A 56392-nucleotide genomic window follows, 5' to 3' on the forward strand; every position below is an offset into this window, starting at 1 on the left:
GGGACGAGCAGGGCAAGCGCTATCAGGCCACCGCCGACGACGCGGCCTATGCCACCTTCGAGCTGGAGGGCGGCGTCATCGCCCACATCAACTCCTCCTGGGCGACGCGGGTGTACCGCGACGATCTGGTGACCTTCCAGGTGGACGGCACCCACGGCTCGGCCGTCGCGGGCCTGAGCGACTGCGTGATCCAGCCGCGCCAGGGCACGCCGCGCCCGGTGTGGAACCCGGACCAGAAGCAGACCATGGACTTCTACGCGACGTGGCAGCCGGTGCCCGACAACCAGCCGACCGACAACGGCTTCAAGACGCAGTGGGAATCCTTCATCCGCCATGTCGTCGAGGACGCCCCCTTCGACCACGGCCTGATCGAGGGCGCCAAGGGCGTGCAGCTCGTCGAGGCCGCGCTGAAGAGCTGGAAGGAGCGTCGCTGGGTCGACGTTCCCTCGCTGACCGCCTGACCGGAGACTCCGTCCATGGCACTGACCATCAAGCTGCCGCGCGCCGACCGCTCGCTGGAAAGCTACGAGGTCGCCCCGGCGCGGGGCTTCCCCGCCCGCACCGACCGGCCCTTGAACCGCGTGGCCTACGCCGCCGCGCACATGGTGGCCGATCCGCTGGCCGACAACGACCCCTGGCTGACCCCGGCCATCGACTGGGACCGGACCATCGCCTTCCGCGAGCATCTGTGGGACCTCGGCTTCGGCGTCGCCGAGGCGATGGACACCGCGCAGCGCGGCATGGGGCTGGACTGGAACGCCTCGCTGGATCTGATCCGGCGCTCCCTGACCGCGGCGAAGGCGCGCGGCAACGCGCTGATCGCCTGCGGGGCCGGCACCGACCATCTGGCGCCGGAGGACGCCCGCTCGCTCGACGACGTGATCCGCGCCTATGAGACGCAGGTCGCCGCGGTCGAGGATCTCGGCGGGCGGGTGATCCTGATGGCCTCCCGAGCGCTCGCCCGCGTGGCCAAAGGGCCGGATGACTATGTCCGCGTCTACAGCCGCATCCTCTCCCAGGTGCGCCAGCCGGTGATCATCCACTGGCTGGGCGACATGTTCGACCCGGCGCTGGCCGGTTACTGGGGAACCAACGACTTCCCGGTGGCGCTCGACACGGCGGTCGGAATCATCAACGACTTCGCGGCCAAGGTGGACGGGGTGAAGATCTCCCTGCTCGACAAGGACAAGGAGATCGTCATGCGCCGCCGCCTGGTCCCTGGCGTGCGCATGTACACCGGCGACGACTTCAACTACGCGGAGCTGATCGCCGGCGACGCGGAGGGTCATTCCGACGCTCTGCTGGGCATCTTCGACGCCATCGCCCCGGCGGCGGCGGCGGCGCTCGCCGAGCTGGCGGCGGGCGAGGAGGGGCGTTTCCACGAGATTCTGGAGCCGACCGTCCCGCTGTCCCGCCACGTCTTCAAGGCGCCGACCCGCTTCTACAAGACCGGGGTGGTCTTCATGGCCTACCTGAACGGCCACCAGGACCATTTCACGATGATCGGCGGGCAGGAGGGCACGCGCTCCACCCAGCATCTGGCGGAGATCTTCCGGCTGGCCGACAAGGCCGGGCTGCTGCGCGACCCGGAAGAGGCGGTGTGGCGCATGGCCGACGTCCTGGCCGTGCGCGGCATCGAGGCGGTGTGAGCGCCAGCCCCTCTCCCCCCTGGGAAGAGGGGGGCGCCGAAGGCGCCGGGTGAGGGGGTTCTCGGGGGACCGGACGCTCAGGCATCGCGGGCCCCCCTCACCCTGACCCTCTCCCCAGGGGGGAGAGGGGACGAGAATGATGGGAGATTCCAGATCATGCGCGACTTCTCCGGCGATCATCGCTGGCTGTCCATCAACACGGCCACGGTGCGCAAGCAGGGCGACCTTCTGCAGATCTTCGACGCCTGCGCCCGTCAGGGCATCCGCGCCGTCTCCCCTTGGCGGGACCAGGTGGCCGCGGTGGGGCTGGACCGCGCCGCGCGGGCCGTGAAGGAGTTGGGGCTGCAACTGTCCGGCTATTGCCGCGGCGGCATGTTCCCCGCCGATCCCGACCGCCGCGCCGAGGTCCGCGACGACAACCGCCGCGCGGTGGACGAGGCGGTGGCGCTGGGCGCGCCCTGCCTCGTGCTGGTGGTCGGCGGGCTGCCGCAATTCTCCCGCCCCGGCTCCCCGCCGTCCAAGGACATCGCGCTGGCCCGCGCCCAGGTGGAGGACGGCATCGCCGAACTGCTGGAGCACGCCCGAAGCGCCGGGATGCCGCTCGCCATCGAGCCGCTGCACCCCATGTACGCCGCCGACCGCGCCTGCGTGAACACGATGGGCCAGGCGCTCGACCTTTGTGACCGGCTGGACCCGCAGGGAACCGGAGCGCTGGGAGTGGCGTTGGACGTGTACCACGTCTGGTGGGACCCGGAACTGGAGGCGCAGGTCCGCCGGGCGGGCCGGAGCCGCCTGTGTGCCTTCCATGTGTGCGATTGGCTGGTGCCGACCGCCGACCTGCTGGAGGATCGCGGCATGATGGGCGACGGAATGATTGATATACCAATGATCCGTGGATGGGTGGAAGCCGCGGGATTCCAGGGCTATTCCGAGGTCGAAATATTCTCGCGCCGCTGGTGGGCACGACCTTTGGATGAGGTGCTGTCGGTCTGTGTCGAACGGCATCGGTCTTCGGTGTGAGGCGCCGCCTAAAAACAAGTCAATCCGGCAGAAATGAGCAAAATTTGAGCATTAAACGGAGGCATGCATAATTCGTAAGCGAATGCTGGGCTGTGACGCGCTGCGGATTCCCTGATCCGGCCCTTCGGCGGCGCGTCGTGGCATCACATTTGCGAAGGACACCCCCGGGCGCCTGAGGCGGGCGCCAGACCAAAGAACGGGGGGTATTCACAATGTTCAAGTCGGGGTTCACGTCGGGCTTCAAGACCGGTCGCACCCTTGCGGCGGCCGCCGGTCTTGCCGTCACGTTCGCCGCGGGCTTCGCCGCCCCGGCGTCGGCCCAGGACACCATCAAGGTCGGCATCCTCCATTCCCTGTCGGGCACCATGGCGATCAGCGAGACCACGCTGAAGGACGTCATGCTGATGCTCATCGAAGAGCAGAACAAGAAGGGCGGCGTTCTCGGCAAGAAGCTGGAGCCGGTCGTCGTCGATCCCGCCTCCAACTGGCCCCTGTTCGCCGAGAAGGCGCGCGAGCTGATCAGCAAGGACAAGGTGGCCGCGGTGTTCGGCTGCTGGACCTCGGTCAGCCGCAAGTCCGTCCTGCCGGTGTTCGAGGAGCTGAACAGCATCCTGTTCTACCCGGTGCAGTATGAGGGCGAGGAGTCCTCGCGCAACGTCTTCTACACCGGCGCCGCCCCGAACCAGCAGGCGATCCCCGCCGTCGACTATCTGGCGGAGAAGGAAGGCGTGCAGCGCTGGGTGCTGGCCGGCACCGACTACGTCTACCCGCGCACGACCAACAAGATCCTGGAAACCTACCTGAAGTCCAAGGGCGTGAAGTCCGAGGACATCATGATCAACTACACGCCGTTCGGCCATGCCGACTGGCAGAACATCGTCGCCGACATCAAGAAGTTCGGCTCCGCCGGCAAGAAGACCGCCGTCGTCTCGACCATCAACGGCGACGCCAACGTCCCCTTCTACAAGGAACTGGGCAACCAGGGCGTCAAGGCGCAGGACATCCCGGTCGTCGCCTTCTCCGTGGGTGAGGAGGAGCTGGCCGGCATCGATACCAAGCCGCTGGTCGGGCATCTCGCCGCCTGGAACTACTTCATGTCGGTGGACACGGCGGAGAACAGCGACTTCATCAAGAAGTGGCAGGCCTTCACCAAGAACGACAAGCGCGTCACCAACGATCCGATGGAGGCCCACTACATCGGCTTCAACATGTGGGTGAAGGCGGTCGAGAAGGCCGGCACCATCGACAGCAACGCCGTGATCGACAGCCTCGTCGGCGTCGCCGTGCCGAACCTGACCGGCGGCTATTCGGCCATGCTGCCGAACCACCACATCACCAAGCCGGTGCTGATCGGCGAGGTGCAGGAGAACGGCCAGTTCGAGACCGTCTCCAAGACGCCGGGCCTCGTGGCCGGCGACGAGTGGTCGGACTTCCTGCCGGACAGCAAGGACCTGATCTCCGACTGGCGCGCCCCGATGTCCTGCGGCAACTTCAACGTGAAGACCGGCAAGTGCGGCGGCAAGGGGTCGTGAGGACCGTCTGAACGCCTTTCGGTAACTGTCCTGCGTGATGCCCCCTCCCTGACCCTCCCCCGCTGGGCGGGGGAGGGGACTATGGCTCCCTCTCCCGCCCAGCGGGGGAGGGAAGGGGCCCGCGAAGCGGGAAGGGTGGGGGCAACGCCCTCTTCAAGAAAAACGACTTCCGACACATCACAGGAACCGCGATGCACCGCGCATTCTGCTGGCTGCTGGCCGCGTTTCTGGCGCTGGCCGCACACGCCGCCTTCGCCGCCGATCTGGCCCCGCTGGTTCGCGGTTTGGGCGCCGGCAGCTACGCCGAGACCGAAAAGGCCCTCGCCGGGCTGGCCGAGACGGGCGATCCCGCCGTCGTGCCGGTGATCGAGGCCCTCCAGGCCGGCGACCTGCACGTCCGCAAGGCGGACGGCGCCGTGGTCGTTGCCAAGCGCGCCGGCGGCGGCTACGCCCTGACCGACCCGCTGACCGGCGCCGCCATCGGCGAGGCGGACCGCAACGCGGTCGAGAAGATCCGCATCAACAACGCCCTGCGCCGCACGATCAGCGCGACGCTCGGCGCGCTCACCCTGATGAGCCCCGACGCCAACACGCGCCGGCAGGCCGCCGAGGCGGTGTTCAAGAGCCGCGACGTCAACGCGCTGGACGCGCTCAACACGGCGCTGGCCAAGGAATCCGACGAGCGCGTGCGCCGCGCGATGACCCAGGCGCGGGCCTCCGTCCTGCTGGCCGGGGACGCGCCCGACGCCGACAAGGTCGCCGCCGTCGCGGTGCTACAGGAGCGCGGCGACCAGGACGCGCGGGCCCTGCTGAACGGCGCCGCCAATACGGGAAGCGACGCGGTGAAGGACGCCGCGACGAAGGCCATCGCGTCGGTGGAGCAGCGGCTGGCCCTGTGGGGCGCGGCGCAGAATTTGTGGTACGGCCTGTCGCTCGGCTCGGTGCTGCTGCTGGCGGCGATCGGGCTGGCCGTCACCTTCGGCGTCATGGGCGTCATCAACATGGCGCATGGCGAGATGGTGATGATCGGCGCCTACGCCACTTTCCTGGTCCAGGAGGCCTTCCGCCAGTGGGCGCCGGGCCTGTTCGACCTCTCCATCCTGGTGGCGCTGCCGGTCGCCTTCCTGGTCTCCGGCGCGGTCGGCGTCGCCATCGAGCGCAGCGTGATCCGCTGGCTCTACGGGCGCCCGCTGGAAACGCTGCTGGCGACCTGGGGGCTGTCGCTGGCGCTCCAGCAGGCGGTGCGCTCCATCTTCGGGCCGACGAACCGCGAGGTCGGCGCACCGTCCTGGATGTCCGGAGCCTTCGAGCTGGGCGGGCTGACCATCACCTACGGGCGGCTGTGGATCGTCGTCTTCGCCTTCCTCGTCTTCGGCGCGCTGCTGGTGGCGCTGCGCAAGACGTGGTTCGGGCTGAGCATCCGCGCCGTCACCCAGAACCGCAGCATGGCCAACGCCATGGGCATCCGCACGGCGCGGGTCGACGCGCTGACCTTCGGGCTCGGCTCCGGCATCGCCGGGCTGGCCGGGGTGGCGCTGAGCCAGATCGACAACGTCAGCCCCAACCTGGGCCAGGGCTACATCATCGACAGCTTCATGGTCGTGGTGTTCGGCGGTGTCGGCAACCTGTGGGGCACGCTGGTCGGCGCGCTGGCGCTCGGCGGCGTCAACAAGTTCCTGGAGCCCTACGCGGGCGCGGTGCTGGGCAAGATCCTGGTGCTGATCTTCATCATCCTGTTCATCCAACGGCGTCCGCGCGGCCTGTTCGCGCTGAAGGGCCGGGCGGTGGAGGCCTGATCCGATGCTGACCCGTTTCTTCCTGATGGGCCTGGACAAGAAGGCCGGCGTGCTGCTGACCGTCCTGGCGGTGCTGGCCGTGGCGGTGCCGGTGATGGCGCTGGGCACCGCCCCGGACTCGCCCTGGCACCTGTCCACCCACACGGTGGCGCTGCTCGGCAAGTATCTGTGCTTCGCGCTGCTGGCGCTGTCGCTCGACCTCGTCTGGGGCTTCGTCGGCATCCTGTCGCTGGGCCACGCCGCCTTCTTCACGCTCGGCGGCTACGCCATGGGCATGTACCTGATGCGGCAGATCGGTTCGCGCGGCATGTACGGCAATGCCGACCTGCCGGACTTCATGGTCTTCCTGAACTGGACGGAGCTGCCCTGGTACTGGCACGGCTTCGACCAGTTCTGGTTCGCCGCGATCATGGTGATGCTGGTGCCGGGCCTGCTCGCCTTCGCCTTCGGCTGGTTCGCCTTCCGCTCGCGAGTCACCGGCGTCTACCTGTCGATCATCACGCAGGCGCTGACCTTCGCGCTGATGCTGGCCTTCTTCCGCAACGACATGGGTTTCGGCGGCAACAACGGCCTGACCGACTTCAAGGAGATCCTGGGCTTCGACATCCAGGCCGCCTCGACCCGCGTCGGGCTGTTCGTGGCGACGGTGGTGGCGCTGGCGGCCGGCTACATCCTGGCCTCGGCCGTGGTGGCGTCCAAGCTGGGCAAGGTGCTGATCGCCGTGCGCGACGCGGAGAGCCGGGTGCGCTTCCTCGGCTACGAGACGGACCGCTACAAGCTGTTCGCCTGGACGCTGTCGGCCGGCATGGCCGGCGTGGCGGGGGCGCTCTACGTGCCGCAGGTCGGCATCATCAACCCGTCGGAATTCTCTCCCGCCAGCAGCATCGAGGCGGTGATCTGGGTCGCCGTCGGCGGGCGCGGCACGCTGGCCGGGCCGGTGCTGGGCGCGGTGCTGGTGAATTTCGGCAAGAGCTACTTCACGGCGGCGCTGCCGGAACTGTGGCTGTTCGCGCTGGGCGGCCTGTTCGTGCTGGTCACCCTGTTCCTGCCCAAGGGCATCCTGGGTCTGGCGGCGCAGCTTCGCGACCGGCTGCCGGCGCGCGCCACGGTCACCGCCAAGCCGGCGGACCAGAAGGGAGTCTGAGGGACATGAGCACGGAAGACACCCTGCTGTATCTGGACGGCGTGTCGGTCAGCTTCGACGGGTTCCGGGCGCTGAACAACCTGTCGCTGGTCATCGGGCCGGGCGAGATGCGGGCGATCATCGGGCCGAACGGCGCCGGCAAGACGACCATGATGGACGTCATCACCGGAAAGACCCGCCCCGACACCGGCACCATCCTGTTCGAGGGCCGTACCGACCTGACCAGTCTGCGCGAGCCGGCCATCGCCAACCTGGGCATCGGCCGCAAGTTCCAGCGCCCCACCGTGTTCGAGATGCACACGGTCTGGGACAATCTGGAGCTGTCGCTGAAGGCGCCGCGCCGCCCTCTGAAGACGCTGACCTATTCGGCGACGCGGGAGGACCGGGCGCGGATCGAGGAGATCCTCGACATCACCCGCCTGTCGCCGCGGCGCGACCGCCCGGCGGGCAGCCTGTCGCACGGCGAGAAGCAGTGGCTGGAGATCGGCATGCTGCTGGCCCAGGACCCGAAGCTGCTGCTGGTCGACGAACCGGTGGCCGGCATGACCGACGCAGAAACGGAACAGACCGCCCATCTGCTGAAGGACATCGCCGGCAAGCATTCGGTGATCGTCGTGGAGCACGACATGGTCTTCGTCCGCGAACTGGGCGTGAAGGTCACGGTGCTGCACGAGGGCTCGGTGCTGGCCGAAGGCTCGCTCGACACGGTGAGCGCCAACAAGCAGGTCATCGACGTCTATCTGGGCCGGTGACCGAACCACATTCCCCTCTCCCTTCCGGGGAAAGGGTTTGGGTGAGGGGGCGGCCGAAGGGCGGAAACGCAGCCTCATTGCAGAGCTTTTCCGGCCTGCGGCCGCCCCCTCATCCTAACCTTCTCCCCAGGGGGGAGAAGGGATTCAGGAGAAAGCAAAGATGCTCGACATACGGTCTGTCGATCTCCATTACGGTGCGGCGCAGGCGCTGCGCGGCGTGTCGCTGACGGCGGAGGTTGGGAAGGTCACCTGCCTGCTCGGGCGCAACGGCGTCGGCAAGTCCTCGCTGCTGCGCGCCATCGTCGGGCTGAAGCCGGTGACCGGCGGAACCATCGCCTGGGACGGCGGCGACATCACCAGGCTCGCCCCGTCGGAGCGGGCGCGGCGCGGCATCGCCTACGTCCCGCAGGGGCGCGAGATCTTCCCGCTGCTGACGGTGCGGGAAAACCTGCTGACCGGCTACGCGCCGCTGAAGCGCGCCGACCGCTCCATCCCCGACGAGGTGTTCGAGCTGTTCCCGGTGCTGAAGTCCATGCTCGACCGGCGCGGCGGCGACCTGTCGGGCGGGCAGCAGCAGCAGCTCGCCATCGGGCGGGCGCTGGTGACGCGGCCCCGGCTGCTGGTGCTGGACGAGCCGACCGAGGGCATCCAGCCCTCCATCATCAAGGACATCGGGCGGGCCATTTCCTACCTGCGCGACAAGGGCACCATGGCGATCCTGCTGGTCGAGCAGTATTTCGAGTTCGCCCGCGATCTGGCCGACGACTGGGCGGTGATGGAACGCGGCGAGGTCATGCTGGCGGGCAGCCGCGACGGGCTGGAGGAGAGCGAGGTCCGGCGGTACCTGACCGTCTGACTCGTCTGCTTCCGGGGGCATCCTCGCGAGGGCGGAGCTTCGGTTCCGCCATCCTGTGCTTCCCGTGGCGGGCACCGGAAACGCCGCCGTCGCGAGGATGGCACCCCTGCGCTTTGGGGAGCTTGGCGCGGAACCGCGATGCGCTACCATCGCTGCCAGTCACTCACACCGAAGGCAGTTCCGAATGTCGAGCGTCCTGTCAGCCGACCCCGTTCTCCAGCAGGTTGACCGCAGTTTCGAAGACTCCCTGGGCCGCCTCTGCGACCTGTTGCGCATCCCCAGCGTCAGCACCGACCCGGCCTACAAGGGCGACGTGCGCCGCGCCGCCGATTGGCTGGCGCGCGAGCTGAGCGGGCTGGGCTTCGACGCCTCCGTGCGCGAGACGCCCGGCCATCCCATGGTCGTCGCCCATCATCCGGGGCCGGGCGGTGAGGGTGTGCCGCACATCCTCTATTACGGCCATTACGACGTGCAGCCGGCGGAGCCGCTGGAGCTGTGGAACAGCCCGCCCTTCGAGCCGGCCATCGTCGAAGCCGAGCACGGCCGGCGCATCGTCGCCCGCGGCGCCGTGGACGACAAGGGCCAGGTGATGACCTTCATCGAGGCGTTCCGCGCCTGGCACGCCGTGCACGGCACCCTGCCGATCCGCGTGACCGTCCTGCTGGAGGGCGAGGAGGAGACCGGCAGTCCGAACCTGCTGCCCTTCCTGAAGGCCAACGCGGAGGAGCTGAAGGCCGACGTCTGCGTCATCACCGACACCAACTCCTGGAACATCGACACGCCGGCCATCACCACCCGGCTGCGCGGCCTGCTCTATGTCGAGGGGACGCTGCATGGGCCGAGCCACGACCTGCATTCCGGCATGTTCGGCGGCGCGGTGCTGAACCCGATCAACGCGCTGACCCGCGTCCTCGGCCAGATCCACGACGAGGACGGGCGCGTCCGCTTCCCCGGCTTCTACGACGACGTGGCCGAGCCCACGGACGAGGAGAAGGCGATGTGGCGCGACCTCGGCTTCGACGAGAGCGCCTTCCTGGCCGGCGTCGGGCTGAAGACCCCGGCGGGTGAGGCCGGGCGCAGCGCGCTGGAGCGGCTGTGGTCGCGCCCGACCTGCGACATCAACGGCATCTGGGGCGGCTACACCGGCGAGGGGTCCAAGACGGTCATCGCCTCCAAGGCGTCGGCCAAGCTGTCCTGCCGCCTCGTACCCGCCCAGGACCCGGAGAAGATCCTGGCCGGCATCCGGAGCTTCCTGGAGGAGCGCACCCCGGCGGACGGGCGCTGGGAGATCAAGGTGTTCGGCCGGTCGCCGGGCGTCCAGGTGCCGACCGACAGCCCCTATCTGCGCGCCGCCATGGCGGGTCTGGGCGACGTCTACGCCAATAAGCCGGCGCTGGTCGGCAGCGGCGGCTCGATCCCGGTCGGCGGCTACATCCGGCAGGCGCTGGGCTTCGACTCGATCTTCGTCGGCTTCGGGCTGGAGGATGACCGCATCCATTCGCCCAACGAGAAGTTCGAGGTGACGTGCCTGCACAACGGCATCCGCTCCCACGCCGCCATGCTGGCGCGTTTCGCCGCTCTCTGAGCCGCAGTTTTCCCACACGTTTCCGTCGTTCAGCCCGCGGCTGCGCCTTTCGCGCCCGCGGGCTTTTTCATTGCCAATGGCGCTCTTGCCATCCCTGACCCCTGCAGTGAAATGATCGGGCTCCAGGAAAGAAATTTTATTCACTCATCAAATAACGAAAGCAAAAATAAAAAGAACTTAGCTTTCGTAACTCTTTAATCCGCTGTTAAGTTTGTCGGCTGTAATAATCATTCGTTGGACAATCGGTGATTTCTGAATTTTTATTAAAGAATATTTTTGAAGCGGTCTTGGGGTGGGTCAATAATTCAAATTATCTCGTTTTTTTGGAGCGATTGAACGTAGAGGGGCGCGCTGAGGGAGCGCTCCTGTGGATTTGTTATAGAATTATCAAGGGGAGTGAGGGATGTCGGTGATGTCGAACATATCGATAAGAATGAAAATTACAGTTTCATTCTTGTTCATGATTGCGTTCACTTTTACCCTGGGGGTTTTCAGCGTAGATCGCATTTCAAGCGTCAATGACGCGGCAAGGGACATCCGTGATAACTGGCTGCCCAGCGTCGGCGAAGTCGCTCGGCTGACCGATTATTTTGAATTCTATCGAATTCTGGAGTCCGCCCATATTCTTGCCTCCGAGGCTGATCAGAAAGCCGAGGAGGAAAAAACTCTGCAGACGGCTCTGGAGAATTTCAAGGATGCCGCCCGCAAGTACGAGAAAATGCTGACGTCCGGCTATGAGACGGAGACGTTTCAGAAGCTGATGGGGCATTGGGAGCGCTACCTGAACCTGAGCCAGGAGAAGCTGCTTCCGCTGTCCCGTGCCAATCGCTTCGACGAGGCGGCCCTGCTTTTCCGGGGTGAATCGCGGGTCGAATTCCGCAAGGCCCAGACGCTGATGCGTGACCTGATCCAGTTCAACGTCCGCAACGGCCGCCTTGCCGCCGATCAGGGCGAGGCGGTCTACGGTTCCAGCAAGACCTTGCTGATCATTGCCATAGTGGTGGCGACGGTCCTCAGCGTCCTCATGGGGCTGGCGATCGTCGCCGGCGTCTCCAAGCCGATCCAGCGGCTGACCGGGGTGATGAACCGTCTGGCGGGACGTGAACTGACCGTCGCCATCGACGGCGTCGACCGCAAGGACGAACTGGGGGCGATGGCCCGCGCCGTTCAGGTCTTCAAGGACGGGCTGATCGAGGCGGACCGCCTCGCCGCCGCGCAGGCGACGGAACAGGCGGCCAAGCAGCGCCGGGTGGAAGCCGTCGAACGGCTGGTGAACCGCTTCGGGGACTCCGCCGCGGCCTCCCTGCGCACGGTCGCCGCCGCCGCGTCGGAGTTGGATGCGACCGCAAACAGCATGACCTCCATGGCCGAGCGGACCAACATCCAGGCCACCGCCGTCCAGGCGGCGGCGGAGCAGACCAGCGCCAACGTCCAGACCGTCGCTTCCGCGGCGGAGGAGATGGCCAGCTCGATCCGCGAGATCGGGACGCAGGTGGCGCGCTCCTCGGAGATCGCCGGGCAGGCGGTGGAGCAGGCGACCCGCACCAACGAGACGGTGCGCGGGCTGGTCGAGGCCGCCCAGAAGATCGGCGAGGTGGTCAGCCTCATCACCAACATCGCCAGCCAGACCAACCTGCTGGCCCTGAACGCGACCATCGAGGCCGCCCGGGCGGGCGAGGCCGGCAAGGGCTTCGCCGTCGTGGCCGGCGAGGTGAAGCATCTCGCCTCCCAGACCGCCAAGGCGACCGACGAGATCGCCGCCCAGATCGCCGCCATCCAGGGCGCCACCGACGGCGCGGTGCGCGACATCTCGGCCATCGGCGGCATCATCAGCCAGATCAACGACATCTCCACCGCCATCGCCGCCGCCATCGAGGAGCAGAGCGCGGCGACCAACGAGATCTCCCGCAACGTCCAGGAGGCCGCGGCGGGCACCCATCAGGTCTCGGGCAGCATCACCGAGGTCACGATGGCGGCGGGCGAGACCGGTGCCGCCGCCGGTCAGGTGATGAGCGCGTCGGGCGAGCTGGCCCGCCAGTCGGAAACGCTGCGCAAGGAGATCGAGAGCTTCCTGACGGAGATCAAAGCCGCCTGAGCGGACGGCGGTTCGGCAGGATCGACACGCGAAAACGGCGGACGTCCCTGGGGCGCCCGCCGTTTTCGCATCTGGCGTTTCGCGTCCGGCGTGCCGGTCAGTGCGGCTTCAGCGCCTCGACCACCTGCATGTGGCCCTGCAGCGCGCCGAGGGTGAGGGCGGAATTGCCGGCGGTGTCCATGCGGAACGGGTTGGCACCGCGCTCCACCAGCATCCGGGCGACGCGGTCGTGGCCGTTGTTGGCGGCGTACATCAGGGCCGACCAGCCGTGGCTGGCCACCCGGTCCACCGACACGCCGCGGTCGACCAGGATCTTCACGACACCGTCGTGGCCGCGGGCCGCGGCGGCCATCAGGGCGGTCTTGCCGTCGTCGTTGGTGGCGTCGAGTTCCGCCCCGGCGGCGGCCAGCGCGTGGATCACCGCCTCATGCCCGCCCCAGGCGGCGTACATCACCGCGGTGGCGCCATCAGCGGTGCGCAGCTCGGTCTTGGCCCGGCGGTCGATCAGCAGCCGCACCGCGTCGGTCAGCCCCTGTTCGGAGGCCAGCATCAGCAGGGTCTTGCCGTTGTCCACACGCTTGTTCGGATCGGCGCCGCCGTCCAGGGCGCGCTTCAGCTCGTCGGTGCGGCGCATCAGGGCGATGGCGCCGTCGCGGCTGTCCAGTCCGGGCCGGACCTCGGCGGTGGCCGGGGGCGCCGGCGGGGTGCCGGGCGCCGCAGAGGCGGCACCGGCGGAGGCGGCGCCGGCGGAGGCGGTCGTCGCGGGAAGCACGCGCCCTTCGCCGGCCGCCTTGATGCGGTCGCGCAGGTCGCCGGTGTTGGGGGCGACGATCAGGGCGCGCTCGTAGAAGCGCCGCGCCTCGTCCCAATTGCCGTCGCGCTCCGCCAGCGCGGCCCAGCGGCGGTAGGTGTCCTCCATGGTCGTCAGCAGGTCCTGGATCTCCGGCGTCGCCGGGGCGATCTCGCGCAGGCGCGACACCGTCTCGTAAGCGTTGTTGTTCGGCGGCGTGGTCAGGAGCTTGGCGGCGATCTGCCGGCGGGCCTGATCGACCAGGGTGCGGACGCGCGGGTTCAGGCCGTTGTCGCTAGCGGAGAAGGGCGTGGACGCCGTGGGGGCCGCGGGCTGCGGCATCGCCGGAGCCGCCATCTGGGGCGCCGGCTCGTCGACCAGCGGCGGCAGGGTGGCGGAGCCGGTCGGGCCTTCGCTCTGCTCCGTGCGGTACTCCGTCGCCCGCGGCTTGGGCGGCTGGGCGTGCTCCGCGGCCAGCGGGTCGGCGGCCGGAACCGGCGGCTTCGGCATCTGGGCCGCCGGAGCGACGGGCGGCTGCTCCGGCTTCGCCGGCGGCGCCGGATCGAGCCTGGCGACGGTCGTCGGCGGGGCCGCCGCCGGGGCGGCGGCCTGGGCTGGAGATTGGGCTGGCGGCTGGGCGGCCGGCGGGCTCGCGGTGCGGGCGGCGGGCGGCAGGGCGTCGGCCCTGGTCGGCGACGGGCCGGCGACCGGAACACCCGCCTCGGCGGGGAGGGAGGCGAGGTAGGGGTTCTGCGGCCGGGCGAGCGCCAGCGTGTCGGGGCCGCGGCTGCCCAGGCTGGGCTCGTCGGCGAAAGGATTGTGCACCCGCTCCGTCACGAAACCGCGGAGGTCCTGCCAGCCCTGGCGGGCGTAATCGAGCGCCCGTTCGGGCGTGGCGCTGGGCACGGCCAGGGTCACGCCGGCCCCGGCAGCGCCCAGCAGGATCAGGGTGGTGATCGCCGCCCCGGCCAGCGCGGCGCGGCGGCGCGGGCGCTTGACCGGCAGATCGGCGACCGTGCCGCCGGTTTCGGGGATGGTCCAGCCGTCCGGCGCGTCCCAGTCGTTGGCGGGCCAATCGTTGGCGTCGCGCTCCGCCGCGCGGCGCGGCGGCGGGGGCGCGGCCCGCGGCGGCGCGGCCACCGGCCCGGTGGAGGGATTGGCGGCAGGCCCGGCGGATGGCCCGGCGGATGGAATCGCGGCGGTGGGCGCGACGGACGGGCCGGCGCCGGGCGTCATGCGGTAGATGACGCCAAGCTCGCGCACCGCCTCGGCCAGTCCGGGACGGGCCAGGGTTCGCTCCATTTCCGGCGTGCCGCAGAGAAGGACCTGGAGGAAACGCCCGCTCGGCGTCTCGGAGCGGGTGAGGTCGATCAGGTCGGCCAGCGCCGGGGCGGCCAAAACGCCCGCGTTCTCCACCGCCAGCAGTCCGGTGCCGGCAAGGTCCAGCCGCTCCTCCAACTCCTCGATCAGCGTGTCGAAATCGCGGTCGTCGCTGTCGGAGGGCAGGGCGGCGTCACCGGCGGCGGACACCAGATCCTCGACCTGCGCCCCGGCGCTGGCGGCGACCGGAAGCACCAGGGCCCCGTCGGAGCCGACCTGCTCGACGAGCTGATGGAAGACCGCCGCCCGTCCGGACCCGGCTTCGCCGACCAGCACCAGAAGCCGCTTGCGCGCCAGCAGGGCCAGCAGAAGGCCGTCGAAGACCTCCGTCTGGTCGGGGCGCAGGCCGGCGGCCTGGGGTTGGGGCTTCGCCTTCGCCGCGGAGCGATTCGAGGATGGCGTGGCTTTCGGAGCGGAACGGTCCATGGGGGCGCGCGCAATCCAATTGATGGGACGTTACACTCCTGACTCTAGTGGTCCGCCGTCGTCCTGCGACGGTGCAAAGGGACGGGACCGCCACCTCTTATGGAGGAGGCGCGCGTCGGGATGGCTGATTCGGGCGGAGCGCTGCGCTATAGGGGGGACTGCTTTTTCCACCTCCGTTCATTCTCCACCCGCGCTTGGGAGTCCCTCATGGGCATGGGTCCGATGCGTATCGGCGTCGATCTGGGCGGCACGAAGATCGCCGCCACCCTTCTGGCTCCCGACGGGGCGGAGTGGGCGCGGCACCGCGCCGACACGCCGCGCGGCTACGCGGAGACGCTGGAGGCTCTGGCCGCCGCCGTGGCGGCGCTGGAGGACCGGGCGGGGTGCCGGGACGCCACGGTCGGGCTGTGCCTGCCCGGCATCGTCGACGGCGCCGCGGGCACCGTGCACGCGGTCAACCTGCCCTGGCTGGACGGGCGGCCCTTCGCCGCCGACCTGTCGCGGGCGCTGAACCGTCCCGTGCGGATCGCCAACGACGCCAACGCCTTCGTCCTGTCGGAGGCGGTGGACGGGGCGGCGGCCGGAGCGCCGCTGGTCTTCGGGATCATCCTGGGCACCGGGGTCGGCGGCGGGATCGTCGTGGACCGGCGCATCCTGCCCGGCGCCAACGCCCTGGCCGGCGAATGGGGGCACAACCCGCTGCCCTGGCGTACGGCGGAGGACGGCCCGCCGCTGCCCTGCGGCTGCGGGCGGGAGGGCTGCATCGAGACCCTGCTGTGCGGCGCCGGTCTGGCACGCCTGCACCATTGGCGCACGGGGGAGGCGCTGACCCCGCCGGAGATCGCCGCCCGCGCCCGCTCCGGCGACGGGCAAGCCCGGGCGACGCTGGACCGCCATGGCGATGCGCTGGCCCGCGCGCTGGCCGCCGTCATCAATCTGCTCGACCCCGACGCGGTGGTGGTCGGCGGCGGCCTGTCGGACCTGCCGGGGCTGTACGAGGCTGTGCCGGCCCTGTGGGGGCGCTGGGCGCTGAGCCCGGCCCCCCGCACCCGCTTCCTCCGGGCGCGCCATGGCGCCGAAAGCGGTATGCGCGGCGCGGCATGGCTTTGGCCCACCCGGTGATGCCTTTGGCAGGTCGCGCCGAGTTGGCGCGGCTTTTGCTCTATTCCTTCCGACACGGAAGGGAGAAGGCCCATGTTCGGCTTCATATCGGGGTTTCAGAAGGCGCGGCGTGGGGCTTCGCTGCAAACTGCAAATCAGAATGCCTATCGCAATATGCGGAAGGCGTCGCCATCGCATCCTGCGAACGGCGTAATGGCCAAACGTCAGTTGGAGGAGGCCTGCGCCCTTCTCCAGGATGCCGCCGACGACCTGGAATCGGTCCTATCGGGCATGCCGATCCCCGCCGGGCGGGCCGACCTGAACGAGGCGATCGGAACGATTATGGAGACGTTGCGGTTGGTCGCCTCCGCGCATGGGCGGCTGGAACACCCGCAGATGCATGGCGGCGCCCTGGCCGACTGAGGGAGCGGCCGAACCGGTGGGTCAGAAACGCGAAAGGGCGGCTCCGCCGAGGAGCCGCCCTTTCGCTTGTCCGGCAATCCGGACGCCGATCACTCGGAAACGGTCTGCCAGAAGAAGAACACGACGGCCAGAACCATCAGGGCGACGTCCATGGGTAACTCTCCTCGATGCTGCGTGTGAGGGTCGAAATTCTGCGGCCTCTATACGACAGTTTTGCGCGCGCGTGCAGGGGGTGTTTCACGAAACGGCCATTTTGCCGCTGATCCAGGTCTCCCGCACCCGCAGCCGCTCGTCGAGATGCACGAGGTCGGCGGCCAGACCGGGCCGGATGCGGCCGCGCCGCCCGGCCATGCCCATGAAATCGGCCGGATAGGCGGAGGCCATGCGCAGCGCCTCGTCCAGCGGGATGCCGACACGCTCCACGGCGTTGCGCACCGCCGTCGCCATGTCCAGGGCGGATCCGGCCAGCGTGCCGTCGGCGGTGACGCAGCGGCCGTCCTCCACCCGGATCGCCTCGCCGTAGAGCGGAAAGCCGTTGGCCGAGCGATCTTCGCTAGCGCCGACCGGCGGCATCGCGTCGGTCACCAGGAACAGCCGGCCGCGGGCCTTCGCCTTCCAGGCCAGGCGGACGGAGGCGTCATGGACATGGTGCCCGTCGACGATGATCCCGCACCAGACCGTGTCGTCCTCCAGAGCGGCCCCGACCATGCCGGGCTCGCGCGAGCCGAGCGGGCTCATGGCGTTGAACAGGTGGGTCACCCCGGTGATGCCGGCGGCGAAGCCGGCCTTCGCCTGCGCCCAGGTGGCGGCGCTGTGGCCGGCGGCGACGCGCAGGCCGGCGGCCGCCAGCCGGCGGATCGGCTCCGGCGGAACCGTTTCCGGCGCCAGCGTGACCAGGGCCGGCAGGCCGGAGAGGCCGCCGAGCAGGGCGAGGTCGCCCGCGTCGGGGGGCGCGATGAAGCGCGCGTCGTGGACGCCGCGGCGCTCCGGCGCGATGTGCGGGCCTTCCAGATGGATGCCGAGCACGCCCGGCATTCCCTCCGCCAGCGCGGCGCGCACGGCGGCCACGGCGGCGGCGCGCTTGTCGGCCGAATCGGTGATGAGGGTGGGCAGCAGGCCGGTGGTGCCGAACCGGCGGTGCGCCCCGGCGATGCGGCGCAGCGTCGGCAGGTCGGGCGTGTCGTTGAACAGCGCGCCGCCGCCGCCATTCACCTGGAGGTCGATAAAGCCGGGGGCGAGGATTCCGCCGCCGAGGTCCGTCACCTCGGCCTCCGGCGGAATCGCCTCGGGCGCGACGACGGCGACGATGGTCGGCCCGTCGATCAGCAGGGCGGCACCCGCCAGCACCGAGTCGCCGGTGTGGAGCGTGGCGTTGACGAGCGCTTTCAGCGGCCGGTCGTCGGCGGGGCTGTGTGCGAGGCTCAATTCGGCACCCGATGGGCTGCGGCGGGGGATCGGCGGTGGGCCGACAGGAAAACCCGGCGCGGCCCACGGCGCAAGGGGGCGTCGCGCGGCCAAAGCCCTTCTTTTCCTAAGGACTATGGCGCTGGATTTGTTGGGGTATGGTGCTTGTTAGGGATTGCCAGAGGGGACAGGTTTCTGGCAGAAAAAAGGCCGCTGACGAACAGCGGCCTGAGTTTAGGGAGGAAACGCCCAAGAAGGGCGAAGCAGCAATCTCTTGCTGCGCTGCAAAATTAACAAAGATCTCAGGTGGGTGCAAACCCCGAAGCAATGGCCCCCATGCGGGGCCGTTGCTTTTTGCGGAGCCGCTGTGACCGGAGTGTCACAATATTGGCTGGTGCGATAGCATTGCTGGTTAACGCATCGGCACCCCGCATCAGGCTCCCCATCTGGACCCCATCTGGACCTGGGCGCGCGCTTTTCCGTTGTTCCGATCGTGCGATGGCGCCACAGCGCCCACATAGGATGCACCAGGACAACAAAAGGAGAGCCGCCCGTGACCGACCAGCCGTTCCCCGCCTCCACCCAAGGCAAACCGTCGGCGCTCGTCCGGTTCGATGCCTTCGCGGCGATGCTGGGCGACCGGCGGCCCGCCGTCTTCCTCGACTATGACGGGACCCTGACGCCCATCGTGGAGCGGCCCGATCTGGCGATCCTCGACGAGTCCGTGCGCGCGGTGATCCGGCGGCTGGCCGGACTGTGCCCGGTGGCGGTGGTCAGCGGGCGCGACCTGGACGACGTGGCCCGCCATGTCGGGATCGACGACCTGATCTACGCCGGCAGCCACGGTTTCGACATCCGTGGCCCTGGACTGCGCACCCAAATCGGCGAGGAGTATCTGGGCGACCTCGACGAGGCCGAGGCGGAGCTGTTGCGCCGTCTGCACGGGGTCGAGGGCGCGCTTGTGGAGCGCAAGCGCTTCGCCATCGCCATCCACACCCGGCGGGTCGCCCCGGACCGCAAGGCGTCGGTGGGCGACGCGGTGCAGGGCGTCGCGGCGGCCTTGCCGAAGCTGCGCGTCACCGGCGGCAAGGAGATTCACGAACTGCGGCCCAACGTCCCGTGGGACAAGGGCAAGGCGGTCCTGTCGCTGCTCGACACCCTGGGATTGGCGGGGTCGGAGACGCTGCCGCTCTATCTCGGCGACGACGAGACGGACGAGGACGCCTTCCGCGCCTTGGCGGCGCGTGGCGAGGGGCGGGGCGCCGGCATCCGAGTCATGGACCCGCCGGCCCCCAGCGCCGCCGGATGGAGCCTGAAGGACCCAACGGAGGCCGGCGCCTTTCTCGACCGTCTGGCCGCCCGGCTGGCGGAGGGGTGAACCGGCCCTCCGCTCCCCGTCGCTTTTCGGCCGAAAAAGGGGTAGGGTGGTCACCGGTCAATCGGCCGGTCAATCGGCCGGTCAATCGAGAGGTCTCACCATGGACATCGGCGCGCTCGGCGCACCGCGGATGCCGTCCCTGCCCGACGCCCAGGCCTCCGCCCTGGCGGGGCTTCAGGGCGCCCAGTCCCGCGCCGACGAGGCGGGGGCGCAGCTCGCCGCCGGCAACCTCGACCCGGCGGTGGTGGTCAGCCTGTCCGCCGCCCAGACCGATTTCGCGGCCAACGTCAAGGTCATGCAGGCGGCGCAGGACAACACCAAGCGCGTCCTCGACATGCTGGCGTGAGTTTTCACACCGCCAGATAGGCCCGGCGCACCGCCTCGTCCTCCAGCAGGGTCCGCATCGGGCCTTCGAAGCGGATCTGTCCTTTCTCGATGACGCTCGCCCGGTCGGCGACCGCCGCGGCGAAGGCGAGATTCTGCTCCGACACGAGGATCGACAGCCCCTCCGCCTTCAGGGCGCGCAGGGCGTCGGCCATCTGCTGCACGATGCGCGGGGCCAGACCCTCCGACGGCTCGTCGAGCAGCAGGAGCGACGGGTTGCCCATCAGCGTGCGGGCGAGCGTCAGCATCTGCTGTTCGCCGCCGCTCATCCGCCCGCCGCGGCGGCCCCGCATCTCGGCGAGGTTGGGGAAGAGGGCGTAGAGCCGCTCCGGCGTCCAATGGGGAGCGCCGTCGCGGGGCGGCTGGCGGCCGACCTCCAGATTCTCCTCCACCGTCAGGTCGGTGAAGACGCGCCGGTCCTCCGGCACGTAGCCGAGGCCGAGCCGCGCAATGCGGTGCGGCGGCAGGCTCGACACCTCGCGCCCATCGAAGGCGACCGCCCCGACGCGCCGGTCGAGCAGCCCCATGATCGCCTTCATCGTCGTGGTCTTGCCGGCGCCGTTGCGGCCCATCAGGGCGACCACCTCGCCCCGCTCCACCGACAGGTCGACGCCGGTCAGGATGTGCGCCCGCCCGTACCAGGCCTGGAGCCCGCGCACGCTCAGGAGAGGCTGGCCGGTCATGCCGCACCTCCCAGATAGACGGCCTGGACGCGCGGGTCGGCGCGCACGGCGTCGGGCGTGCCCTCGGCGATCAGTTGGCCGCGGTCGAGCACGATGATGCGGGTGGCGTGGCCGAACACGACGTCCATGTCATGCTCCGTGAACAGGACGGCGAGGCCGCGCTCGCGGACGAGGGAGGAGGTGAGCGCCATCAGCTCCTGCCGCTCGCCGGGGGCCATGCCGGCGGTGGGTTCGTCCATCAGCAGGATTTTCGGATCGCCGGCCAGCGCCATGGCGAGTTCGACGCACTTGAGGTCGCCGTAAGCCAGCACGCCGCAAGGGCGTTCCGCCTGGGCGCCCATGCCGACGCGCTCCAGCAGGGCCATCGCCTCGTCGCGGAACCCGGAGGCCGCCGGGGTCCACAGACCGAACAGACGCTTGTGGACCGAGAGCAGGACCATCTGCACATTCTCGCGCACCGTCATCGAGGCGAAGGTGGCGGTGATCTGGAAGGTGCGCCCGACGCCCATCCGCCAGATGCGGCGCGGCGGCAGGCCGACGATGTCCACCCCGTCCAGCCGCACCGTGCCCGCGTCGGGCAGCAGCTGGCCGTTCAGCAGGTTGAAGCAGGTGGTCTTGCCGGCCCCGTTCGGCCCGATCAGCGCCAGAACCTCCCCGGCGTCCAGCGCGAAGGACACGCCGCGCACGGCCTGCACGCCGCCGAAGGCGCGCTGGAGATTCTCCACGGCGAGGCGGCGGCTCATGCGTCCCTCCCACGGGTCCACAGGTCGCGGACGAAGCCGGCGACGCCCTTGGGGAAGGCCAGAACCAGCACCAGGATGATGGCGCCCAGGACCAGCCGCCACCAGTCGGTCCGGCTCATCGCCTCGGTCTCCAGCAGGTGGAACAGCGCAGCACCCACCACCGGGCCGCTCAGCGTCTGGATGCCGCCCATCAGCACCATGACCAGCGCGTCCACCGACACCGGCACGGCCATCAGGGTGGGGAAGACGCTGCCCTTGGCGAAGGCGTAGAGCCCGCCCGCCAGACCGGCGGCGGAGCCGGCCAGGGCGAAGCTCAGCCACTGGTGGCGGCGCACGTCGATGCCCACCGATTCGGCGCGCAGCGCGGAATCGCGCCCGGCGCGCAGCGTGTAGCCGAAGGGCGCGAAGGCGGCGCGGCGCAGCAGCAGCAGCGCGCCGCCCGACAGCGCCAGGGTCAGCCAGTAATAGGCGGCCTTGCCCGCCGCCCAGTCCGGCGGCCAGACGCCGAGGATGCCGTTGTCGCCGCCGGTGAAGCCGTACCACTGGAAGGTCACCGACCAGACGATCTGCGCGAAGGCCAGGGTGAGCATGGCGAAATACAGCCCCGACCGCCGCACGCAGAACCAGCCGGCGGCCAGCGCCCCCAGCCCGGCGAGCAGCGGGGCGGCGGCCAGCGCCAGCGGCATGGGGGCGGCCAGATGCTTGACCAGCAGGGCCGCGCCGTACGCCCCCAGTCCGAAATAGGCGGCGTGCCCGAAGGAGACGAGGCCGCCCAGCCCGATGAGCAGATGCAGGCTGGCCGCCAGCAGCGCCAGGATCACCACCTCGGTCAGCACGATCAGCGCGTAGTCGCCGGCGACCAGCGGCACCGCGGCCAGGAGAGCGAGCAGCAGGGCGGGCGCCCAGCGCGCCAGGCCGCCCGCGGCGACCAGCGGCGGGCCGGGGCTGGCGGCGGTGGGCGGCGCATCCTCCGCCCGGCCGAGCAGGCCGTAGGGGCGGATGACCAGCACCACCGCCATGAACAGGAAGACCAGGACCAGCGTGATCTGCGGGAAGACCAGGATGCCGAAGGCCTGCAACTGCCCGATCAGCAGCGAGGCGACGAAGGCGCCGGTCAGGCTGCCCATGCCGCCGACCACGACGACGACGAAGGCCTCGACGACGATGGCCATGTCCATGTGCAGGTTCACCGCCTCGCGCGGGACCTGAAGGGCGCCGCCCAGCCCGGCCAGCGCCGATCCGAGGAACAGCACCCCGGTGAACAGCCGCGCCGGGTCCACGCCGAGCGCCGAGGCCATGTCGCGGTCCTGCGTCGCCGCGCGGACCAGCGTGCCCCAGCGCGTGCGGTTGAACAGAAGCCAGAGCAGGCCGAGCACCAGCGGCCCCAGCCCGATCAGCACGAGGTCGAAGAGCGGGAAGGGCTGGTCGAGGATGTCCACGGAGCCCCGCAGCCCCGGCGCCCGCCGGCCCAGCAGATCCTCCGATCCCCAGATCCAGGAGGCGGCGTCCTGCACCACCAGCACCACGCCGAAGGTGGCGAGAAGCTGGAACAGCTCCGGCGAGCGGTAGAGGCGGCGCAGCAGCCCCACCTCCATCAGCGCGCCGAGCAGCCCGACCGCCAGCGAGGCGGCGGCCACCGCGCCCCAGAAGCCCAGCGGCGTGGTTCCCCAGCGCTCCACCAGCGTCCAGCCGAGATAGGCGCCCAGCATGTAGAAGGAACCGTGCGCGAAATTCACGATCCGCGTCACGCCGAACACGATGGTCAGCCCGGACGACACCAGGAACAGCGTCGCCGCCGTGGCGAGGCCGCTGAGGAACTGCACGAGATAGAAGGACATCGGCTCTTTTCGGCAGGGTCTGCGGGAGCGAGGTCCTGCCCCCTCCCTAGCCCTCCCCCGCTTTGCAGGGGAGGGGACTAAATTTCCCTCTCCTGCGGAGCGGGGGAGGGAAGGGGCCCGCGGCGCAGCCGTGGGAAGGGTGGGGGCAAGACTCCGCCCTTACTCCGGGCGCATCTTGCGGACGGCCTCGTCGGACGGCAGATAGTCCGCGCCGTCGGCGTAGCGCCAGCCGGTCATCACGCCCTGGCCGTTCTTCACCGTGGTCTTGCCGACATAGGCGCCCATGGTCGCCTGATGGTCGAGCGCGCGGAAGGTGATCGGGCCGAAGGGGCTGGAGAGCGGCAGGCCGGACAGCGCGTCCACGACCTTCTCCGGATCGGTGGAACCGGCCTTCTCGACGGCGGCGGCGATGGCCTTGAAGGTGGCGTATCCGACGACCGAGCCCTGGCGCGGCGGCTCGTTGAAGCGCTTCGCATAGGCCTCGCGGAAGGCCTTGTGCTCCGGCGTGTCGATCTGCTCCTGCGGGTAGCCGGTGACGATCCAGCCCTCCGGCGCCTCGTCCTTCATCGGGTCGAGATATTCCGGCTCGCCGGTCAGCAGGCTGACGACGGTGCGGTTGCGGAACAGGCCGCGCCCCTCGCCCTCGCGCACGAACTTGGCGAGGTCGGCGCCGAAGGTGACGTTGAAGATGGCGTCGGGCTTCGCCGCGGCCAGCGCCTGCACGGTCGGCCCGGCCTCCAGCTTGCCCTGGGCCGGCCACTGCTCGGCCACGAACTCGACGTCCGGGCGCTTCTCCGACAGGAGCTGGCGGAACCACTGCACCGCCGACTGGCCGTATTCGTAGTTGGGGGCGACGGTGGCCCAGCGCTTGGCCGGCAGCTTCGCCGCCTCCTCCACCAGCATGGCCGCCTGCATGTAGGTGCTGGGGCGCAGGCGGAAGGTGTAGCGGTTGCCCTTGGTCCAGGTGATGGCGTCGGTCAGCGGTTCCGCCGCCACGAAGGGCACCTTGTTGCGCGCGGCGAAGTCGGCCACGGCCAGCCCGACATGGGAGAAATAGGTGCCGGCCAGCAGCTCGACCTTCTCGTTCGACAGCAGCTCCTGCGCCACGCGCACGGCGTCGTCCGGCTTGCCGGCGTCGTCGCGGGAGACGACCTCCAGCTTGCGTCCGCCGAGCAGGCCGCCCGCCGCGTTCACCTCCTCGACCGCGAGCTGCCAGCCCTGGCGGTAGGGGACCGTGAAGGCCGGCAGGCCGGTGTAGCTGTTGATCTCGCCGACGCGAATCGGCTGGCCGCCGGATTGGGCCGGAGTGGATTGAGCCGGAGCGGATTGGGCGTGGGACGCCGACGGCGCGGCGATCCACAGGGCGGTGGCGAGGGCGGCAGCGCCCGGCGCAAGCAGGAGATGGCGGCGGTTCATGGTCGGCGGTATCCCGGCGCGGTTGGCGGCTGCGTGAACGCATGGAACGGCAGCGTGAACGCAATGTCTGCGTTCATAGCAAACCCACCGCAAAAGTCACCGTTCCGTTGCGCCGCACCAAGCCGGTTTTCACCAGACCGGTTTTCACCAGACCTGTTTTTCGCGGACCGGTGCCGGAGCCGCCGGCCTCACATCAGGCGGGAGAGGAGCATGAGGAAGGTCGCCTGCTCCTCCGGGGTCAGCGGGTCCAGCGTGCGGTGATGCGCCCGGGTGGCGTTCGCCAGCAGGGTGCTGACCAGCGATTGGCCGGCGCGGGTCAGGCTGACGCTGGTGCGGCGCCGGTCCTGCGGGTCCGGCTGGCGCTCCACCAGCTTGCGCTCGACCAGACGCAGGATCACACCCTGGGTGGTCGCCGGGTCCATGAAGGTCAGCCGGCCGAGCTGGTTCTGCGACAGCGACCCCTCGGTCCGCAGCGTGACCAGGGCGCCCCACTGGGTCGGGGTGAGTTGGGAGTCGCCGATCATGTCCATGAAGATGGAGGACGCGCGCTGGTGGGCCCGGCGAAGGCGATAGTGCGCCTGCCCGGTCAGCAGGTAATCGTCGGTCGGAGGATGGGCGATCTGATCCATGGGCGCACACGAGCGTTGCGGAGCCGGACCGTTTCCGGTTGCGGCGGGTGTCGGCGGAACACCGTGCGACAGGTTCGGCGCCGAACCCGGGGAATGTTCCCGGGCTTGCGCCAAATGCAGCAGGCTTCGCTTTGAAGCCTAGGGGTGGAAGTCGCAATAGGCAACGCTCGTTGCTGCGGCATAGAGCCACAGTCTAAGCCCCTTCACTATTTGCAATGAAAAGCACTCGCGAACGAAGATGAGTCGCGCGTTTCAAGAATCTTGCCGGGGGACTAGGCTGCAATCTGCATATGCGGGTGTGTTTTGGTCCTACCAGAGGGTTGCCCGTATTTCGATTATGGGTTTTGTTTCGGCGGGTAAGTGTTCGGTGGCGGAGTCCTTTCGCGGTCGGACTTCGGCAGGTCGCCATCGGGTGGCGGAACACTCCCCGGTGTGTAGGGCGGCATCACGACATCGTCACCCGGGTGGCGCGGTGATTTGGGCGGCGGGGGAGTGGTCAGGGTTCTGGTCATGCTCGGCGCGTCCTCATGGTTCGGGTTGGCGCGGCTCCGGACCGCCCTTGCGTGAACGGATGCCGCCGATGGCTGGTTCCCGAACCGGGGGCGTGTGCCTTCGTGGTCGTATGACCTTAGCTCTAATGATGCGGGCGTATGGCAATAGAGTGCCCGTCTGACGCAAGTCTTGTTGCGCCAACAACACAGGGGCGGGCAAAAACCACGGCTGAACGGCTTCACTGTTGCACGGACATCACGCCATGAGTTGTCTTTGCAGCGACTGTCCGCTTCTGCCGGAGCGGCGAATGCACATTCCGAGGCCATTCGGCCGCCCGATACGAGCCACTGATTTCAGCCTTGCGCGGTGACCCATGAAGCCCAGCTCCCTGTCCTTCCTCGCCCTCGCGCTCGCGCCCACCGTGCTGACGGCGCTGCCCGCGGCCACGCCGGTGGGCGCCCAGGAACTGCAGCCCGGTGAAACCGTGCTGGAGCGCCGCCGTCCGGAGGTCGAACAGCTCGGCATCCGCGCCGGATCGTTCCGTATCCTGCCGCGCATCGAGACCGGCCTGACCTATGAAAGCAACGTCTTCGCGACCGAGAACGACACCCGCGACGACTTCATCTGGGTCACCCAGCCGCGCGTCGACGTGCGTTCGGATTTCAACAACCACGCCCTGAACTTCTCGGCCTCCGGCAACATCGGCCGCTTCTTCGACTACTCGTCGGAGAACTACGCCGATTACCGGGCGCAGGTGGACGGCCGCTACGACATCACCCGCGACAGCTCGGTCAGCGGCCTGCTGTTCAGCCGCCGCGACCACGAGGGGCGGTCCGACCCGAACTTCGACGTGTCGCTGGGAACCGGCACCGTGGTGCCGCGCTTCGCGGAGCCGGTGAACTACTTCACCCACGGCGGCGAGGCGTCGTTCAACCAGCGCTTCAACCGCCTGCGCGTCCGCCTGACCGGCGGGGCCCAGTACACCTCCTACCAGGACGCCGAGCTGACCAGCGGGCGGACGGAGTCGCAGGAGGACCGCGACCGCTGGAGCTACACGGGCACCGCCCGCGCCGGCTACGAGTTCATCCAGGGTTACGAGGCCTTCGTCCAGGGCTCCTACAACTGGACCCGCTACCGGCTGACCCCGGATTTCGGCGGCGTCAACCGCGACTCGGACGGCTACGAGGTCGTCGGCGGCCTGTCCACCGACCTCACCGGCCTCATCAACGGCGAGATCTATGCCGGCTATCTGAGCCGGACGTACGACGATCCGACGCTGAAGGATTTCGGCGGTCTGGCCGTGGGCGGCCGCCTGAACTGGTCGGTGACCCAGCTCACCTCGGTCACCGGATCGCTCAGCCGTCAGGTCCGCGAATCGACCTACGCCCGCGGCAGCCAGATCGCGTCGAGCTACAACCGCACCGTCGCCGCCGTCGGCGTGGATCACGAGCTTCTGCGCACCCTGCTGCTGAACGCCCGCGTCCAGTGGCGCCAGGACGACTTCAACGGTGTGGACCGCACCGACGACGTCTACACGCTGGGGGCCGGCGCCAGCTACCAGCTCAGCCGCTATGTCTTCGTGAATGGCGGTTATACTTACGAAAAGCGTAACTCGAACCTCAGTGGTTTCGATTACTCCGACAATCTGGTCTATCTGCGCGTCGGCGCTCAGATGTAATCAGTTCGTCTGAAGCATGCACAGAGGGGCGCTCATCTGCCGATGGGCGCCCCTTTTGCATTTCCGCCTATACGGTGACGCGAATCCTTTTCCTCCGTTGGCGTTACTTCCTCTCCACTTTTTCCCAAGCGCGTGCGAGTTGCTAGTCTCCCTCCGTGACCGCTCAGGGTTCGGCCGCTCCGTCCACGGGCTGGCGGGCCCGATGTCCTCACGAGCTATGGAGAAGGGTTAGGGATGAATCGACGTAACGTGTTCCGCGCGCTCGGAATGACCGTGGTCGCCGCCGCGATGGTCGGCTGCGCCGGTGGCCAGGATGCCCCTCTCGAACCGCCGGGCGTCGCCCAGATGACGGATTACCGCCTGGGGGCCGGCGACGCGCTGCGCGTCATCGTCTTCGGCGAGGAGCAGCTCTCCGGCGAGTTCCGCGTCGACGGTTCGGGCAAGGTCGCCATGCCGCTGATCGGCGAGGTGACGGCCCGCGGCCACACCCCGCGCGAACTGGAGACCGACATTTCCAAGCGCCTGTCGCAGGGTTACGTCCGCGACGCCAAGGTCAGCGTCGAGGTGCTGAACCACCGGCCCTTCTTCATCCTGGGCGAGGTCCGCAACCCCGGCCAGTACCAGTATGTCAACGGCATGACCGCCCTGTCCGCGGTGGCGATGGCCGGCGGCTACACCTACCGCGCCAAGGAGGACTACGTCCTGATCACCCGCGGGGCCGATCCCAAGAAGGAGCTGCGCCGCGCCCCAATCACCACCCCAGTGATGCCCGACGACGTGCTGCGCGTGCCGGAGCGTTATTTCTGATCGGCGCCGGGTTCCGAACACTCGCCAGACGGTCCATCAGACGGCCCATTTGTTTCGGAAGACTGGGGCAGCCGCCCCGCCACCATTCGACGCCATGACGATGTCCCTCTTCCCGCCGGGAGGAGGGACATTTTTTGTGTCCCGAGGTCGTCGCCGCAGCGCTCACCCGTCGTCGCGGGTGCCCTCGCCGAAGGGGAGATCGCCCTTGCGGAAGGCGTCGGCTCCCTTGGAGTGGCCCGAGGGCGCGCGGGCGTCGGGAGCGGCGGCATCCTGAGCGCTGGCGGTGGGGGGTGGCCGGGTGCCCGCCGCCTCGTCGTCGGTGCCCAGCGGGGCCGCCGCGGGGTCCGAGGCGGGGATCTTGTCGCCGGTCAGGCCCTTGTCGATGGCGTCGCGCAGGCGCTGCGCCCCGGCGTTGGGGGTGTCGGGCTTGTCCATGGGGGAACCCTGGGTCGGTTGCGTGGAAGGATCGTCCCTTCTCCCAACCGGGGCCTGGAGGCACGGTTCCGCCCGGACGGGGCGGCGCGGCCGTTTCAGGAGCGCAGGGCGTCCCGGTCGGCCTCGTCCAGGCTGTCGAGCCAGTCGTCCATGGAGATCATCGGCGGCTCGTCGCCGGCCCGCCGGGTGGCCTCCACGAGCTCGGTGTCGGCGGTGTTGGAATGGACGATGAACCACAGCATCAGCCGATTCGCGTCGTCGTCGGTCAGCGGATCGCCACGCTCGGCGGTCTCGATCAAGGCATCGATGCCGGCGAGGTAGTGGCGGTGGGCGTGCTCGTGCGGCTCCCGCCGCTCGGCGGTCAGAACGGCCATCTCCGCCGCTTCCGTGGCGAAATGCTCGGCCACCTCGCGCCGGAGCGCGGTCAGCTCCGCCAACCCGACCGGACCGCCTGCGGTCATCGCCGACAGGAGATCGAGGATGGCGCCGTGCTCCGCGTCGATGACGCCGGAACCGGTCGGGATCAGGGAGCCGATGGACGGGTGGTGTGGCATGGAGATGATTGAGGATCAGTCCGACGACGGATGAGCAGGTGGCGCTGGTGGCCTCGCTGAGTCAGTTTCCGGTTTGTCTTTTTAGCTCAGTGGGTTGTCTCGCGGATGAGGTTGGTTGGCAGTTGCCCAAACGCTTAGCAGGTCCAGAACTGGAGCCAGGATGATCGCTTATAGCACAGCAAGTACCTAATCAGCATCATAGACTGTGGTGGAAAGTTTCTAATGGACGTTTCAAACGCGGCACGGGGATCACATTTTCTTCTTTGAGTGGATAAATTATCATCATAAATTATTAAAAGTTGGAGAAAGGGCGGCACCAAGCTGAAAAAGGCCGATGGCTGGGTGCCGACGCAATGGGCCATTAGGAGATGAGAAAATGGATAGAAACGCGATTGTCAGGTCGATGATAGATACTAACGGATACGGCCTGGAGATCGGAGCAAGTTATAATCCTGTACTACCCAAGAAGAATGGCTACAATATACGCATAGCCGATTATGCAAGCCATGATCATCTCCGAGAGTTGCATGGTCTAGGTCCCGATTATATTGAAGATGTAGATTATGTGACGTTTGGTGGTCCTGTATCTAAGGCGGTTGGTGACGAAAAATGCTTCGACTACATCGTTGCATCGCATATGATTGAGCATTGCGTTGATTTTATCGGCTTTCTTAAAGATTGTGAGACGTTGCTGAAGCCAGAGGGTGCGCTTGTTTTAGTTGTTCCGGATAAAAGAAACTGCTTCGATCTCTTCCAGTCACTCTCTAGTGTGGGTGAAATGCTGGATGTTCATTTGAAGCAACCGAAAAAGCACGCATCGGGAAAGCTCTTTGATCATATGGCTTATGCAGTGGGACGCAATGGCCACATCGTGTGGCCACATGGCTGTCCCGTTGAGTTGGATTTTATTCACACCCTTCCGGAAGCTCTTGCTGCGTTTCACTCAGCGGAAGCCAGTGATGCCTATAATGACTGCCATTCATGGCGCTTTACACCGAGCAGCTTTCGCTTGATCATCAATGATCTCCATGAAATTGGAGCGGTGAGACTAAGAGAAAATTGCTTTTGCGAAGGCAATGGCCCAGAATTCTATGTTAGCTTAAGTTTTAATGGCAATGGAATTCCATTGAAACGAATTGACTTGTCCAAAAAAATCATCAGAGAAATTTCAGAAATTATTACAGATTAAACTGTTATTGCCGCGCTTGCGTTAATAGTTTCAGGTTCTGTCTGACAGCCTGCTACAGCGGAGGCAGTGCTGTATCATGGCAAGCTTGAGCATAGCCATGTAGTCGACGGCGAGCTTGTGGTGTCGGGTGGCGACGGATCGACAGCCTTTCAGCCATCCGATGCCGCGCTCGACGGCGTTTCTACGTCGGTAGGCCTCACGGTCGAAGTGGGGCGGGCGCCCTGGCCGTTTGCGTCTGCGCTTGTCGTCGCGCATGGCGATGACCGGTTGAATGCCGCGCCCGCGCAGGTGCTGGCGAAACCAGTTGGCGCTGTAGCCTCTGTCGCCGGCCAAGCGCCGCGGTCTGGTTCGCGGGCGCCCGCGCCGGGAGGGCAGGCGCACCGCCTCCAGAGTGGCGATGGCGAAGGGCAGTTCCTGGCGTTGCCCGGCACTGAGTACAGCCGCCAGCGGCAGGCCGTTGGCATCGGTCACCAGATGGACCTTGGTCCCGAAGCCACCATGCGAGCGGCCGAGCGCATGGTCGTCTGGTTCCTCCGCGGCCCCTTTTTTCCGCCGCCGGCCGATCGCCTGGCCCGGATGTTGGTGCCATCAATGCACCACAGCTCCGCATTGATCCGCACCTCCTCATCCAGTTGCAGGCGCACGCGATCGAACAGTTCGTCACGCCGCCACCGGACGAAGCGGTCGTATACGGTCTGCCTCCGCCCATAGCGCTCCGGAATGTCATGCCACCGTGCCCCGGTGTTCAGCTTCCACATCAGCCCGTTCACCATCTGACGATGATCGCGCCAAAGGTCACCGCCCCGCGGACCGGAGCACGGCATCAAATCCGCAATCCGCTCCCACTGTCCGTCGCTCAGCTCGTAACGACGCAGTCCTGTCTGTCGCTCTGCCATTCCTGCCATGTCGGGCCCATCAGACCGACGTCAACTGGCCGTCAGACAGAACCCAAGCAAGCACAAAAGCAGTCTTCGCGTACGGTTGATCGGCGGCCACGGAACCAATGGCATATGGAAGTCCCGCGCAAGAACAGACCAGAGCCGAATTCTACAGTTGAGCCTGAGAGGCTGAAGGGTGCGAACTGTTGAACAGAGTCTCCGCTTTTTGGAGGCTCCCATGAGCAGAGCTCTGGATGTGTTGCCGGGTTGGCCGGCGCGGCTCGATGAGCTGTTCGGCCGCATTTCTGGTGAGTTCTCGCGTGCCGAGCCGCGTCGGCAGGCCCGCAAGTACCCGGAAGGGCTGCTCGGCGGCGCCAAGCGCAAGAACGGCTGGCAACTGGCCGAACAGATCGGCGACGCCCGGCCCTGGAGCACGCAGCGGGTGCGCAGCCATGTGCTGTGGGACCAGGATCGCGTCCGAGACATATGCCGCGCCTCCGTCGTCGAGCAACTCGGCCGTGATGGTGTGCTCATCGTCGATGAAACCGGCTTCCTCAAGAAGGGCGAGCACTCCGTGGGCGTAGCCCGGCAATACTCCGGCACCGCCGGGCGTACCGATAACTGCCAGGTTGGCGTGTACCTGGCCTACGCCACCGACCGCAGCCACGCGCTGGTCGACCGTCGGCTCGACCTGCCCGAGGGCTGGCTGGACGACGCGCATCGGCGCGAGGGCCGCATCCCGGCCGACGTGGCGTTCGCCACCAAGCCGGCGATGGCGCGGGCGATGATCGCGCAGGCCCTGGATGCCGGCGTGCCGTGCGGCTGGGTGGCGGCGGACGCGCTTTAAGGCTCGGACAAGAGCCTGCGCGTGCTGCTGGAGCAGCGCGGGATTCCCTACGTGCTGGCGGTGCGCGGCAACGAGGTGATGAACGTCCTGACCGCTGAGCGCAAGTTCCTCCATCTCAAGGCCTCGGCCTTGGCCGGCCTCGTGACCGAGGATGGCTGGAAACGGCTGAGCGCCGGCGTCGCGCCAAGGGGCAGCGCTATTCCGACTGGGCCCGGTTGCGCCTGTTCCGCTTGCAGGACCCGCCACCTCATCACCGCCTTCCAGAGGCAGTGTCCACCCGGGCTCGCCCTGATCCTCAGTTGGTCGGTGTGGCGGCGAACCCATCAGGCCGTCGCCCGGTCGTATCACTGGGGCCGCCATTTCATGACCGAGCAGCCTCAACTGTAGGACTAAGTGGCTGCCGTAACACAAACAGGATGGGTGAAGCCCCTCCGCAGCGGCCTCTAACCCCTTAAATTCATTGGTGCCGGTTGCAGGGCTCGAACCCGCGACCTTCGGTTTACAAAACCGCTGCTCTACCAACTGAGCTAAACCGGCGTGCCGCCCGGCCAGACCGCGGCGGGCGCCTACACTAGCGTCCCCCGCGGTGCGCGGCAAGCCTCACCTGTGCGGCGCGCTCGGCGACGTGTCAGCGCAGCCGGGCGACCTCGTAGAGGGCGACGGCGGCGGCGTTGGACACGTTCAGGCTGCCCACCGGCCCCTGCGTCGGCAGGCGGGCGATGACGTCGCAGCGCTCCATGGTCAGGCGGCGCAACCCGGCGCCTTCCGCCCCCAGCACCAGCGCGGTGCGGCCCGTCAGGTTGCATTGGGCGAGCGTGCTCTGCCCCGACTCGGCGAGGCCGACGGTCCAGAAGCCGGCCTGCTGGAGGTCGGCCAGCGCGCGGGCGAGGTTGGTCACGCGCACCAGCGGCACCGACTCCAGCGCGCCCGAAGCGCTCTTGGCCAGCACGCCGGTGGTCTCCGGCGCGTTGCGTTCGGTCACCACCACCGCCTTGGCGCCGAAGGCCGAGGCGGAGCGCAGGATGGCGCCGACGTTGTGCGGGTCGGTCACCTGGTCGAGGACGACGATGAGCGCCGACGGGTCCGAATCGGCCTCCGCACAAAGGTCCTCGATCCCGAACTCTTCCAGAGGGGCTACGTCCACCGCCACGCCCTGGTGCACGGCGCCCGGCGGCAGCATGCGGTCCAGGTCGTTACGGTCGGCCGGCATCAGGCTCGGCCGCTGAAGCCCGCGGGCCTTGGCCTGGGCCAGCACCGGCTCCAGCGCGGCGCGGCCCGCCTCGGTCGCGATCAGGCGGTGGATGCGCCGCTCCGGGTTCAGCCACGCCGCCGAAACCGGGTGCAGGCCGTAGAGCAGGACGCCCTGCGCGCCGCGCCCGGAGGGGCGGTCGCCGCGCGACTCGCGGTGGGACGGAGAGTGGCTCTTGGCCGGGGCAGGGGGCTGGCCGTGGGGCGCGGATGGCTTCTTCGAACGGGTCATGGTGTCCGGCTGGAGGGGGCGGGGCTAAGCCCGCCGCGGTTATTCACAGTTTTCTGGTTTGGACTGCTTCAGACGTGTTGACAAGGCCTGAAAAATTCTCATAGTGCCGAACTCCGCGGCGGGCATGTCCCGCAGCGGGCCTGAGGAAGGGTGGCCGAGTGGTTAAAGGCAGCAGACTGTAAATCTGCCCGCGTACGCGTACGCTGGTTCGAATCCAGCCCCTTCCACCACTACATTCCACGGCTTGTCCGTGATCGCAGTTCCCGGTCGATAGCGCCGGGCGGGGCGTGGCAGGCGGGTGTAGCTCAATGGTAGAGCAGAAGCCTTCCAAGCTTACGACGGGGGTTCGATTCCCCTCACCCGCTCCAATCCCCCCGCGCTAAGGGAAATGTCGGTCTCGGCCGGGCCATTGTGTGCGTCCGGAACGTCGGGAACGAAAGACCAAAGCGATGGCGAAGGCAAAGTTTGAGCGGAACAAGCCGCACTGCAACATTGGCACGATCGGCCACGTCGACCACGGCAAGACGTCGCTGACGGCGGCGATCACGAAGGTGCTGGCCGAGAGCGGCGGCGCGACCTTCACCGCCTACGACCAGATCGACAAGGCGCCGGAAGAGAAGGCCCGTGGCATCACGATCTCGACCGCCCACGTCGAGTACGAGACGACCAACCGCCACTACGCCCACGTCGATTGCCCGGGCCACGCCGACTACGTGAAGAACATGATCACGGGCGCCGCGCAGATGGACGGCGCGATCCTGGTCGTGTCGGCCGCCGACGGCCCGATGCCGCAGACCCGCGAGCACATCCTGCTGGCCCGCCAGGTCGGCGTGCCGGCGCTGGTGGTGTTCATGAACAAGGTCGACATGGTCGACGATCCGGAGCTGCTCGAGCTGGTCGAGATGGAGGTGCGCGAGCTGCTGTCCTCCTACCAGTTCCCGGGCGACGACATTCCGATCGTCAAGGGCTCGGCGCTGTGCGCTCTGGAGGACCGTTCGCCGGAGATCGGCCGTGACGCCATCCTCAAGCTGATGGCCGAGGTCGACCAGTACATCCCGCAGCCGGAGCGTCCGAAGGACCGTCCGTTCCTGATGCCGATCGAGGACGTGTTCTCGATCTCGGGCCGCGGCACGGTGGTGACCGGCCGCGTCGAGCGTGGCATCGTCAAGGTCGGCGAGGAAGTCGAGATCGTCGGTCTGAAGACCACGGTGAAGACCACGGTGACCGGCGTCGAGATGTTCCGCAAGCTGCTCGACTCGGGTGAGGCTGGCGACAACATCGGCGCGCTGCTGCGCGGCACGAAGCGTGAGGACGTCGAGCGCGGCCAGGTTCTGGCCAAGCCGGGCAGCATCACGCCGCACACCACCTTCAAGGCCGAGGCCTACATCCTGACGAAGGAAGAGGGTGGCCGTCACACGCCGTTCTTCACCAACTACCGTCCGCAGTTCTACTTCCGCACGACCGACGTGACGGGCATGGTGAAGCTGCCGGAAGGCACCGAGATGGTGATGCCGGGCGACAACATCTCCATGGAAGTCGAGCTGATCGCTCCGATCGCCATGGACGAGGGCCTGCGCTTCGCCATCCGCGAGGGTGGCCGGACCGTCGGCGCCGGCGTCGTCGCCTCGATCATCAAGTAAGTTGAGGAGTCGATCCCGCCGCCGTTCCCCCATGGTTCGGCGGCGGGGTTGATCCCTGTCGATTTCGGCATGCCGGCCGATAAAAAGGCTAGCAAGCCACGCGGCTATGCGCTATAAGCTCCGCTCCCCGCCGGGGGTAGAGCCTGCGGCGATAGGAGTGTAGCTCAATTGGTAGAGCACCGGTCTCCAAAACCGGGGGCTGGGGGTTCGAGCCCCTCCACTCCTGCCACGCCGTACCGAACAAGAACGGGTCGCTGACCGCGCCCTACACGTCGCACCGGAGCCCGCACGGTCTACGATGGCAAAAGTGAACCCCGCAGAATTCGCGCGCGACGTCCGCCGCGAGGTGGCCAAGGTCACCTGGCCGACCCGCAAGGAAACCGGCGTGACGACCGCCATGGTGTTCGTCATGGTGGTGCTGGCTTCGCTGTTCTTCCTCGTCGTGGATCAGGTGCTGGCCTTCGCCGTCCGTATGATCCTTGGGCTGGGAGCCTGATCGCCATGGCCGCGCGCTGGTACGTCGTTCACGTCTATTCGGGCTTCGAGAAGAAGGTTTCCCAGGCCATCCGCGAGAAGGCGGCGCAGAAGGGTCTGGAAGACAAGTTCGAAGAAATCCTGGTGCCGACCGAGGAAGTGGTCGAAGTGCGCCGGGGCTCCAAGATCAACACCGAGCGGAAGTTCTTCCCCGGCTACGTCCTCATCAAGATGGATTTGACGGACGAGTCCTGGCATCTCGTGAAGAACACGCCGAAGGTCACCGGGTTCCTGGGTGGCGGCGGCAAGCCGCAGCCGATCAGCCAGCGCGAAGCCGAGCGGATCATTCATCAGGTGCAGGAAGGCTTTGAGCGCCCCAAGCCCTCGATCACCTTCGAGGTGGGCGAGCAGGTTCGTGTGAGCGACGGCCCCTTCACCTCCTTCAACGGCATCGTCGAGGAAGTCGACGAGGAAAAGGCCCGCCTCAAGGTGGCGGTGTCGATCTTCGGCCGCTCCACGCCGGTCGAGCTGGAATACACCCAGGTCGAGAAGGTCTGAGACCAACAGTTTTCCCGGGGCACATGATGAACAGTCATGTGCTCCTTTCTGCTGCGGAAGGCCCGCCATAGCCGCACCGCAAAGCCCCGCGACGCCGGACAGCGTATCGAGGCGTCGTATCTGGAGGTTGTGACATGGCAAAGAAAATCGTCGGCTTCATCAAGCTGCAGGTTCCGGCCGGCAAGGCGAATCCGTCGCCGCCCATCGGCCCGGCGCTCGGTCAGCGCGGCCTGAACATCATGGAGTTCTGCAAGGCGTTCAACGCCAAGACGCAGGACCTCGAAGTCGGTATGCCGATCCCGGTGGTCATCACCGCCTACGGCGACCGTACCTTCACCTTCGTCACGAAGACCCCGCCGGTCAGCTACTTCCTGAAGAAGGCCGCTGGCATCGACAAGGGCTCGCAGACCACCGGCAAGGGCGCTTTCGCCGGCAAGATCACGAAGACCCAGATTCGTGACATCGCCGAGAAGAAGATGAAGGACCTGAACGCCCACGACGTCGAGGCGGCCGCGAGCATGATCGCTGGTTCCGCCCGCTCGATGGGCCTCGAAGTGGTGGAGGGCTGATCCCATGGCGAAGCTCGGCAAGCGTCTGACCGATTCCTACAAGAAGGTCGACCGCGAGGCGCTCTACTCCCTGGAAGGCGCCGTCACCCTGCTGAAGGGCCTGCCCAAGGCGAAGTTCGATGAGACCATCGAAATCGCCATGAACCTGGGCATCGACCCGCGTCACGCCGACCAGATGGTCCGCGGCGTCGTGAACCTGCCGAACGGCACCGGCAAGACCGTGCGCGTCGCCGTGTTCGCCAAGGGCACCAAGGCGGACGACGCCCTGGCCGCCGGCGCGGACATCGTCGGCGCCGACGATCTGGCCGAGAAGATCCTGGCCGGCAACATCGACTTCGACCGCTGCATCGCGTCCCCGGACATGATGGGCGTCGTCGGCAAGCTCGGTAAGGTCCTCGGCCCGCGCGGCCTGATGCCGAACCCGAAGCTGGGCACCGTGACCCCCGACGTGGCCGGCGCCGTCAAGGCCGCCAAGGCCGGCGCCGTGGAGTTCCGCGCCGAGAAGACCGGCATCGTGCACGCCGGCGTCGGCAAGGCCAGCTTCTCGGAAGAGGCCCTGGTGCAGAACATCCGCGCCTTCGTGGATGCCATCACCCGCGCCAAGCCGACCGGTGCCAAGGGCCAGTACCTGCTGAAGGTCTCGCTGTCCTCGACGATGGGCCCGGGCCTGAAGCTGGATCTGTCCACTCTGGCCGCCACGGCCTGAGTGACCTGAGTTTCGCCGCCGGCTCCCTCGGGAACCGGCGGCGATCGGGTGTCCCTGCGGGGGCGCCCACCCTGTCCAAGACCGCTGGTGCCCGCGTTTCTCCGGAGACAGAGGCTTAAACCCGCCAGAGCAGACAGGAGTTGAACCGTTAACCACGCGGGCCCGCCCGCGGTTCAGGAACGGCTCGAACTTCTGGGACAGGTTCGCCGGGGCTCCCGACCGCAAGGGAAGGGGCCTCTCGTAAACCTCTGTGCAAGGAGGCGATCCGTGGATCGTACACAAAAAGAAGCGACGATCGCGGACCTGCAGTCGAAGCTCCAGGACACGGGCCTGGTGGTGGTCACCCACCATCTGGGCCTGACGGTGGCGGAAGTCACCGACCTGCGTGGCAAGATTCGGGCCGCGGGCGCGAGCTTCAAGGTGACGAAGAACCGGCTCGCCCGCCGCGCCCTTCAGGGCACGCAGTTCGAAGGTCTGGACGGTCTCTTCAAGGGGCCGACCGCGATCGCTTACTCGAAGGACCCCGTGGCGGCCGCCAAGGTGGTGGCCGACTACGCCAAGACCAACGAGAAGCTGAAGATCGTCGGTGCCGCTCTCGGCGACCAGATCCTCGACGTGGAGGGAGTGAAGGCTCTCGCCACGCTCCCGTCGCTGGACGAACTGCGCGCCAAGCTCGTGGGCATGATCCAGACCCCGGCGACCCGTATCGCCGGCGTTCTCCAGGCTCCGGGCGGCCAGGTCGCCCGTGTGCTGGCGGCCTACGCGAAGAAGGACGAGGCGGCCTGAGCCGCACCCGTCTAGCTGTCTACCCATCCCAGAACATCGAGTTGTTGGAGCATCAAAATGGCTGATCTGCAGAAGCTGGTCGACGATCTCTCGGCCCTGACCGTCATCGAGGCCGCCGAGCTGTCGAAGCTGCTGGAAGAGAAGTGGGGCGTCTCCGCCGCCGCTCCGGTGGCCGTTGCCGCCGCCGGTCCGGCCGCCGCCGCCGCCCCGGTCGAAGAGCAGACCGAGTTCAACGTGATCCTCGCCGATGCCGGCGACAAGAAGATCAACGTGATCAAGGAAGTCCGCGCCATCACCGGCCTGGGCCTGAAGGAAGCCAAGGACCTGGTCGAAGGCGCTCCGAAGCCGGTCAAGGAAGGCGTGTCGAAGGACGAGGCCGCCAAGATCAAGAAGCAGCTTGAAGAGGCCGGCGCGAAGGTCGATATTAAGTAAGACCGTCTTGCTGCGACGGATAAGACATATCCACGCCGGACGGCGGCTGGTCCCCGAGGGGGCCCGCCGCCGCACGGCGTTTTCTGCCTTCCACCGGACCGGGTTTCTCGGTCCGGCTCTTTCCGTCCCTGCATAAGGGGCGGGCCGCGCGATCATCGCCGCGTCGCGGCGAGCACCCTGGTTCGCGTGCTTCTGGTCGAGCGTACTCACGATTCTGACGTTTGGGGACATCCATGGCCAAATCCTTTACGGGTCGAAAGCGTGTTCGGAAGAGCTTCGGGCGCATCCCGGAAGTCACCCAGATGCCCAACCTCATCGAGGTGCAGCGCAGCTCCTACGACCACTTCCTGCAAATGGACGTCCCGCCGGAGAAGCGGGCCAACCTGGGTCTGCAGGAGGTGTTCCGGTCGGTGTTCCCGATCAAGGACTTCTCCGACCGCGCCGTCCTCGACTTCGTGAAGTACGAGCTTGAGCAGCCGAAGTATGACGTCGAGGAGTGCCAGCAGCGCGGCATGACCTTCGCCGCCCCGCTGAAGGTGACCCTGCGCCTCTCCGTCTTCGACGTGGAAGAGGACACGGGCCTGCGCTCGATCCGCGACATCAAGGAGCAGGACGTCTATATGGGCGACATGCCCCTGATGACGGCCAACGGCACCTTCATCATCAACGGCACCGAGCGCGTCATCGTCTCGCAGATGCACCGCAGCCCGGGCGTCTTCTTCGACCATGACAAGGGCAAGACCCACTCGTCGGGCAAGTATCTCTTCGCCGCCCGCGTGATCCCGTACCGCGGCTCCTGGCTGGACTTCGAGTTCGACGCCAAGGACCTCGTCTACGTGCGCATCGACCGCCGCCGCAAGCTGCCGGCCACCACGCTGCTGTTCGCCCTGGACGGCGCGGAGACCGAGGCGCTGCGCGCGGAGCGCAAGGCCCAGAAGAAGGACCTGCTGCCCTACGAGGCGCAGGGCATGGCGAAGGAAGAGATCCTCAATTTCTTCTACGATACCATCACCTACACCCGCGCGTCGGGCGGCTGGAAGACCCCCTTCAACGCCGACCGCATGAAGGGCGTGAAGGTCGCCTCCGACCTCGTGGACGCGACCTCCGGCCAGGTCGTCGCCGAGGCCGGCACCAAGATGACGCCGCGCCTGATCAAGAAGCTGGTCGAGGGCGGCCTCACCGAGCAGCTCGTCTCCACCGAGGAGCTGACCGGCCGCTACCTCGCCGTCGACATCATCAACGAGCGGACCGGCGAAGTCCTGTTCGAAGCCGGTGACGAACTGTCGGCCAGCGACCTCGACAAGCTGGAGAAGGCCGGCGTGGACGAGCTGCCGGTGCTGGCGATCGACCACCTCAACGTCGGCGCCTACATCCGCAACACGATGGCCGCCGACCGCAACGCGTCCCGCGAGGACGCGCTGATCGACATCTACCGCGTCATGCGTCCGGGCGAGCCGCCGACCCTGGAGTCGGCCGAGGCGCTGTTCGCCGGCCTGTTCTTCGACAGCGAGCGCTACGATCTGTCGGCGGTGGGCCGCGTCAAGATGAACGCGCGCCTGAACTTCCAGACCGAGGACAGCGTCCGCGTCCTGCGCAAGCAGGACATCATGTCGATCCTCAAGGTCCTGGTGAACCTGAAGGACGGCCGCGGCGAGATCGACGACATCGACCATCTCGGCAACCGCCGCGTCCGCTCGGTCGGCGAGCTGATGGAGAACCAGTACCGCGTCGGCCTGCTGCGCATGGAGCGCGCGATCCGCGAGCGCATGAGCTCGGTCGAGATCGACACGGTCATGCCGCACGACCTGATCAACGCCAAGCCGGCGGCGGCGGCGGTGCGCGAGTTCTTCGGTTCCTCGCAGCTCTCGCAGTTCATGGACCAGACCAACCCGCTGTCCGAGATCACGCACAAGCGTCGTCTCTCGGCCCTCGGCCCGGGCGGTCTGACCCGCGAGCGCGCCGGCTTCGAGGTGCGCGACGTGCACCCGACGCACTATGGCCGCATCTGCCCGATTGAGACGCCCGAAGGCCCGAACATCGGTCTGATCAACTCGCTGGCGACCTACGCCCGCGTGAACCAGTACGGATTCATCGAGAGCCCGTACCGCAAGGTGCGCGACAGCATCGTCACCGACGAGGTGGTCTACCTCTCCGCCATGGAGGAGGGCCGCTACGTCGTCGCCCAGGCCAACGCCGAGCTGGACGCGGACAACCGCTTCGCCGCCGACCTCGTGTCGTGCCGGCAGGGCGGCGAGTACCTGATGTTCCGCCCGGAGGCCATCGACCTGATCGACGTGTCGCCGAAGCAGCTCGTCTCCGTCGCCGCGGCGCTGATCCCGTTCCTCGAGAACGACGACGCGAACCGCGCGCTGATGGGCTCGAACATGCAGCGTCAGGCGGTGCCGCTGGTCAAGGCCGACGCGCCGCTGGTCGGCACGGGCATGGAGGCCACGGTGGCCCGCGACAGCGGCGTGACCATCGTCGCCAAGCGCAAGGGCATCGTCGACCAGATCGACGCGACCCGCATCGTGGTCCGGGCGACCGACTCGTCCGACGCCACCGCGCCGGGCGTGGACATCTACAACCTGCTGAAGTTCCAGCGTTCCAACCAGAACACCTGCATCACCCAGCGTCCGCTGGTGAAGGTGGGCGACCGCGTGGCGGCCGGCGACATCATCGCCGACGGCCCCTCGACGGAGCTGGGCGAGCTGGCGCTGGGCCGCAACGTGCTCGTCGCCTTCATGCCGTGGAACGGCTACAACTTCGAGGACTCGATCCTCATCAACGAGCGCATCGTCAAGGACGACGTCTTCACCTCGATCCACATCGAGGAGTTCGAGGTCATGGCCCGCGACACCAAGCTGGGCCAGGAGGAAATCACCCGCGACATTCCGAACGTCGGTGAGGAAGCCCTCAAGAACCTCGACGAGGCGGGCATCGTCTACATCGGCGCCGAGGTCCGTCCGGGCGACATCCTGGTCGGCAAGGTGACGCCGAAGGGCGAAAGCCCGATGACTCCGGAAGAGAAGCTGCTGCGCGCCATCTTCGGCGAGAAGGCGTCCGACGTCCGCGACACCTCGCTGCGCCTGCCGCCGGGCGTCGCCGGGACGATCGTCGAGGTCCGCGTCTTCAGCCGCCGCGGCGTCGACAAGGACGAGCGCGCCCTGGCGATCGAGCGGGCCGAGATCGAGAAGCTGGCCAAGGACCGCGACGACGAGCGCGCGATCCTGGAGCGCAGCTTCTACACCCGCCTGAAGGAGGTCATCCTCGGCCAGACCGCGCAGTCCGGTCCGAAGGGCATGAAGGCCGGCACGGTGCTCACCGACGCCGAGTTGGCGAACCTGACCAAGGGCCAGTGGCGCCAGATCTCCATCGCCGACGAGCAGGTGATGGAGACGGTGGAGAGCCTGGGCAAGGTCTTCGACGACTCGATCCAGGCGCTGCAGAACCGCTTCGAGAACAAGGTCGAGAAGCTGCAGCGCGGCGACGAGCTGCCGCCGGGCGTGATGAAGATGGTCAAGGTCTTCGTCGCGGTGAAGCGCAAGCTGCAGCCGGGCGACAAGATGGCCGGCCGCCACGGCAACAAGGGTGTGGTGTCCCGCATCCTGCCGCAGGAGGACATGCCGTACCTGGAAGATGGCCAGCCGGTCGATCTGGTGCTGAACCCGCTGGGCGTGCCGTCGCGCATGAACATCGGTCAGATCCTGGAGACCCACCTGGGCTGGGCGTCGGCCGGCCTCGGCAAGCAGATCGGCCGCGCCATCGACCAGTACCGCCTCGCCATGAAGGGCCGCGGCGACGCCGCCCAGACCATGGAGGGCCTGCGCATCACGCTGAAGGAAGCCTACGGCCAGAAGGTCTACGACGACCAGATCGCCGACATGACCGAAGGCGAGCTTCTGGAGCTGGGCGGCAACCTGCGCAAGGGCGTCCCCTTCGCCACGCCGGTCTTCGACGGCGCGCGCGAGGAGGACATCTGCCAGCAGCTGGAGAAGGCGGGCCTGGACCGCTCCGGTCAGGTCACCCTGATCGACGGGCGCACCGGCGAGGCCTTCGACCGCAAGGTGACCGTCGGCTACATCTACATGCTGAAGCTGCACCACCTCGTGGACGACAAGATCCACGCGCGCTCGATCGGTCCCTACTCGCTGGTCACCCAGCAGCCGCTCGGCGGTAAGGCCCAGTTCGGCGGACAGCGGTTCGGTGAGATGGAAGTGTGGGCGCTCGAAGCCTACGGCGCCGCCTACACGCTGCAGGAGATGCTCACGGTCAAGTCGGACGACGTGTCCGGCCGCACCAAGGTCTACGAGGCGATCGTCCGCGGCGACGACAACTTCGAGGCGGGCATCCCTGAGTCCTTCAACGTTCTGGTCAAGGAGCTGCGCTCCCTGGGCCTGAACGTCGAGCTGAACCAGCGGTCGTACTGAGCCCAAGAGACTTGAACCCGCCAGAGGAGGGGCCATGTTGGCCCCTTCCGGCGGGAACTGCCCTTAACCGACAACGCGGCGCTGCCAGCGGGAGACGGTCATGAACGAGTTGATGAACATTTTCGGCCAGGTCCAGGGTCCCCAGAGCTTCGATCAGATCCGCATTCAGATCGCGAGCCCCGAGCGGATCCGGTCCTGGTCGTTCGGCGAGATCAAGAAGCCGGAAACCATCAACTATCGCACTTTCAAGCCTGAGCGCGACGGCCTGTTCTGCGCCCGCATCTTCGGCCCGATCAAGGACTACGAGTGCTTGTGCGGCAAGTACAAGCGCATGAAGTACCGCGGCATCATCTGCGAGAAGTGCGGCGTCGAGGTGACGCTGTCGAAGGTCCGGCGCGAGCGCATGGGCCACATCGAGCTGGCTTCGCCGGTCGCTCACATCTGGTTCCTGAAGTCCCTGCCGAGCCGCATCGGTCTGCTGCTCGACATGACGCTGAAGGATTTGGAGCGCATCCTCTATTTCGAAAACTACGTCGTCATCGAGCCGGGCCTGACCCCGCTGAAGCTGCACCAGCTTCTCAGCGAGGAAGAGTTCGTCTCCGCCCAGGACGAGTATGGCGAGGACGCCTTCACCGCCTCCATCGGTGCCGAAGCGCTGCGCATCATGCTGTCGGCGCTCGACATGGAGGAGGAGAAGAAGACCTGCCGCGAGGAGCTGCGGGACACCTCGTCCGAGGCCAAGCGCAAGAAGCTCGTGAAGCGCCTGAAGCTGATCGACGCCTTCCTGTCGTCGCAGTCGCGTCCGGAATGGATGATCCTGGAAGTGATTCCGGTGATCCCGCCGGAGCTGCGCCCGCTCGTCCCGCTGGACGGCGGCCGCTTCGCCACGTCCGACCTGAACGACCTGTACCGCCGCGTCATCAACCGCAACAACCGTCTGAAGCGGCTGATCGAGCTGAAGGCGCCGGACATCATCGTCCGCAACGAGAAGCGCATGCTGCAGGAGGCCGTCGACGCGCTGTTCGACAACGGCCGCCGCGGCCGCGTCATCACCGGCGCCAACAAGCGTCCGCTGAAGTCGCTGTCCGACATGCTGAAGGGCAAGCAGGGCCGCTTCCGCCAGAACCTCCTCGGCAAGCGCGTCGACTACTCGGGCCGTTCGGTCATCGTGGTCGGTCCGGAGCTGAAGCTGCACCAGTGCGGCCTGCCGAAGAAGATGGCGCTGGAGCTGTTCAAGCCCTTCATCTACGCGAAGCTGGAGCTGTACGGCCTCGCCTCCACCATCAAGGCCGCCAAGCGGATGGTCGAGAAGGAGCGTCCCGAGGTGTGGGACATCCTTGAGGAGGTCATCCGCGAGCATCCGGTGATGCTGAACCGCGCGCCGACGCTGCACCGCCTGGGCATCCAGGCCTTCGAGCCGACGCTGATCGAAGGCAAGGCGATCCAGCTCCACCCGCTGGTCTGCACCGCCTTCAACGCGGACTTCGACGGCGACCAGATGGCCGTGCACGTCCCGCTGAGCCTCGAGGCCCAGCTGGAAGCGCGCGTCCTGATGATGTCGACCAACAACATCCTGTCGCCCGCCAACGGCAAGCCGATCATCGTGCCGTCGCAGGACATCGTGCTGGGTCTCTACTACATCACGATGGACCGGCCGGGCGAGGTGGGCGAGGGCATGACCTTCGCCAACGTCGGCGAGATCGAGCAGGCGCTGGACGCCAAGGTCGTGACGCTGCACGCCAAGGTGAAGGCCCGCTACAAGGGTGTGGACGAGAACGGCGACGAGAAGATCTCCATCGTGGAGACGACTCCGGGCCGCATGCTGCTGTCCGAGATCCTGCCGCGCAACCCGGCGGTGCCCTTCTCGCTGATCAACCGCCTGCTGACCAAGAAGGACGTCGGCAACGTCATCGACGCCGTCTACCGCCATTGCGGTCAGAAGGAGACGGTGATCTTCGCCGACCGCCTGATGAAGCTCGGCTTCGGCCACGCCTGCCGCGCCGGCATCTCCTTCGGCAAGGATGACATGGTCATCCCCGAGGCGAAGAAGAAGCTGGTCAACGACAGCAAGGAGAGGGTGAAGGAGTTCGAGCAGCAGTATCTCGACGGTCTGATCACCCAGGGCGAGAAGTACAACAAGGTCGTCGACGTCTGGTCGGAATGCACCGAGAAGGTGGCGACGGAGATGATGAAGGTCATCTCCGACACCGCCCCCGGCAAGCCGGTCAACTCGGTCTACATGATGGCCCATTCCGGCGCCCGCGGTTCGGCCGCCCAGATCCGCCAGCTGGCGGGCATGCGCGGCCTGATGGCCAAGCCGTCGGGCGAGATCATCGAGACGCCGATCATCTCGAACTTCAAGGAAGGCCTGACCGTGCTGGAGTACTTCAACTCCACCCACGGCGCCCGCAAGGGTCTGGCCGACACCGCCTTGAAGACGGCGAACTCCGGTTACCTGACCCGTCGTCTCGTCGACGTGGCCCAGGACGCCATCATCGTCGAGACCGATTGCGGCACTCTCAAGGGCATCACCGTCAAGGCGGTGATCGACGGCGGCGAGGTCATCTCCCCGCTGGGCGACCGCATCCTCGGCCGCACCGTCGTCGGCGACCTGATCGACCCGCTGAACGGCGAGCTGATCGTGCCGAACGCCGGCCTGATCGACGAGGCCACGGTTGACCGGATCGAGCGCTCGGGCATCGACAGCGTCATGATCCGCTCGGTCCTGACCTGCGAGACCAAGGATGGCGTCTGCGCCAAGTGCTACGGCCGCGATCTGGCCCGCGGCACGCTGGTCAACGTCGGCGAGGCGGTCGGCGTCATCGCCGCCCAGTCGATCGGCGAACCGGGCACGCAGCTCACCATGCGCACGTTCCACATCGGTGGTGCTGCGCAGCGCGGTGCGGAGCAGAGCCAGGTGGAGGCGGCGTTCGATGCCACGGTGCGGATCAACAACCGCAACGTTGTCATCAACTCCTCCAACATCCCGGTGGTCATGGGCCGCAGCACCGAGGTGATCCTGCTCGACGACCAGGGCCGCGAGCGGGCGCGTCACCGCGTTCCGTACGGCGCGAAGCTGCTGGCCGACGAGGGCGTGAAGGTCGAGCGCGGCCAGAAGCTGGCCGAGTGGGACCCCTACACCCTGCCGATCATCACCGAGCGCGAGGGTACCGCCCACTACGTCGACCTCGTGGAAGGCATCTCCATGCGCGAGGTGATGGACGAGGCGACCGGCATCTCGTCCAAGGTCGTGGTGGACTGGCGCCAGCAGCCGCGCGGTGCGGATCTGAAGCCGCGCATCACGCTGCGTGACGAGCGGGGCGAGATCATCACGCTCGCCAACGGTCTGGAGGCCCGCTACTTCATGTCGGTGGACGCCATCCTCTCGGTCGAGAACGGCGCCCATGTCCGGGCCGGCGACGTGCTGGCGCGTATCCCGCGCGAGTCGTCCAAGACCCGCGACATCACGGGCGGTCTGCCGCGCGTGGCCGAGCTGTTCGAGGCGCGCCGTCCGAAGGACTTCGCGATCATCTCGGACCTCGACGGCCGCGTGGAGTTCGGCAAGGACTACAAGACCAAGCGCCGCATCGTCGTCCGCAACGACGAGACGGGGGACGAGCGCGAGTATCTGATCCCGAAGGGCAAGCACATCTCCGTGCAGGAGGGTGACTATGTCGAGCGCGGCGACCTGCTGATGGACGGCAACCCGGTGCCGCACGACATCCTGTCGGTGATGGGTGTGGAGGCTCTGGCCAACTACCTGATCAACGAGATCCAGGACGTCTATCGACTGCAGGGCGTGAAGATCAACGACAAGCACATCGAGGTGATCGTCCGCCAGATGCTGCAGAAGGTCGAGATCACCGACGCCGGCGAGACCACATTCCTGGTGGGCGAGCAGGTCGACCGTCAGGAGTTCGACGAGGAGAACGAGAAGACCGTCGCCGAGGGGCTGAAGCCGGCCGCCGGCCACCCGGTCCTGCAGGGCATCACCAAGGCGTCGCTGCAGACCCGGTCCTTCATCTCCGCCGCGTCGTTCCAGGAAACCACCCGCGTCCTCACCGAGGCGGCGGTGTCGGGCAAGACCGACAACCTGGAAGGCCTGAAGGAGAACGTCATCGTCGGCCGCCTGATCCCGGCGGGCACGGGCTCCGTCGTCAACCGCCTGAAGCAGATCGCCGCCGAGCGGGATCGCGCTCTGGCGGAGGGCGAGGGCGTGGAAGGCGAGGCTCCGGCCCTGCCGCATCCGGGCGAAAGCACCGCGGCCTGAGGCTTCGGCGCATAGGGTAGGGAAGGGGGCGCGTTCCGCAGGGGACGCGCCCCTTTCTCATTCCGCCCGATGCGGTTAGGATCGTTCACTCCACGCATCGGAGCGTCCGAGATGACCGAGAAAGCGCTCAGCTTCGGCCTGCTGCTGTTCCCCAACGTCACCCAGCTCGATCTGACCGGCCCCTACGAGGTGCTGGCCCGGGTGCCCGGCGCCCGGGTCCATCTGCTGTGGAAGACGCTCGATCCGGTGCGCTCCGACACCGGCCTGACCATCCTTCCCACCGTCACCCTGGCAGAGGCGCCGCCGCTCGACCTGATCCTGGTGCCGGGCGGTGGCGGTATCAACGCGCTGCTGACCGACGAGGAGGTCCTGGACTTCCTGGAGGAGCGGGCGTCCAGCACCCGCTACCTCGCCGGGATCTGCACCGGATCGCTGGTTCTGGGAGCCGCCGGCTTGCTGGACGGGAAGCGGGCGGGCACGCATTGGGCCTCCCGCGACTTTCTTTCGGCCTTCGGTGCGACTCCGGTGGCCGAGCGCGTGGTGGTGGACGGAACCCTGTTCACCGGCGGCGGCGTGACCGCGGGAATCGACGTGGCGTTGCGGATCGTCGGCGAGCTGATCGACGAGACGGCCGCGAAGCTCGTCCAGCTGTCCATCGAGTACGACCCGCAGCCGCCCTTCGATGCGGGATCTCCGGAGCGGGCGGGCGAGCGGGAGACGGCCGATCTCCTCGCCCGGATGCGTCCGATGCTGGAGGCGCGGGCGGCCGCGGTGGCGGCGGGTGCGAACGCTTTGCAACGCCGTCGGTCCGGCCGGGCCGGCTGACGCGAAAACCTCGTCGAAGCGCGTGACGAACGGTCATCTGCGCGCTTGACGGGTCCATGGCGGACCCATATAGTCCGCGAACTTCAAAAGGAGCCTCGGGAAGGTCTTTCGTCCATCCCGCCCGGCATCCGGCTGAACCCAAGCGACATAGCCGAACGACAGGGTCCTTGCGGACCGTTCCGACGGCGTTCGACCATTGGGCCCGCTCGAAGCCCTTCAGGCTTCGCAGGCGGGCTTTTGCATCGTCCGGTTAACGCCGGGCGACTTTCCAATCGGTCCGGCTCCGCCGGCCGAGTGACCTGAAGGGATGAAGGGCAGATATGCCGACGATCAACCAGTTGATCCGTAAGCCGCGCGAGCCCTTGGCCGCGCGCAATAAGGTTCCCGCGATGGAGGCGTGCCCGCAGAAGCGTGGCGTCTGCACCCGCGTCTACACGACCACGCCGAAGAAGCCGAACTCGGCTCTGCGTAAGGTCGCCCGCGTTCGCCTGACGAACGGCTTCGAAGTGACCTCCTACATCCCCGGTGAAGGCCATAACCTCCAGGAACACTCGGTGGTTATGATCCGCGGCGGCCGTGTGAAGGATCTTCCCGGCGTTCGCTACCACATCATCCGCGGCACGCTCGATACCCAGGGCGTGAAGGACCGTAAGCAGCGTCGTTCGAAGTACGGCGCGAAGCGTCCGAAGTAAGGAGTATTCACGATGTCCCGTCGTCGTCGCGCCGAGAAGCGTGAGGTCCTGCCGGACGCCAAGTATGGCGACCGCGTCCTGACCAAGTTCATGAACTGCCTGATGCTGGACGGCAAGAAGTCCGCCGCCGAGCGCATCGTCTACGGCGCCCTCAGCCGCATCGAGGCCAAGACCAAGAACGAGCCGGTTCAGGTCTTCCACGACGCCCTGCTGAACGTGAAGCCGCACCTCGAAGTGCGCTCGCGTCGCGTCGGTGGCGCCACCTATCAGGTTCCGGTCGAGGTCCGCACGGATCGCGCCCAGGCCCTGGCCATCCGTTGGCTCATCGGCGCCGCCCGCGCCCGCTCGGAAAACACCATGACCGAGCGTCTGTCGGGTGAGCTGCTGGATGCCGCCAACCAGCGTGGCACCGCCGTGAAGAAGCGCGAAGACACCCATCGTATGGCGGAAGCCAACAAGGCCTTCTCGCACTACCGCTGGTAAGGCACCCACCGGCCCAGGTGCTTGTCATGCCCCGTTCCCATCCCCTGAACCGTTACCGCAACATCGGCATCATGGCTCACATCGATGCCGGGAAGACCACGACCACCGAACGGATTTTGTACTACACTGGAAAGTCGTACAAAATCGGCGAGGTGCACGAGGGCACCGCGGTGATGGATTGGATGGAACAGGAACAGGAACGGGGCATCACCATCACCTCCGCGGCCACGACCTGCTTCTGGCGCGATCACCGCATCAACATCATCGACACGCCGGGCCACGTCGACTTCACGATCGAAGTCGAACGCAGCCTGCGCGTGCTCGACGGTGCGGTTGCGGTGTTCGATTCCGTCGCGGGTGTGGAGCCTCAGTCCGAAACCGTGTGGCGGCAGGCCGACAAGTACGGCGTGCCCCGCATGTGTTTCGTCAACAAGCTGGATCGCACCGGCGCGGACTTCTTCCGCTGCGTCGCCATGATGAAGGAACGGCTGGGAGCCTTCCCGCTCGTTCTCCAGCTTCCGATCGGGTCCGAGGCTGGCTTCGTCGGCGTCGTCGATCTGGTCGCCATGCGCGCCATCGTCTGGAAGGAAGAGACGCTGGGCGCTGAATTCTATCACACCGACATTCCCGACGCTCTGAAGGACGCCGCGGCGCATCATCGCCAGGCGCTGCTCGACGCCGTTCTGGAACTCGACGACGCGGCCATGGAGGCCTATCTCGAGTCCGGACAGGAACCGTCCGAGGAGACGCTCAAGGCCTGCATCCGCAAGGGCACCATCGGCCTGCGCTTCGTGCCGGTCCTCTGCGGTTCGGCCTTCAAGAACAAGGGCATCCAGCCGATGCTGGACGCCGTGGTGGACTATCTGCCGGCCCCCGTGGACGTCGGGGCGGTCAGGGGACACCGCATCGGCAGCCCCGAGACGGACGAGCGCGCACCGGACGACGCTGCTCCCTTCTCCGCGCTCGCCTTCAAGATCATGAACGACCCCTTCGTCGGGTCGCTGACCTTCGTGCGCGTCTATTCCGGCACCGTCGCCTCCGGCACCGCCGTGCTGAATCCCGGCAAGGACGAGAAGGAGCGCATCGGCCGCATGCTGCTGATGCACGCCAACAGCCGAGAGGAGATCGACGAGGCCTACGCCGGCGACATCGTCGCCTTCACCGCGCTGAAGAGCACGACCACCGGCGACACGCTGTGCGATCCCGCCAAGCCCATCGTCCTGGAACGGATGGAGTTTCCGGAACCGGTCATCGAGGTGGCCGTCGAGCCGAGATCCAAGGCCGACCAGGAAAAGATGAGCATGGCGCTGTCCCGCCTCGCCCAGGAGGACCCGTCCTTCCGCGTGGCCGTCGACCATGAAAGCGGTCAGACGATCATCAAGGGCATGGGCGAACTGCATCTGGAAATCATCGTCGACCGCATGAAGCGGGAGTTCAAGGTGGATGCGAACGTCGGCGCGCCGCAGGTGGCGTACCGCGAGACCATCACCAGGACCGCCGAGATCGACTACACCCACAAGAAGCAGACCGGGGGCACCGGCCAGTTCGCCCGGGTCAAGCTGGTCTTCGAGCCGCAGCCCGCCGGCAGCGGCTTCGTCTTCCAGAACAAGGTCGTCGGCGGGGCCGTGCCCAAGGAGTTCATTCCAGGGGTGCAGAAGGGGCTGGACGCCTCGCTGCACAGCGGCGTGGTCGCCGGCTTCCCGGTTATCGACCTCAAGGTGACGCTGGTCGACGGCGCCTTCCACGACGTCGATTCCTCGGTGCTCGCCTTCGAGATCGCGACCCGTGCGGCCTTCCGCGAGGGCATGCAGAAGGCCGGCCCGATGCTTCTGGAGCCGATCATGAGGGTTGAGGTGGTGACGCCCGAAGACTACATGGGCGACATCATCGGGGACCTGAACAGCCGCCGCGGCCAGATCACCGCCATGGACCAGAGGGGGAACGCCCGCTCGATCCTGGCGATGGTTCCGTTGGCGTCGATGTTCGGCTATGTGAACACCCTGCGCTCGATGAGCCAGGGGCGCGCGCAATACACGATGCAGTTCGACCACCACGAGCCGGTGCCGCAGACCATTGCGGAGACCATCCGCGCCAGGATGGCCTGAAACCGCTGGAACGACAAAGAGACGGAGAGCACACACCATGGCGAAGGCAAAGTTCGAGCGGAACAAGCCGCACTGCAACATCGGCACGATCGGCCACGTCGACCACGGCAAGACGTCGCTGACGGCGGCGATCACGAAGGTGCTGGCCGAGAGCGGCGGCGCGACCTTCACCGCCTACGACCAGATCGACAAGGCGCCGGAAGAGAAGGCCCGTGGCATCACGATCTCGACCGCCCACGTCGAGTACGAGACGACCAACCGCCACTACGCCCACGTCGATTGCCCGGGCCACGCCGACTACGTGAAGAACATGATCACGGGCGCCGCTCAGATGGACGGCGCGATCCTGGTCGTGTCGGCCGCCGACGGCCCGATGCCGCAGACCCGCGAGCACATCCTGCTGGCCCGCCAGGTCGGCGTGCCGGCGCTGGTGGTGTTCATGAACAAGGTCGACATGGTCGACGATCCGGAGCTGCTCGAGCTGGTCGAGATGGAGGTGCGCGAGCTGCTGTCCTCCTACCAGTTCCCGGGCGACGACATTCCGATCGTCAAGGGCTCGGCTCTGTGCGCGCTGGAGGACCGTTCGCCGGAGATCGGCCGTGACGCCATCCTCAAGCTGATGGCCGAGGTCGATCAGTACATCCCGCAGCCGGAGCGTCCGAAGGACCGTCCGTTCCTGATGCCGATCGAGGACGTGTTCTCGATCTCGGGCCGCGGCACCGTGGTGACCGGCCGCGTCGAGCGTGGCATCGTCAAGGTCGGCGAGGAAGTCGAGATCGTCGGTCTGAAGACCACCGTGAAGACCACGGTGACCGGCGTCGAGATGTTCCGCAAGCTGCTCGACTCGGGTGAGGCTGGCGACAACATCGGCGCGCTGCTGCGCGGCACGAAGCGTGAGGACGTCGAGCGCGGCCAGGTTCTGGCCAAGCCGGGCAGCATCACGCCGCACACCACCTTCAAGGCCGAGGCCTACATCCTGACGAAGGAAGAGGGTGGCCGTCACACGCCGTTCTTCACCAACTACCGTCCGCAGTTCTATTTCCGCACGACCGACGTGACGGGCATGGTGAAGCTGCCGGAAGGCACCGAGATGGTGATGCCGGGCGACAACATCTCCATGGAAGTCGAGCTGATCGCTCCGATCGCCATGGACGAGGGCCTGCGCTTCGCCATCCGCGAGGGTGGCCGGACCGTCGGCGCCGGCGTCGTCGCCTCGATCATCAAGTAAGATCGCGCTCCGCGGAAGGGGGTCGGCCTTCGGGCCGGCCCCCTTTTGCATAGCCGATCCGCGAAAATGCGGCGTGACGCGCCGAACCGGTGCAAACCCGTCACCCTCCTGTCACAGGGGGGAAAATGTGGGTTGACACCGGGGCGCCTAGGGCATACACGTTACTCCCTCTGGAATTTGGGTTGGTAGTAGGCACGTCCGGCCTAGACGCAGCCCGATCACGAACGGCACCGCAAGCTCCACTTGCACCGGTTGCTGCCAGGAACATCCATCCGCATTGCGATGCGGGGGATGTTCCTTTTCGTATCGGCCGTCAGATCGGACAGACGAACCGCCGCCCACCGCTTCGGTGAGCCGGCGCAGGTTCGCCTGCCGCCGCGGGTCCCCGGGGGACAGATTTTGGGGTGCCGGTGGCGCAGTCGCGTCACCGAAACGAGGTGCAAGGGACGTTTGGACATGGACAGCCAGAACATCCGCATCCGCTTGAAGGCGTTCGATCATCGCGTGCTCGACCAGTCGACCAGCGAGATCGTCAACACCGCCAAGCGGACCGGTGCTCGGGTGCGGGGCCCGATCCCGCTGCCGACGCAGATCGAGAAGTTTACGGTGAACCGCTCGCCGCACGTCGACAAGAAGTCGCGCGAGCAGTTCGAAATCCGCACCCACAAGCGTCTGCTCGACATCGTCGATCCGACGCCGCAGACGGTGGACGCGCTGATGAAGCTCGACCTCGCTGCCGGTGTGGACGTCGAGATCAAGCTCTAATTCGTTGCTGTTGAGGGACCTCTCCCTCTGAGGATGTCCCTGGTTAGGAGATAAAGAACAATGCGATCCGGTTTGATCGCGCAGAAAGTCGGCATGACCCGCGTCTTCACGGACGATGGGCAGCACGTGCCGGTGACTGTGCTGAAAGTCGACAGCTGCCAGGTCGTCGCCGTTCGCACCGAGGACAAGGATGGCTACACCGCCGTCCAGCTCGGCGCAGGCGCCATCAAGGTGAAGAACGTCACGAAGCCGCAGCGCGGGCATTTCGCCAAGGCGCGCGTCGAGCCCAAGCGCAAGCTGGTCGAGTTCCGCGTCGACGCCGACGCGCTGATCGAGGTCGGCGCCGAGCTCTCGGCTGCGCATTTCGTCCCGGGCCAGTTCGTCGACGTCACCGGCACTTCCATCGGTAAGGGCTTCGCCGGTCCGATGAAGCGCTGGAACTTCGGTGGTCTGCGCGCGACGCACGGCGTGTCGGTGTCGCACCGCTCGCACGGTTCGACGGGTAACCGCCAGGACCCCGGCAAGGTCTTCAAGAACAAGAAGATGGCCGGTCATCTCGGCGACGAGAAGGTCACGGTTCTGAACCTGAAGGTCGTGTCGGTCGATGAGGACCGCGGTCTGATCTTCCTCAAGGGTGCCGTTCCGGGCGCCGAGGGAGCTTGGCTCCGCATCCGCGACGCGGTGAAGAAGAAGGCTCCGGAAGGTCTGCCGTTCCCCGCCGGGATCAAGGCTGCGCCGGCCGCTGAAGCCGCCGCCGAGCCGCAGGAGTGATGGCCATGAAGGCGACCATTAAGAACCTGAACAACGAGACCGTCGGCGAGATCGAGCTGGCCGACGAGGTCTTCGGCCTTCCGTCCCGCACGGACATCCTGGCCCGCATGGTCAACTGGCAGCTGGCCAAGCGCCGCGCCGGTACGCACAAGACCAAGACGGTCAGCGAGATCTCCGGCACCGGCAAGAAGCCGTACCGCCAGAAGGGCACCGGCCGCGCCCGTCAGGGCTCCATGCGCTCCGCCCAGTTCCGTGGCGGCGCGACCATCTTCGGCCCGGTCGTCCGCTCGCACGAGCACGATCTGACCAAGAAGGTCCGCAAGCTGGCCCTGAAGACCGCGCTGTCCACCAAGGCCGCGGAAGGCAAGCTCCTGGTGCTCGACGCCGCTTCGGCCGAGACGCACAAGACCAAGGAACTGGCTGTCCGTCTCGCTTCGCTCGGCCTGACCTCGGCTCTGATCATCGATGGCGCTAACCTGAACGAGAACTTCGCTCGGGCGTCGCGCAACATCCCGCTGATCGACGTGCTGCCGGAGCAGGGCGCCAACGTCTACGACATTCTTCGCCGCGATACGCTGGTCCTGACCCGCAACGCGGTCGAGCAGCTGGAGGCTCGCCTGAAATGAGCAAGCAGTCGAAACCTGCGGTGAGCCAGGAGCGGATGTACGACCTCATCCTGGCTCCGGTGATCACCGAGAAGTCGACGATGGCGTCGGAGCACAATCAGGTGACGTTCCGCGTGCCGCTGTCGGCGACCAAGCCGGAGATCAAGTCGGCTGTCGAGGGGCTGTTCAACGTGAAGGTGACGGCGGTCAACACCCTGGTTACCAAGGGCAAGACCAAGCGCTTCCGCGGGACCATCGGCCGTCGCTCGGACTTCAAGAAGGCCGTCGTGACCCTCGCCGAGGGGAACAAGATCGACGTGACCACGGGCATCTGAGCGGGAGTGTGATCCGATGGCTCTGAAGCAATATCGCCCAATTACGCCGTCGCTCCGCCAGCTGGTCATCGTCGACCGCTCGGAGCTGTGGAAGGGCAAGCCGGTCAAGACCCTCACCGAGGGCCTGACCAAGTCCGGCGGCCGCAACAACACCGGCCGCATCACCGCGCGCCGGATGGGTGGCGGTCACAAGCGCGTCTACCGTTTGGTGGACTTCAAGCGTCGCAAGTTCGACGTCCCGGCGACGGTTGAGCGCCTGGAGTACGATCCGAACCGTACGGCCTTCATCGCCCTCATCAAGTATGAGGACGGCACCCTGTCCTACATCCTGGCGCCGCAGCGCCTGAAGGTGGGCGACACGGTGATCGCCGGCGAGAAGGTGGATGTGAAGCCCGGCAACGCCATGCCGCTGAAGAACATCCCGGTCGGTTCGGTGCTGCACAACGTCGAGCTGAAGCCCGGCAAGGGTGGTCAGCTGGCCCGTTCGGCCGGCACCTACCTGCAGCTGGTCGGCCGCGACGGCGGGTACGCCCAGCTGAAGCTGCCCTCGGGCGAGCTTCGCGTGGTCCGCGGCGACTGCATGGCCACCCTGGGTGCCGTGTCGAACCCGGACAACATGAACACCAACAAGGGCAAGGCCGGTCGCAGCCGTTGGCTGGGCATCCGTCCGTCCGTCCGTGGTGTCGCCATGAACCCGATCGACCACCCGCACGGTGGTGGTGAAGGCCGCACCTCGGGTGGCCGTCATCCGGTCACGCCGTGGGGCAAGCCGACCAAGGGCAAGAAGACTCGTCACAACAAGAAGACGGATGGCCTGATCCTGCGCCGCCGTCATTCGAAGTAAGGAGGGCGGACGATGGCACGCTCCGTTTGGAAGGGCCCGTTCGTCGACGGCTACCTGCTCAAGAAGGCGGACAAGTCGCGGGCCTCGGGCCGCAACGAGATCATCAAGATCTGGTCGCGTCGCTCGACGATCCTGCCGCAGTTCGTGGGTCTCACGTTCGGCGTGTACAATGGCCACAAGTTCCTGCCGGTTCTGGTGACCGAGAACATGATCGGCCACAAGTTCGGTGAGTTCGCTCCGACGCGCACCTTCTACGGGCACGCGGCGGACAAGAAGGCGAAGAGGAAGTAAGCCATGGGCAAGCCCTCCAACCCCAGCCGTATCGCGGAGAACGAGGCGATCGCCTCCAATCCGATGATCCGCACCAGCCCGCGCAAGCTGAACCTCGTCGCCCAGCTCATCCGGAACAAGGATGCCAGCAGCGCCGTGGCCGAGCTGACCTTCTCCAAGCGCCGCATCGCCGGCGAGGTGAAGAAGGTCCTCCAGGCCGCGA

At 67.2% G+C, this 56392-nt stretch carries 51 protein-coding genes and 4 tRNA genes (2 of these 55 cut by a window edge); 43 read left to right on the forward strand and 12 right to left on the reverse strand.

What is annotated here, in order from left to right; all coding sequences use genetic code 11:
- The 10 genes from TSH58p_RS15045 to TSH58p_RS15090 form a co-directional block, all read left to right on the forward strand.
- On the forward strand, positions 1-461 hold the end of the coding sequence (locus TSH58p_RS15045) for a Gfo/Idh/MocA family protein (protein WP_109067762.1). The gene continues 691 nt to the left of window position 1, outside the view; the window shows 461 of its 1152 coding nt (coding positions 692-1152); its start codon lies beyond the left edge, outside the window; its stop codon occupies positions 459-461.
- 15 nt (positions 462-476) lie between these two features.
- On the forward strand, positions 477-1649 hold the full coding sequence (locus TSH58p_RS15050; protein ID WP_109067761.1) for a dihydrodipicolinate synthase family protein: 1173 nt from the start codon (positions 477-479) through the stop codon (positions 1647-1649).
- 156 nt (positions 1650-1805) lie between these two features.
- The gene (locus TSH58p_RS15055) at positions 1806-2669 is read left to right on the forward strand and encodes a sugar phosphate isomerase/epimerase (RefSeq protein WP_109067760.1); all 864 of its coding nucleotides are present in this window, start codon (positions 1806-1808) and stop codon (positions 2667-2669) included.
- Positions 2670-2881: 212 nt separating this feature from the next.
- On the forward strand, positions 2882-4201 hold the full coding sequence (urtA, locus tag TSH58p_RS15060) for an urea ABC transporter substrate-binding protein (protein WP_109067759.1): 1320 nt from the start codon (positions 2882-2884) through the stop codon (positions 4199-4201).
- Between the two features lie 191 nt (positions 4202-4392).
- Positions 4393-5997, forward strand: a complete 1605-nt coding sequence (gene urtB, locus TSH58p_RS15065; protein ID WP_109067758.1) for an urea ABC transporter permease subunit UrtB — start codon at positions 4393-4395, stop codon at positions 5995-5997.
- Between the two features lie 4 nt (positions 5998-6001).
- A complete protein-coding gene (gene urtC / locus TSH58p_RS15070) occupies positions 6002-7141 on the forward strand; it encodes an urea ABC transporter permease subunit UrtC (RefSeq protein ID WP_109067757.1) in 1140 nt (379 codons plus the stop codon).
- A gap of 5 nt (positions 7142-7146) precedes the next feature.
- Entirely contained in the window at positions 7147-7893 is a 747-nt protein-coding gene (urtD, locus tag TSH58p_RS15075; protein ID WP_109067756.1) for an urea ABC transporter ATP-binding protein UrtD, read from the forward strand.
- Positions 7894-8053: 160 nt separating this feature from the next.
- On the forward strand, positions 8054-8749 hold the full coding sequence (gene urtE, locus TSH58p_RS15080; RefSeq protein ID WP_109067755.1) for an urea ABC transporter ATP-binding subunit UrtE: 696 nt from the start codon (positions 8054-8056) through the stop codon (positions 8747-8749).
- 184 nt (positions 8750-8933) lie between these two features.
- Positions 8934-10334 carry a dipeptidase gene (locus tag TSH58p_RS15085; protein ID WP_109067754.1) on the forward strand — a complete coding sequence of 467 codons (1401 nt, stop codon included), beginning with the start codon at positions 8934-8936 and terminating at the stop codon, positions 10332-10334.
- A 412-nt stretch (positions 10335-10746) separates the two neighbouring features.
- On the forward strand, positions 10747-12429 hold the full coding sequence (locus tag TSH58p_RS15090; RefSeq protein ID WP_371732443.1) for a methyl-accepting chemotaxis protein: 1683 nt from the start codon (positions 10747-10749) through the stop codon (positions 12427-12429).
- A gap of 97 nt (positions 12430-12526) precedes the next feature.
- Here TSH58p_RS15090 and TSH58p_RS34555 read toward each other — a convergent pair whose 3' ends face one another.
- A complete protein-coding gene (locus TSH58p_RS34555) occupies positions 12527-15025 on the reverse strand; it encodes an ankyrin repeat domain-containing protein (RefSeq protein ID WP_109067752.1) in 2499 nt (832 codons plus the stop codon).
- A gap of 222 nt (positions 15026-15247) precedes the next feature.
- On the opposite strand from TSH58p_RS34555, the gene TSH58p_RS15100 reads away from it, so the two are divergent.
- Together TSH58p_RS15100 and TSH58p_RS15105 are read left to right on the forward strand one after the other, a co-directional pair.
- Positions 15248-16147, forward strand: coding sequence for an ROK family protein (locus TSH58p_RS15100; protein ID WP_199230002.1), 900 nt, complete (start codon positions 15248-15250; stop codon positions 16145-16147).
- 72 nt (positions 16148-16219) lie between these two features.
- The gene (locus TSH58p_RS15105) at positions 16220-16549 is read left to right on the forward strand and encodes a hypothetical protein (RefSeq protein WP_109067750.1); all 330 of its coding nucleotides are present in this window, start codon (positions 16220-16222) and stop codon (positions 16547-16549) included.
- 237 nt (positions 16550-16786) lie between these two features.
- On the opposite strand, the gene nagA is transcribed toward TSH58p_RS15105, so the two are convergent.
- A complete protein-coding gene (gene nagA / locus TSH58p_RS15110; RefSeq protein ID WP_199229999.1) occupies positions 16787-17974 on the reverse strand; it encodes an N-acetylglucosamine-6-phosphate deacetylase in 1188 nt (395 codons plus the stop codon).
- Between the two features lie 532 nt (positions 17975-18506).
- Between nagA and otsB the strand changes: the two genes are divergently transcribed.
- On the forward strand, positions 18507-19331 hold the full coding sequence (gene otsB, locus TSH58p_RS15115; protein WP_109469259.1) for a trehalose-phosphatase: 825 nt from the start codon (positions 18507-18509) through the stop codon (positions 19329-19331).
- Between the two features lie 100 nt (positions 19332-19431).
- Positions 19432-19677, forward strand: coding sequence for a hypothetical protein (locus TSH58p_RS15120; protein WP_109067692.1), 246 nt, complete (start codon positions 19432-19434; stop codon positions 19675-19677).
- Between the two features lie 4 nt (positions 19678-19681).
- Here TSH58p_RS15120 and TSH58p_RS15125 read toward each other — a convergent pair whose 3' ends face one another.
- From TSH58p_RS15125 to TSH58p_RS15145, 5 genes are all read right to left on the reverse strand, one after another.
- The gene (locus TSH58p_RS15125; protein ID WP_109067691.1) at positions 19682-20398 is read right to left on the reverse strand and encodes an ABC transporter ATP-binding protein; all 717 of its coding nucleotides are present in this window, start codon (positions 20396-20398) and stop codon (positions 19682-19684) included.
- On the reverse strand, positions 20395-21141 hold the full coding sequence (locus TSH58p_RS15130; RefSeq protein ID WP_109067690.1) for an ABC transporter ATP-binding protein: 747 nt from the start codon (positions 21139-21141) through the stop codon (positions 20395-20397). The genes TSH58p_RS15125 and TSH58p_RS15130 overlap by 4 nt, the downstream gene beginning before the upstream one ends.
- On the reverse strand, positions 21138-22979 hold the full coding sequence (locus tag TSH58p_RS15135; protein WP_109067689.1) for an ABC transporter permease: 1842 nt from the start codon (positions 22977-22979) through the stop codon (positions 21138-21140). The genes TSH58p_RS15130 and TSH58p_RS15135 overlap by 4 nt, the downstream gene beginning before the upstream one ends.
- 159 nt (positions 22980-23138) lie before the next feature.
- Entirely contained in the window at positions 23139-24395 is a 1257-nt protein-coding gene (locus TSH58p_RS15140; RefSeq protein WP_109067688.1) for an ABC transporter substrate-binding protein, read from the reverse strand.
- A 188-nt stretch (positions 24396-24583) separates the two neighbouring features.
- Positions 24584-25024 (reverse strand): MarR family winged helix-turn-helix transcriptional regulator, encoded by a 441-nt coding sequence (locus TSH58p_RS15145; RefSeq protein ID WP_109067687.1) that lies wholly within the window; start codon positions 25022-25024, stop codon positions 24584-24586.
- Positions 25025-25889: 865 nt separating this feature from the next.
- Between TSH58p_RS15145 and TSH58p_RS15150 the strand changes: the two genes are divergently transcribed.
- Both TSH58p_RS15150 and TSH58p_RS15155 read left to right on the forward strand, forming a co-directional pair.
- Positions 25890-27194, forward strand: coding sequence for an outer membrane beta-barrel protein (locus TSH58p_RS15150; protein ID WP_109067686.1), 1305 nt, complete (start codon positions 25890-25892; stop codon positions 27192-27194).
- Positions 27195-27428: 234 nt separating this feature from the next.
- Positions 27429-28001, forward strand: a complete 573-nt coding sequence (locus TSH58p_RS15155; RefSeq protein ID WP_094306334.1) for a polysaccharide biosynthesis/export family protein — start codon at positions 27429-27431, stop codon at positions 27999-28001.
- Between the two features lie 162 nt (positions 28002-28163).
- On the opposite strand, the gene TSH58p_RS15160 is transcribed toward TSH58p_RS15155, so the two are convergent.
- Both TSH58p_RS15160 and TSH58p_RS15165 read right to left on the reverse strand, forming a co-directional pair.
- Entirely contained in the window at positions 28164-28436 is a 273-nt protein-coding gene (locus TSH58p_RS15160; protein ID WP_109067685.1) for a hypothetical protein, read from the reverse strand.
- A 95-nt stretch (positions 28437-28531) separates the two neighbouring features.
- Positions 28532-28990: a hypothetical protein gene (locus TSH58p_RS15165; protein ID WP_109067684.1), complete on the reverse strand. Its 459-nt coding sequence runs from the start codon at positions 28988-28990 to the stop codon at positions 28532-28534.
- Between the two features lie 376 nt (positions 28991-29366).
- Between TSH58p_RS15165 and TSH58p_RS15170 the strand changes: the two genes are divergently transcribed.
- Positions 29367-30179, forward strand: coding sequence for a methyltransferase domain-containing protein (locus TSH58p_RS15170; RefSeq protein ID WP_158282536.1), 813 nt, complete (start codon positions 29367-29369; stop codon positions 30177-30179).
- A 30-nt stretch (positions 30180-30209) separates the two neighbouring features.
- On the opposite strand, the gene TSH58p_RS15175 is transcribed toward TSH58p_RS15170, so the two are convergent.
- Positions 30210-31075, reverse strand: a protein-coding gene (locus tag TSH58p_RS15175; protein ID WP_371732423.1) for an IS5 family transposase whose coding sequence is annotated in 2 segments (ribosomal slippage) — positions 30210-30716 and positions 30719-31075 — 864 coding nt in all. Because the reading frame shifts where the segments join, the coding sequence is not laid out codon by codon here.
- 220 nt (positions 31076-31295) lie between these two features.
- Here TSH58p_RS15175 and TSH58p_RS15180 point away from each other — a divergent pair.
- Both TSH58p_RS15180 and TSH58p_RS15185 read left to right on the forward strand, forming a co-directional pair.
- A complete protein-coding gene (locus TSH58p_RS15180) occupies positions 31296-31904 on the forward strand; it encodes an IS701 family transposase (RefSeq protein WP_109067682.1) in 609 nt (202 codons plus the stop codon).
- A gap of 21 nt (positions 31905-31925) precedes the next feature.
- The gene (locus TSH58p_RS15185) at positions 31926-32291 is read left to right on the forward strand and encodes a hypothetical protein (RefSeq protein ID WP_109067681.1); all 366 of its coding nucleotides are present in this window, start codon (positions 31926-31928) and stop codon (positions 32289-32291) included.
- Between the two features lie 74 nt (positions 32292-32365).
- Here TSH58p_RS15185 and TSH58p_RS15190 read toward each other — a convergent pair.
- Positions 32366-32441, reverse strand: a tRNA-Thr gene (locus TSH58p_RS15190).
- Positions 32442-32532: 91 nt separating this feature from the next.
- Positions 32533-33384, reverse strand: a complete 852-nt coding sequence (gene rlmB, locus TSH58p_RS15195; RefSeq protein WP_109067680.1) for a 23S rRNA (guanosine(2251)-2'-O)-methyltransferase RlmB — start codon at positions 33382-33384, stop codon at positions 32533-32535.
- 144 nt (positions 33385-33528) lie between these two features.
- Between rlmB and TSH58p_RS15200 the strand changes: the two genes are divergently transcribed.
- The 24 genes from TSH58p_RS15200 to rplV form a co-directional block, all read left to right on the forward strand.
- Positions 33529-33614 (forward strand) — tRNA-Tyr (locus tag TSH58p_RS15200).
- Between the two features lie 64 nt (positions 33615-33678).
- A tRNA-Gly gene (locus TSH58p_RS15205) sits at positions 33679-33752 on the forward strand.
- 81 nt (positions 33753-33833) lie between these two features.
- The gene (gene tuf, locus TSH58p_RS15210) at positions 33834-35024 is read left to right on the forward strand and encodes an elongation factor Tu (protein ID WP_014241041.1); all 1191 of its coding nucleotides are present in this window, start codon (positions 33834-33836) and stop codon (positions 35022-35024) included.
- Between the two features lie 153 nt (positions 35025-35177).
- Positions 35178-35253: transfer RNA gene (locus TSH58p_RS15215), tRNA-Trp, on the forward strand.
- 69 nt (positions 35254-35322) lie between these two features.
- A complete protein-coding gene (secE, locus tag TSH58p_RS15220) occupies positions 35323-35520 on the forward strand; it encodes a preprotein translocase subunit SecE (protein WP_035675069.1) in 198 nt (65 codons plus the stop codon).
- A gap of 5 nt (positions 35521-35525) precedes the next feature.
- Positions 35526-36056 carry a transcription termination/antitermination protein NusG gene (nusG, locus tag TSH58p_RS15225; RefSeq protein WP_038526785.1) on the forward strand — a complete coding sequence of 177 codons (531 nt, stop codon included), beginning with the start codon at positions 35526-35528 and terminating at the stop codon, positions 36054-36056.
- 134 nt (positions 36057-36190) lie between these two features.
- Entirely contained in the window at positions 36191-36625 is a 435-nt protein-coding gene (gene rplK / locus TSH58p_RS15230; RefSeq protein ID WP_014241051.1) for a 50S ribosomal protein L11, read from the forward strand.
- Positions 36626-36629: 4 nt separating this feature from the next.
- The gene (gene rplA, locus TSH58p_RS15235; RefSeq protein WP_109469260.1) at positions 36630-37331 is read left to right on the forward strand and encodes a 50S ribosomal protein L1; all 702 of its coding nucleotides are present in this window, start codon (positions 36630-36632) and stop codon (positions 37329-37331) included.
- A gap of 267 nt (positions 37332-37598) precedes the next feature.
- A complete protein-coding gene (gene rplJ / locus TSH58p_RS15240) occupies positions 37599-38117 on the forward strand; it encodes a 50S ribosomal protein L10 (RefSeq protein ID WP_109469261.1) in 519 nt (172 codons plus the stop codon).
- A gap of 57 nt (positions 38118-38174) precedes the next feature.
- Complete coding sequence (rplL, locus tag TSH58p_RS15245; RefSeq protein ID WP_014241048.1) at positions 38175-38549, forward strand: 50S ribosomal protein L7/L12; 375 nt, start codon at positions 38175-38177, stop codon at positions 38547-38549.
- Positions 38550-38782: 233 nt separating this feature from the next.
- Positions 38783-42976: a DNA-directed RNA polymerase subunit beta gene (gene rpoB / locus TSH58p_RS15250; RefSeq protein WP_109469262.1), complete on the forward strand. Its 4194-nt coding sequence runs from the start codon at positions 38783-38785 to the stop codon at positions 42974-42976.
- A 100-nt stretch (positions 42977-43076) separates the two neighbouring features.
- Entirely contained in the window at positions 43077-47246 is a 4170-nt protein-coding gene (rpoC, locus tag TSH58p_RS15255; RefSeq protein ID WP_109469263.1) for a DNA-directed RNA polymerase subunit beta', read from the forward strand.
- Positions 47247-47357: 111 nt separating this feature from the next.
- A complete protein-coding gene (locus TSH58p_RS15260) occupies positions 47358-48071 on the forward strand; it encodes a DJ-1/PfpI family protein (RefSeq protein ID WP_109469264.1) in 714 nt (237 codons plus the stop codon).
- A 320-nt stretch (positions 48072-48391) separates the two neighbouring features.
- Positions 48392-48763: a 30S ribosomal protein S12 gene (gene rpsL, locus TSH58p_RS15265; protein WP_012973201.1), complete on the forward strand. Its 372-nt coding sequence runs from the start codon at positions 48392-48394 to the stop codon at positions 48761-48763.
- A gap of 12 nt (positions 48764-48775) precedes the next feature.
- Complete coding sequence (gene rpsG, locus TSH58p_RS15270; RefSeq protein WP_014241043.1) at positions 48776-49246, forward strand: 30S ribosomal protein S7; 471 nt, start codon at positions 48776-48778, stop codon at positions 49244-49246.
- A gap of 26 nt (positions 49247-49272) precedes the next feature.
- A complete protein-coding gene (fusA, locus tag TSH58p_RS15275) occupies positions 49273-51351 on the forward strand; it encodes an elongation factor G (RefSeq protein ID WP_109469265.1) in 2079 nt (692 codons plus the stop codon).
- Between the two features lie 37 nt (positions 51352-51388).
- Positions 51389-52579: an elongation factor Tu gene (gene tuf / locus TSH58p_RS15280; RefSeq protein ID WP_014241041.1), complete on the forward strand. Its 1191-nt coding sequence runs from the start codon at positions 51389-51391 to the stop codon at positions 52577-52579.
- A 456-nt stretch (positions 52580-53035) separates the two neighbouring features.
- Positions 53036-53344 (forward strand): 30S ribosomal protein S10, encoded by a 309-nt coding sequence (gene rpsJ / locus TSH58p_RS15285; protein ID WP_014241039.1) that lies wholly within the window; start codon positions 53036-53038, stop codon positions 53342-53344.
- Between the two features lie 60 nt (positions 53345-53404).
- Positions 53405-54115: a 50S ribosomal protein L3 gene (rplC, locus tag TSH58p_RS15290; protein WP_109070630.1), complete on the forward strand. Its 711-nt coding sequence runs from the start codon at positions 53405-53407 to the stop codon at positions 54113-54115.
- A gap of 5 nt (positions 54116-54120) precedes the next feature.
- A complete protein-coding gene (rplD, locus tag TSH58p_RS15295; protein WP_109070639.1) occupies positions 54121-54741 on the forward strand; it encodes a 50S ribosomal protein L4 in 621 nt (206 codons plus the stop codon).
- Positions 54738-55055, forward strand: coding sequence for a 50S ribosomal protein L23 (locus TSH58p_RS15300; protein ID WP_035675048.1), 318 nt, complete (start codon positions 54738-54740; stop codon positions 55053-55055). The genes rplD and TSH58p_RS15300 overlap by 4 nt, the downstream gene beginning before the upstream one ends.
- Positions 55056-55071: 16 nt before the next feature.
- Positions 55072-55899, forward strand: coding sequence for a 50S ribosomal protein L2 (rplB, locus tag TSH58p_RS15305; RefSeq protein WP_094303028.1), 828 nt, complete (start codon positions 55072-55074; stop codon positions 55897-55899).
- 12 nt (positions 55900-55911) lie between these two features.
- Positions 55912-56190 carry a 30S ribosomal protein S19 gene (gene rpsS, locus TSH58p_RS15310; RefSeq protein WP_014241034.1) on the forward strand — a complete coding sequence of 93 codons (279 nt, stop codon included), beginning with the start codon at positions 55912-55914 and terminating at the stop codon, positions 56188-56190.
- 3 nt (positions 56191-56193) lie between these two features.
- Positions 56194-56392, forward strand: partial view of a 50S ribosomal protein L22 gene (gene rplV / locus TSH58p_RS15315; protein WP_035675046.1) — the 5' portion only. 197 nt of this gene lie beyond the right edge of the window; only the first 199 of its 396 coding nucleotides appear in the window; the start codon lies at positions 56194-56196; its stop codon lies off the right edge, out of view.

It is taken from the genome of Azospirillum sp. TSH58 (assembly GCF_003119115.1).
Classification (GTDB): Bacteria; Pseudomonadota; Alphaproteobacteria; order Azospirillales; family Azospirillaceae; genus Azospirillum.

What these genes read in the sequence shown, in the direction of transcription:
- rplC (WP_109070630.1), top strand. Translation starts at nt 53,405, where the DNA reads ATGCGATCCGGTTTGATCGCGCAGAAAGTCGGCATGACCCGCGTCTTC.
- TSH58p_RS15055 (WP_109067760.1), top strand. Translation starts at nt 1,806, where the DNA reads ATGCGCGACTTCTCCGGCGATCATCGCTGGCTGTCCATCAACACGGCC.
- rpoC (WP_109469263.1), top strand. Translation starts at nt 43,077, where the DNA reads ATGAACGAGTTGATGAACATTTTCGGCCAGGTCCAGGGTCCCCAGAGC.
- urtB (WP_109067758.1), top strand. Translation starts at nt 4,393, where the DNA reads ATGCACCGCGCATTCTGCTGGCTGCTGGCCGCGTTTCTGGCGCTGGCC.
- TSH58p_RS15050 (WP_109067761.1), top strand. Translation starts at nt 477, where the DNA reads ATGGCACTGACCATCAAGCTGCCGCGCGCCGACCGCTCGCTGGAAAGC.
- TSH58p_RS15155 (WP_094306334.1), top strand. Translation starts at nt 27,429, where the DNA reads ATGAATCGACGTAACGTGTTCCGCGCGCTCGGAATGACCGTGGTCGCC.
- TSH58p_RS15145 (WP_109067687.1), bottom strand. Translation starts at nt 25,024, where the DNA reads ATGGATCAGATCGCCCATCCTCCGACCGACGATTACCTGCTGACCGGG.
- TSH58p_RS15090 (WP_371732443.1), top strand. Translation starts at nt 10,747, where the DNA reads ATGTCGAACATATCGATAAGAATGAAAATTACAGTTTCATTCTTGTTC.
- rplB (WP_094303028.1), top strand. Translation starts at nt 55,072, where the DNA reads ATGGCTCTGAAGCAATATCGCCCAATTACGCCGTCGCTCCGCCAGCTG.
- rplL (WP_014241048.1), top strand. Translation starts at nt 38,175, where the DNA reads ATGGCTGATCTGCAGAAGCTGGTCGACGATCTCTCGGCCCTGACCGTC.
- TSH58p_RS15130 (WP_109067690.1), bottom strand. Translation starts at nt 21,141, where the DNA reads ATGAGCCGCCGCCTCGCCGTGGAGAATCTCCAGCGCGCCTTCGGCGGC.
- TSH58p_RS34555 (WP_109067752.1), bottom strand. Translation starts at nt 15,025, where the DNA reads ATGGACCGTTCCGCTCCGAAAGCCACGCCATCCTCGAATCGCTCCGCG.
- TSH58p_RS15165 (WP_109067684.1), bottom strand. Translation starts at nt 28,990, where the DNA reads ATGCCACACCACCCGTCCATCGGCTCCCTGATCCCGACCGGTTCCGGC.
- TSH58p_RS15085 (WP_109067754.1), top strand. Translation starts at nt 8,934, where the DNA reads ATGTCGAGCGTCCTGTCAGCCGACCCCGTTCTCCAGCAGGTTGACCGC.
- TSH58p_RS15100 (WP_199230002.1), top strand. Translation starts at nt 15,248, where the DNA reads ATGCGTATCGGCGTCGATCTGGGCGGCACGAAGATCGCCGCCACCCTT.
- tuf (WP_014241041.1), top strand. Translation starts at nt 33,834, where the DNA reads ATGGCGAAGGCAAAGTTTGAGCGGAACAAGCCGCACTGCAACATTGGC.
- TSH58p_RS15125 (WP_109067691.1), bottom strand. Translation starts at nt 20,398, where the DNA reads ATGACCGGCCAGCCTCTCCTGAGCGTGCGCGGGCTCCAGGCCTGGTAC.
- TSH58p_RS15160 (WP_109067685.1), bottom strand. Translation starts at nt 28,436, where the DNA reads ATGGACAAGCCCGACACCCCCAACGCCGGGGCGCAGCGCCTGCGCGAC.
- urtA (WP_109067759.1), top strand. Translation starts at nt 2,882, where the DNA reads ATGTTCAAGTCGGGGTTCACGTCGGGCTTCAAGACCGGTCGCACCCTT.
- urtE (WP_109067755.1), top strand. Translation starts at nt 8,054, where the DNA reads ATGCTCGACATACGGTCTGTCGATCTCCATTACGGTGCGGCGCAGGCG.
- rpsS (WP_014241034.1), top strand. Translation starts at nt 55,912, where the DNA reads ATGGCACGCTCCGTTTGGAAGGGCCCGTTCGTCGACGGCTACCTGCTC.
- rplK (WP_014241051.1), top strand. Translation starts at nt 36,191, where the DNA reads ATGGCAAAGAAAATCGTCGGCTTCATCAAGCTGCAGGTTCCGGCCGGC.
- rplD (WP_109070639.1), top strand. Translation starts at nt 54,121, where the DNA reads ATGAAGGCGACCATTAAGAACCTGAACAACGAGACCGTCGGCGAGATC.
- urtC (WP_109067757.1), top strand. Translation starts at nt 6,002, where the DNA reads ATGCTGACCCGTTTCTTCCTGATGGGCCTGGACAAGAAGGCCGGCGTG.
- tuf (WP_014241041.1), top strand. Translation starts at nt 51,389, where the DNA reads ATGGCGAAGGCAAAGTTCGAGCGGAACAAGCCGCACTGCAACATCGGC.
- rlmB (WP_109067680.1), bottom strand. Translation starts at nt 33,384, where the DNA reads ATGACCCGTTCGAAGAAGCCATCCGCGCCCCACGGCCAGCCCCCTGCC.
- nusG (WP_038526785.1), top strand. Translation starts at nt 35,526, where the DNA reads ATGGCCGCGCGCTGGTACGTCGTTCACGTCTATTCGGGCTTCGAGAAG.
- TSH58p_RS15150 (WP_109067686.1), top strand. Translation starts at nt 25,890, where the DNA reads ATGAAGCCCAGCTCCCTGTCCTTCCTCGCCCTCGCGCTCGCGCCCACC.
- TSH58p_RS15120 (WP_109067692.1), top strand. Translation starts at nt 19,432, where the DNA reads ATGGACATCGGCGCGCTCGGCGCACCGCGGATGCCGTCCCTGCCCGAC.
- rpoB (WP_109469262.1), top strand. Translation starts at nt 38,783, where the DNA reads ATGGCCAAATCCTTTACGGGTCGAAAGCGTGTTCGGAAGAGCTTCGGG.
- TSH58p_RS15105 (WP_109067750.1), top strand. Translation starts at nt 16,220, where the DNA reads ATGTTCGGCTTCATATCGGGGTTTCAGAAGGCGCGGCGTGGGGCTTCG.
- rpsJ (WP_014241039.1), top strand. Translation starts at nt 53,036, where the DNA reads ATGGACAGCCAGAACATCCGCATCCGCTTGAAGGCGTTCGATCATCGC.
- TSH58p_RS15260 (WP_109469264.1), top strand. Translation starts at nt 47,358, where the DNA reads ATGACCGAGAAAGCGCTCAGCTTCGGCCTGCTGCTGTTCCCCAACGTC.
- TSH58p_RS15135 (WP_109067689.1), bottom strand. Translation starts at nt 22,979, where the DNA reads ATGTCCTTCTATCTCGTGCAGTTCCTCAGCGGCCTCGCCACGGCGGCG.
- TSH58p_RS15180 (WP_109067682.1), top strand. Translation starts at nt 31,296, where the DNA reads ATGAGCAGAGCTCTGGATGTGTTGCCGGGTTGGCCGGCGCGGCTCGAT.
- TSH58p_RS15140 (WP_109067688.1), bottom strand. Translation starts at nt 24,395, where the DNA reads ATGAACCGCCGCCATCTCCTGCTTGCGCCGGGCGCTGCCGCCCTCGCC.
- TSH58p_RS15170 (WP_158282536.1), top strand. Translation starts at nt 29,367, where the DNA reads ATGGATAGAAACGCGATTGTCAGGTCGATGATAGATACTAACGGATAC.
- rpsG (WP_014241043.1), top strand. Translation starts at nt 48,776, where the DNA reads ATGTCCCGTCGTCGTCGCGCCGAGAAGCGTGAGGTCCTGCCGGACGCC.
- fusA (WP_109469265.1), top strand. Translation starts at nt 49,273, where the DNA reads ATGCCCCGTTCCCATCCCCTGAACCGTTACCGCAACATCGGCATCATG.
- urtD (WP_109067756.1), top strand. Translation starts at nt 7,147, where the DNA reads ATGAGCACGGAAGACACCCTGCTGTATCTGGACGGCGTGTCGGTCAGC.
- secE (WP_035675069.1), top strand. Translation starts at nt 35,323, where the DNA reads ATGGCAAAAGTGAACCCCGCAGAATTCGCGCGCGACGTCCGCCGCGAG.
- rpsL (WP_012973201.1), top strand. Translation starts at nt 48,392, where the DNA reads ATGCCGACGATCAACCAGTTGATCCGTAAGCCGCGCGAGCCCTTGGCC.
- TSH58p_RS15300 (WP_035675048.1), top strand. Translation starts at nt 54,738, where the DNA reads ATGAGCAAGCAGTCGAAACCTGCGGTGAGCCAGGAGCGGATGTACGAC.
- rplA (WP_109469260.1), top strand. Translation starts at nt 36,630, where the DNA reads ATGGCGAAGCTCGGCAAGCGTCTGACCGATTCCTACAAGAAGGTCGAC.